Annotated in this window: 53 protein-coding genes and 1 pseudogene (1 of these 54 running past the window's edge); 34 read left to right on the forward strand and 20 right to left on the reverse strand. The window is 70.6% G+C overall.

The genetic code is table 11. The features are described 5' to 3' along the window. Positions 1–284 (reverse strand): annotated as a pseudogene (locus AC30CM_RS12245) (hypothetical protein); the annotation flags it as partial. A 54-nt stretch (positions 285–338) separates the two neighbouring features. On the opposite strand from AC30CM_RS12245, the gene AC30CM_RS12250 reads away from it, so the two are divergent. Then, positions 339–1,136: a YhjD/YihY/BrkB family envelope integrity protein gene (locus AC30CM_RS12250; RefSeq protein ID WP_490117146.1), complete on the forward strand. Its 798-nt coding sequence runs from the start codon at positions 339–341 to the stop codon at positions 1,134–1,136. A 17-nt stretch (positions 1,137–1,153) separates the two neighbouring features. Further along, the gene (locus tag AC30CM_RS12255) at positions 1,154–1,336 is read left to right on the forward strand and encodes a DUF2256 domain-containing protein (RefSeq protein ID WP_490117147.1); all 183 of its coding nucleotides are present in this window, start codon (positions 1,154–1,156) and stop codon (positions 1,334–1,336) included. Here the strand turns inward: AC30CM_RS12255 and gndA are convergent. Genes gndA through AC30CM_RS12270 form a run of 3 tightly spaced genes read right to left on the reverse strand, consistent with a single transcriptional unit; the run spans position 1,333 to position 4,239 of the window. Then, positions 1,333–2,787: an NADP-dependent phosphogluconate dehydrogenase gene (gene gndA / locus AC30CM_RS12260; protein WP_490117148.1), complete on the reverse strand. Its 1,455-nt coding sequence runs from the start codon at positions 2,785–2,787 to the stop codon at positions 1,333–1,335. The genes AC30CM_RS12255 and gndA overlap by 4 nt on opposite strands. 52 nt (positions 2,788–2,839) lie before the next feature. Then, positions 2,840–3,793 (reverse strand): M56 family metallopeptidase, encoded by a 954-nt coding sequence (locus AC30CM_RS12265; RefSeq protein WP_490117149.1) that lies wholly within the window; start codon positions 3,791–3,793, stop codon positions 2,840–2,842. 14 nt (positions 3,794–3,807) lie between these two features. After that, on the reverse strand, positions 3,808–4,239 hold the full coding sequence (locus AC30CM_RS12270) for a BlaI/MecI/CopY family transcriptional regulator (RefSeq protein ID WP_490117150.1): 432 nt from the start codon (positions 4,237–4,239) through the stop codon (positions 3,808–3,810). A 229-nt stretch (positions 4,240–4,468) separates the two neighbouring features. Here AC30CM_RS12270 and AC30CM_RS12275 point away from each other — a divergent pair, with 229 nt between their 5' ends. From AC30CM_RS12275 to AC30CM_RS12310, 8 genes are all read left to right on the forward strand, one after another. Next, complete coding sequence (locus tag AC30CM_RS12275; RefSeq protein WP_490117151.1) at positions 4,469–5,242, forward strand: iron reductase; 774 nt, start codon at positions 4,469–4,471, stop codon at positions 5,240–5,242. Between the two features lie 195 nt (positions 5,243–5,437). Beyond that, the gene (locus AC30CM_RS12280) at positions 5,438–5,857 is read left to right on the forward strand and encodes a PaaI family thioesterase (RefSeq protein ID WP_490117152.1); all 420 of its coding nucleotides are present in this window, start codon (positions 5,438–5,440) and stop codon (positions 5,855–5,857) included. A 72-nt stretch (positions 5,858–5,929) separates the two neighbouring features. Further along, complete coding sequence (locus AC30CM_RS12285) at positions 5,930–6,232, forward strand: urease subunit gamma (protein WP_490117153.1); 303 nt, start codon at positions 5,930–5,932, stop codon at positions 6,230–6,232. 35 nt (positions 6,233–6,267) lie between these two features. After that, complete coding sequence (locus AC30CM_RS12290) at positions 6,268–6,582, forward strand: urease subunit beta (RefSeq protein ID WP_490117223.1); 315 nt, start codon at positions 6,268–6,270, stop codon at positions 6,580–6,582. Further along, entirely contained in the window at positions 6,579–8,300 is a 1,722-nt protein-coding gene (locus AC30CM_RS12295) for an urease subunit alpha (protein WP_490117154.1), read from the forward strand. Before AC30CM_RS12290 ends, AC30CM_RS12295 begins: the two co-directional genes overlap by 4 nt. Further along, positions 8,300–8,935 (forward strand): urease accessory protein UreF, encoded by a 636-nt coding sequence (locus tag AC30CM_RS12300; RefSeq protein ID WP_490117155.1) that lies wholly within the window; start codon positions 8,300–8,302, stop codon positions 8,933–8,935. The genes AC30CM_RS12295 and AC30CM_RS12300 overlap by 1 nt, the downstream gene beginning before the upstream one ends. An 18-nt stretch (positions 8,936–8,953) precedes the next feature. Next, complete coding sequence (ureG, locus tag AC30CM_RS12305; protein WP_490117156.1) at positions 8,954–9,628, forward strand: urease accessory protein UreG; 675 nt, start codon at positions 8,954–8,956, stop codon at positions 9,626–9,628. A gap of 3 nt (positions 9,629–9,631) precedes the next feature. Then, positions 9,632–10,264: an urease accessory protein UreD gene (locus tag AC30CM_RS12310; protein ID WP_490117157.1), complete on the forward strand. Its 633-nt coding sequence runs from the start codon at positions 9,632–9,634 to the stop codon at positions 10,262–10,264. Between the two features lie 121 nt (positions 10,265–10,385). On the opposite strand, the gene AC30CM_RS12315 is transcribed toward AC30CM_RS12310, so the two are convergent. From AC30CM_RS12315 to AC30CM_RS12325, 3 genes are all read right to left on the reverse strand, one after another. Next, entirely contained in the window at positions 10,386–11,780 is a 1,395-nt protein-coding gene (locus tag AC30CM_RS12315; RefSeq protein WP_490117158.1) for an NAD(P)/FAD-dependent oxidoreductase, read from the reverse strand. Between the two features lie 124 nt (positions 11,781–11,904). Further along, positions 11,905–12,831 (reverse strand): LLM class F420-dependent oxidoreductase, encoded by a 927-nt coding sequence (locus AC30CM_RS12320; RefSeq protein WP_490117159.1) that lies wholly within the window; start codon positions 12,829–12,831, stop codon positions 11,905–11,907. 74 nt (positions 12,832–12,905) lie between these two features. Beyond that, positions 12,906–13,607 (reverse strand): SDR family oxidoreductase, encoded by a 702-nt coding sequence (locus AC30CM_RS12325; RefSeq protein ID WP_490117160.1) that lies wholly within the window; start codon positions 13,605–13,607, stop codon positions 12,906–12,908. Between the two features lie 202 nt (positions 13,608–13,809). Here AC30CM_RS12325 and AC30CM_RS12330 point away from each other — a divergent pair, with 202 nt between their 5' ends. The 4 genes from AC30CM_RS12330 (at position 13,810) to AC30CM_RS12345 (ending at position 17,370) form a co-directional block, all read left to right on the forward strand. Continuing rightward, entirely contained in the window at positions 13,810–14,610 is an 801-nt protein-coding gene (locus tag AC30CM_RS12330) for an ABC transporter permease (protein WP_490117161.1), read from the forward strand. 10 nt (positions 14,611–14,620) lie between these two features. Further along, a complete protein-coding gene (locus AC30CM_RS12335; protein ID WP_490117162.1) occupies positions 14,621–15,718 on the forward strand; it encodes a sulfate/molybdate ABC transporter ATP-binding protein in 1,098 nt (365 codons plus the stop codon). A gap of 211 nt (positions 15,719–15,929) precedes the next feature. Beyond that, complete coding sequence (locus AC30CM_RS12340; protein WP_490117163.1) at positions 15,930–16,907, forward strand: APA family fibronectin-binding glycoprotein; 978 nt, start codon at positions 15,930–15,932, stop codon at positions 16,905–16,907. 163 nt (positions 16,908–17,070) lie between these two features. Next, on the forward strand, positions 17,071–17,370 hold the full coding sequence (locus AC30CM_RS12345; RefSeq protein WP_490117164.1) for a GlsB/YeaQ/YmgE family stress response membrane protein: 300 nt from the start codon (positions 17,071–17,073) through the stop codon (positions 17,368–17,370). Between the two features lie 147 nt (positions 17,371–17,517). Here AC30CM_RS12345 and AC30CM_RS12350 read toward each other — a convergent pair whose 3' ends face one another. Then, positions 17,518–18,321 carry a CPBP family intramembrane glutamic endopeptidase gene (locus AC30CM_RS12350; RefSeq protein ID WP_490117165.1) on the reverse strand — a complete coding sequence of 268 codons (804 nt, stop codon included), beginning with the start codon at positions 18,319–18,321 and terminating at the stop codon, positions 17,518–17,520. 199 nt (positions 18,322–18,520) lie between these two features. On the opposite strand from AC30CM_RS12350, the gene AC30CM_RS12355 reads away from it, so the two are divergent. From AC30CM_RS12355 to AC30CM_RS12390, 8 genes are all read left to right on the forward strand, one after another. Further along, positions 18,521–19,996 (forward strand): acetyl-CoA acetyltransferase, encoded by a 1,476-nt coding sequence (locus AC30CM_RS12355; protein ID WP_490117166.1) that lies wholly within the window; start codon positions 18,521–18,523, stop codon positions 19,994–19,996. Between the two features lie 144 nt (positions 19,997–20,140). Continuing rightward, complete coding sequence (locus AC30CM_RS12360; RefSeq protein WP_490117224.1) at positions 20,141–20,464, forward strand: L-rhamnose mutarotase; 324 nt, start codon at positions 20,141–20,143, stop codon at positions 20,462–20,464. Between the two features lie 49 nt (positions 20,465–20,513). Continuing rightward, positions 20,514–21,833: an MFS transporter gene (locus tag AC30CM_RS12365; RefSeq protein WP_490117167.1), complete on the forward strand. Its 1,320-nt coding sequence runs from the start codon at positions 20,514–20,516 to the stop codon at positions 21,831–21,833. Further along, positions 21,830–22,981: an L-rhamnose isomerase gene (gene rhaI / locus AC30CM_RS12370; protein WP_490117168.1), complete on the forward strand. Its 1,152-nt coding sequence runs from the start codon at positions 21,830–21,832 to the stop codon at positions 22,979–22,981. Before AC30CM_RS12365 ends, rhaI begins: the two co-directional genes overlap by 4 nt. A gap of 3 nt (positions 22,982–22,984) precedes the next feature. Further along, positions 22,985–25,021, forward strand: coding sequence for a bifunctional aldolase/short-chain dehydrogenase (locus AC30CM_RS12375; protein ID WP_490117169.1), 2,037 nt, complete (start codon positions 22,985–22,987; stop codon positions 25,019–25,021). A gap of 82 nt (positions 25,022–25,103) precedes the next feature. Further along, positions 25,104–26,498, forward strand: coding sequence for a rhamnulokinase (locus AC30CM_RS12380; protein ID WP_490117225.1), 1,395 nt, complete (start codon positions 25,104–25,106; stop codon positions 26,496–26,498). 2 nt (positions 26,499–26,500) lie between these two features. Then, positions 26,501–27,751, forward strand: a complete 1,251-nt coding sequence (locus AC30CM_RS12385; protein ID WP_490117170.1) for an alpha-hydroxy acid oxidase — start codon at positions 26,501–26,503, stop codon at positions 27,749–27,751. A 5-nt stretch (positions 27,752–27,756) separates the two neighbouring features. Continuing rightward, positions 27,757–28,764 (forward strand): LacI family DNA-binding transcriptional regulator, encoded by a 1,008-nt coding sequence (locus AC30CM_RS12390; protein WP_490117171.1) that lies wholly within the window; start codon positions 27,757–27,759, stop codon positions 28,762–28,764. Between the two features lie 39 nt (positions 28,765–28,803). Here AC30CM_RS12390 and AC30CM_RS12395 read toward each other — a convergent pair whose 3' ends face one another. Both AC30CM_RS12395 and AC30CM_RS12400 read right to left on the reverse strand, forming a co-directional pair. After that, the gene (locus AC30CM_RS12395) at positions 28,804–29,577 is read right to left on the reverse strand and encodes a GolD/DthD family dehydrogenase (protein WP_490117172.1); all 774 of its coding nucleotides are present in this window, start codon (positions 29,575–29,577) and stop codon (positions 28,804–28,806) included. A gap of 80 nt (positions 29,578–29,657) precedes the next feature. After that, on the reverse strand, positions 29,658–30,578 hold the full coding sequence (locus AC30CM_RS12400; protein WP_490117173.1) for a sugar-binding transcriptional regulator: 921 nt from the start codon (positions 30,576–30,578) through the stop codon (positions 29,658–29,660). 151 nt (positions 30,579–30,729) lie between these two features. Here AC30CM_RS12400 and AC30CM_RS12405 point away from each other — a divergent pair, with 151 nt between their 5' ends. The 11 genes from AC30CM_RS12405 (at position 30,730) to AC30CM_RS12455 (ending at position 41,804) form a co-directional block, all read left to right on the forward strand. Further along, on the forward strand, positions 30,730–31,365 hold the full coding sequence (locus AC30CM_RS12405) for an SIS domain-containing protein (RefSeq protein ID WP_490117174.1): 636 nt from the start codon (positions 30,730–30,732) through the stop codon (positions 31,363–31,365). Beyond that, positions 31,362–32,870, forward strand: coding sequence for a xylulokinase (locus AC30CM_RS12410; RefSeq protein WP_490117175.1), 1,509 nt, complete (start codon positions 31,362–31,364; stop codon positions 32,868–32,870). The genes AC30CM_RS12405 and AC30CM_RS12410 overlap by 4 nt, the downstream gene beginning before the upstream one ends. After that, entirely contained in the window at positions 32,867–33,553 is a 687-nt protein-coding gene (locus AC30CM_RS12415) for a beta/alpha barrel domain-containing protein (protein WP_490117176.1), read from the forward strand. The genes AC30CM_RS12410 and AC30CM_RS12415 overlap by 4 nt, the downstream gene beginning before the upstream one ends. Positions 33,554–33,600: 47 nt before the next feature. After that, positions 33,601–34,605, forward strand: coding sequence for an NAD(P)-dependent alcohol dehydrogenase (locus AC30CM_RS12420; protein WP_490117226.1), 1,005 nt, complete (start codon positions 33,601–33,603; stop codon positions 34,603–34,605). A gap of 14 nt (positions 34,606–34,619) precedes the next feature. Continuing rightward, positions 34,620–35,399 (forward strand): SDR family NAD(P)-dependent oxidoreductase, encoded by a 780-nt coding sequence (locus tag AC30CM_RS12425; protein ID WP_490117177.1) that lies wholly within the window; start codon positions 34,620–34,622, stop codon positions 35,397–35,399. After that, complete coding sequence (locus AC30CM_RS12430) at positions 35,393–36,439, forward strand: zinc-dependent alcohol dehydrogenase (RefSeq protein WP_490117178.1); 1,047 nt, start codon at positions 35,393–35,395, stop codon at positions 36,437–36,439. The genes AC30CM_RS12425 and AC30CM_RS12430 overlap by 7 nt, the downstream gene beginning before the upstream one ends. Beyond that, a complete protein-coding gene (locus AC30CM_RS12435) occupies positions 36,436–37,998 on the forward strand; it encodes a sugar ABC transporter ATP-binding protein (protein WP_490117179.1) in 1,563 nt (520 codons plus the stop codon). Before AC30CM_RS12430 ends, AC30CM_RS12435 begins: the two co-directional genes overlap by 4 nt. 62 nt (positions 37,999–38,060) lie before the next feature. After that, entirely contained in the window at positions 38,061–39,032 is a 972-nt protein-coding gene (locus tag AC30CM_RS12440) for an ABC transporter permease (protein WP_490117227.1), read from the forward strand. Between the two features lie 85 nt (positions 39,033–39,117). After that, entirely contained in the window at positions 39,118–40,167 is a 1,050-nt protein-coding gene (locus AC30CM_RS12445; protein ID WP_490117180.1) for a substrate-binding domain-containing protein, read from the forward strand. Positions 40,168–40,245: 78 nt separating this feature from the next. Further along, positions 40,246–41,295 carry a substrate-binding domain-containing protein gene (locus AC30CM_RS12450; protein ID WP_490117181.1) on the forward strand — a complete coding sequence of 350 codons (1,050 nt, stop codon included), beginning with the start codon at positions 40,246–40,248 and terminating at the stop codon, positions 41,293–41,295. 143 nt (positions 41,296–41,438) lie between these two features. Further along, positions 41,439–41,804, forward strand: a complete 366-nt coding sequence (locus AC30CM_RS12455) for a VOC family protein (protein WP_490117182.1) — start codon at positions 41,439–41,441, stop codon at positions 41,802–41,804. Positions 41,805–41,810: 6 nt separating this feature from the next. Here the strand turns inward: AC30CM_RS12455 and AC30CM_RS12460 are convergent, their stop codons facing one another. The 7 genes from AC30CM_RS12460 to AC30CM_RS12490 all read right to left on the reverse strand — a co-directional run bounded on the left by AC30CM_RS12460 (position 41,811) and on the right by AC30CM_RS12490 (position 51,182). Beyond that, positions 41,811–44,966 carry an ATP-binding protein gene (locus tag AC30CM_RS12460; RefSeq protein ID WP_490117228.1) on the reverse strand — a complete coding sequence of 1,052 codons (3,156 nt, stop codon included), beginning with the start codon at positions 44,964–44,966 and terminating at the stop codon, positions 41,811–41,813. After that, positions 44,966–45,616 (reverse strand): hypothetical protein, encoded by a 651-nt coding sequence (locus AC30CM_RS12465; RefSeq protein ID WP_490117183.1) that lies wholly within the window; start codon positions 45,614–45,616, stop codon positions 44,966–44,968. Before AC30CM_RS12465 ends, AC30CM_RS12460 begins: the two co-directional genes overlap by 1 nt. Next, complete coding sequence (locus tag AC30CM_RS12470) at positions 45,613–46,092, reverse strand: DUF559 domain-containing protein (protein WP_490117184.1); 480 nt, start codon at positions 46,090–46,092, stop codon at positions 45,613–45,615. Before AC30CM_RS12470 ends, AC30CM_RS12465 begins: the two co-directional genes overlap by 4 nt. A 50-nt stretch (positions 46,093–46,142) precedes the next feature. Next, on the reverse strand, positions 46,143–47,363 hold the full coding sequence (locus tag AC30CM_RS12475; RefSeq protein ID WP_490117185.1) for an NAD(P)/FAD-dependent oxidoreductase: 1,221 nt from the start codon (positions 47,361–47,363) through the stop codon (positions 46,143–46,145). A gap of 1 nt (position 47,364) precedes the next feature. Beyond that, the gene (locus AC30CM_RS12480; RefSeq protein WP_490117186.1) at positions 47,365–48,018 is read right to left on the reverse strand and encodes an endonuclease; all 654 of its coding nucleotides are present in this window, start codon (positions 48,016–48,018) and stop codon (positions 47,365–47,367) included. 121 nt (positions 48,019–48,139) lie between these two features. Then, positions 48,140–50,482, reverse strand: coding sequence for an endopeptidase La (lon, locus tag AC30CM_RS12485; RefSeq protein WP_490117187.1), 2,343 nt, complete (start codon positions 50,480–50,482; stop codon positions 48,140–48,142). Between the two features lie 28 nt (positions 50,483–50,510). Continuing rightward, positions 50,511–51,182, reverse strand: coding sequence for a VC0807 family protein (locus tag AC30CM_RS12490; protein WP_490117188.1), 672 nt, complete (start codon positions 51,180–51,182; stop codon positions 50,511–50,513). Between the two features lie 95 nt (positions 51,183–51,277). On the opposite strand from AC30CM_RS12490, the gene AC30CM_RS12495 reads away from it, so the two are divergent. Further along, complete coding sequence (locus AC30CM_RS12495) at positions 51,278–52,039, forward strand: SDR family oxidoreductase (RefSeq protein ID WP_490117189.1); 762 nt, start codon at positions 51,278–51,280, stop codon at positions 52,037–52,039. Between the two features lie 82 nt (positions 52,040–52,121). On the opposite strand, the gene AC30CM_RS12500 is transcribed toward AC30CM_RS12495, so the two are convergent. From AC30CM_RS12500 to AC30CM_RS12510, 3 genes are all read right to left on the reverse strand, one after another. Beyond that, on the reverse strand, positions 52,122–53,117 hold the full coding sequence (locus AC30CM_RS12500; RefSeq protein ID WP_490117190.1) for an esterase family protein: 996 nt from the start codon (positions 53,115–53,117) through the stop codon (positions 52,122–52,124). Positions 53,118–53,571: 454 nt separating this feature from the next. Continuing rightward, positions 53,572–54,969 carry a mechanosensitive ion channel domain-containing protein gene (locus AC30CM_RS12505; protein WP_490117191.1) on the reverse strand — a complete coding sequence of 466 codons (1,398 nt, stop codon included), beginning with the start codon at positions 54,967–54,969 and terminating at the stop codon, positions 53,572–53,574. Then, a protein-coding gene (locus AC30CM_RS12510) for an adenylate/guanylate cyclase domain-containing protein (RefSeq protein ID WP_490117192.1) crosses the window boundary here: on the reverse strand, positions 54,966–57,083 show its 3' portion. The gene runs 57 nt beyond the window's last position; 2,118 of the gene's 2,175 nt are visible here — the last part of the coding sequence; the start codon falls outside the window, past its right edge; its stop codon occupies positions 54,966–54,968. Before AC30CM_RS12510 ends, AC30CM_RS12505 begins: the two co-directional genes overlap by 4 nt.

Below are 57,083 nucleotides of genomic sequence, written 5' to 3' on the forward strand. Positions count from 1 at the left end.
AGCGGTCGGGCGCGGCCGGTGCGCAGCGCCACGGCGCCGTCGAGGCCGTCGAGGATGCCCGCCACGAGGACCAGGGCGACGACGGCGGCGGGCCAGCCCGGCCCCGTGACCGCGGCCCACGCCGCGGCCAGGGCCAGCACGCCTGCGACCGACAGCGCGTCCGGTGGGATCTTGGCGACGGGTCCGGTGGCGAGCGCCCGGATCAGACGTAGCCAGCCGCGCACGATCGCGGACGGTTCGATGCCGCCGTGCAGTTCGGACCAGCCCGCGTCGTCCGCCGTCATGCCGCCAGCCTGCCAGGAGGTCGCGCGCCGGGGAGGCCGGACGTGGTGAGCCGGGTGCGCAGGCTCGCGTCCGGGGTGCGCACGACGTTCCCCGGCAGCGATCTCGCGCTGTGGGCGGCCGGTGCGACGTATTACGGCGTGATCGGGCTGGTGCCGTTGGCGCTGGTGTCGCTGTGGGCGGTCGGGGCGCTGGTCGGCCACGACACGGTGCGGGCAGCGATGGATGCGGCCATCGCGGGGTTGCCGGGCGGTCATGGCACGCCGGAGGCGTTGCGCACGTTGACGTCGGTGGCGCTGGCCATGTCGTGGTGGCAGGCGCTGGTGGTGTTGTTCCCGGCGAGCCTCTATGGCGAGGGGTTGCGCCGCGCGTTCGTCCAGATGACGTCGACGCGCGACACCCTGACCGGGTGGCGGGGGCGGGCGGGGCTGCTGGGGGTCGCTGCCGTGGCCCCGTTCCTGGTGATCGCGGTGCTGCTGTCGGCGCCCTACGTGGGCCCGCTGTACGCGGGGTCCGGCTGGTCGCTGGTGTGGGGTGTCGTGGTGGCGTTCCACGTGGTGTGGGTGGCGGTCTCGACGGCGCTGCTCGGCGTGTTCGGCCTGATCGGGCCCGGCCGGTTCGGGTGGCGGGCGCTGGTGGCGGGCGCGTTCGGGACCGGGGCCGTGCTGGCGGGCTTCCTGCAGGGTTTCGTGCTGTTCCTGGCCATCCCGGTGGAGTGGTCGGCGCCGTTCGGCGGGTTGCCCATCGTCGGCGCGGTGTCTGCGCTGGCGCTGTGGCTGTTCGTGCTGCACATCCTGGTGTTGTGCGGCTTCCGGGTGACGGTGGTGCTCGACGGGTTGCTGCGCGCGCCCTGAACGGGTATGCGGTCCGCGTGTCGACGGAACGCGAGACCAAGACGTGCGTGGCGTGCGGGCGGCCGTTCGCCAACCGCAAGAAGTGGCGCAGCCGTGGGGTGTGGGACCAGGTGATCTACTGCTCGAAGCGGTGCCAGGGCGCCGGGCGCAATCCGGAGGCGGGGCCCGGTGGAGGGGCCCCGCCTGCCGGTCGGGGTTAGGCCTCGACCTCGCTGCGGTCGCCGCTCCACAGGGTGTGGAACCGCTTGGCGTGGTCGGTGTCGATGCGGCCGTAGGTGTGCGCGCCGAAGAAGTCGCGCAGGCCCTGGGTCAGTGCCGCGGGCAGCCGCTCGGTGCGCAGGCCGTCGTAGTAGGACAGGGCCGAGCTGAATCCGGGGATCGGGATGCCGAGTCGGGTGGCCGTGGCCACGACGCGCCGCCAGCTGTCGATGCCGTTCTCGATCGCGTCGCGGAAGTACGGGTCGACGATGAGGGTGGGCAGGTCGGCGTCGTTGTCGAAGGCTTCCTTGATGCGGTTGAGGAACTTGGCCCGGATGATGCAGCCGCCGCGCCAGATCGTCGCCATGTCTCCAGGGGTGATGTTCCAGCCGTATTCGGCGCTACCCGCCTGGATCTGGTTGAAGCCCTGGGCGTAGGCGATGATCTTCGACGCGTAGAGGGCCCGGCGGATGTCCTCGGTGAACTGGGCGGCATCGGTCGGCTTGTCGCCGAGGTCGCCGGACGCCAGCCCGGTGGTGGCGGTGCGCTGGGCGACGGAGCCCGACAGGGCGCGGGCGAAGACGGCCTCGGCGATGCCGGTGACGGGGACGCCGAGGTCCAGGGCGGACTTGACGGTCCAGCGGCCGGTGCCCTTCTGCTCGGCCTCGTCGAGGATGACGTCGACGAGCGGCTTGCCGGTCTTGGCGTCGACCTGCTTGAGCACCTCTGCGGTGATCTCGATGAGGTAGCTGTCCAGGTCGCCGGAGTTCCATTCGGCGAACACGTCGGCGATGTCGGCGGCGCCGAGCCCGAGCCCGTCGCGCAGCAGCTGGTAGGCCTCGCCGATGAGTTGCATGTCGGAGTACTCGATGCCGTTGTGCACCATCTTGACGAAGTGGCCCGCGCCGTCGGGACCGATGTGGGTGCAGCAGGGGACGCCGTCGACGTGGGCGGAGATCTCCTCGAGCAGCGGGCCCAGCGATTCGTAGGACTCGGCGGGTCCGCCGGGCATGATCGACGGGCCGTTGAGCGCGCCTTCCTCGCCGCCGGAGATGCCGGCGCCCACGAAGTGCAGGCCGCGTTCGCGGACGGCCTTCTCGCGGCGGATGGTGTCGGTGTAGAGGGCGTTGCCGCCGTCGATGATGATGTCGCCCGGTTCGAAGACCTCGCAGAGTTCGTCGATGACGGCGTCGGTGGGATCGCCGGCCTTGACCATGATCAGGGCGCGACGCGGCTTCTCCAGCGCGGCCGCGAACTCGGCCATCGTCTCGGTGCGCACGAAGGAGCCGTCGGAGCCGTGCTGCTCGAGCAGTGCGTCGGTCTTGGCCACCGACCGGTTGTGCAGCGCCACGGTGTAGCCGTGCTTGGCGAAGTTGCGGGCGATGTTGGACCCCATCACCGCCAACCCCGTGACTCCGATCTGTGCGGTGGCGGTGGTGTTGGACGAACTCACGGGCAGCCTTTCGTTGTTTTGTTGTGCGGGGTGGTGCGGGGACCCGCCCTGGTCAGGGCAGGGCGGAGAAGAGTCGTTGCAGTTCGGTCAGCCAGGGGACCGCGACGGCCACGGTGGGGATCACCAGCACGGCAGCGGCCGTGACGTAGGCCCCGGCGGCCATGGCGATGCTGTTGGGCTTGCCCGCGAGACGACGCACCCGGATGACGGTGGTCGGGCCGCCCGCCGCCAGGGCGCCGCGGGGGGCGCGCGCGGAGGCGCAGGCGACCAGGGCGCGGGCCAGGTGGGTGGGTCCTTGGGCGCGGACGGCGGCGTCGTCGGCGAGCAGTTCGATGAGCAGCCGGACGGCGCCGAGGGCGCTGGCGCTGCGGACGAACCGGGGGAAGGCGGCGTGGACGGCGGTGAACATCTCGAGCACCAGGTCGTGGCGGGCGCGCAGGTGGGCCTGTTCGTGGCTGAGGATGGCGGCCACCTCGTCGTCGGACAGGGCCTGGAGTGCACCCTGGCTGACGACGACGCGGCTGCGGACCCCGGGCAGGCAGTAGGCCAGCGGCTGGGTGACGTCGAGGATGCGCAGACCGCTGGCGCGCGTACAGCATTCGGGGGCGCTGCCATGCCGGGTGCCGAGCAGGTCGACGAGCATCCGGTGGTGGGCGCGGCGGCGGCGCGTGGCGATGGCCACGCCGATGACGGCGAGCACGAGGCGGGCGCCGATCAGCAGGGTGGCCGCGAAGACCACGACGTAGAGCAGCCACAGCGGCCAGCCGAGGTTGGCGATCTCGGACGTGACGGTGGCGGTGGGGCGGCCGTCCGGTCCGGGGGCGAAGAGCCTACTGGCGATCGCGATGCCCGCGCTGAAGGCCGACAGCACGGCGGCCAGCACCACGGCCTGCCACAGCACGATGGCCGCGCGCGGTGCGCGCAGCGGCCACTTCGCACGGGCCAGTACCGCGGGCACCGGTCCGATCAAGACCAGCGCCACGATGGAGAAGGCCAGCGCGGACACGCTTCAAGTGTCTCTCAGCCGGTGCCCGAATTGCCAGCCGGTCCGGCATCGTGTTTGGCCTCCAGCTCCGCGAGGGCGCGCCGGAGGGCGGCGGCCTCGTCGGCGTTGACGCGTTCCACGAAGTGGACCAGGGCAGCCTCGCGGCTGCCCGAGTCGGCGGCTTGGTCGAGCGCGTCCACCATGAGGCCTGCGACGAGTTCGTCACGGCCGTGCGTGGGTGCGTAGCGGTGTGCCCGGTCGTCGCGATGCTGGACGACGAGGTTCTTCTTGGCCAGTCGTTGCAGCACCGTCATGATCGTCGTGTAGGCCAGATCCCGGCGGGCGGCCAGCGCCTCGTGCACCTGACGCACCGTTTGGGGTTCGCGCATGGACCACAGGTGGTCCATCACCTCACGTTCCAGTTCCCCGAGTCGCGTCACCTTGGCCCTCGTTCCGACAACAGCCATCGTCCGTTCACTCTCCTGAGCAGAGTCCTCAGCCTACTACGGGATTACTACCGCGCGTCGTATCAGGCGTCGTTGCCGTCGGACGTCGGTGTTCGCCATGGCTGAGACGCCGCCGCGCCCCGACCCATTCCCGATCCTTCCCCGGGGTGTGAGTCGCGTCACGAAGGCTTTCCCCAGCCGCAATCAGGCTACCTACTATAGTAAGGCTTACCTAACGGAGGGAGACTCCATGACGATCGTCGTCGACGACCCCCTGATCGCAGGCATGACGATCGGGAGGGCGCTTCCCCTACACGAGTCCAGCAGGCGACTGCGCGAACTCCGTCCCGAATGTCCCCGCGTCCACGGCGTTGCGGTGATGGCCGACGTGTCGCGCCGTCGCTGGTGGCCACTGGCCGAGATGCTCACCGCCGACCGGCTTCGCGGCATGTTCGAGGCCGCGGCCGCGGAGACCGGCAACCGCGCAGCCGTGGCGCAACAGCTGGCCGCCACGCTCGCCCACGTCGTCGTGGGCCGCGTCGTCCCGCTGCTGGCGCTGGAGGGCCGGGCGTGGGACACCGGGTTGGAGAACCTGTGGGTGCACGTCGACTCCGAAGGGGTCATCGACTGGGTGGGCGTGGTGGATCCGACGCTGCGCGCACTGCCCGACGATCCGTTCTTCACCGGCCGGCCCGGGCTGCACCGACGCCGGTCGGCGCACGACCGCATCGTCGCGCTGCCCAACGAGGCGGCGCTCGCGACGTGGGTGGCCCACCGGAGTCATCGCGCGCTGCATCCCCTGTTCGAGAGGCTGTGCGCCGTCAGCGGGGGCGCGTCGTCGCGGTCGGCGATGTGGCACCTCGTCGGCGGCGCGGTGGTCAGTGCGTCCACGCAGGTGCCGCTGCTGGCTGGGTCGAGCGAGTCGACGGCCATGCGTCGGGGTCAGGCGGTGCTCGACGCGCTGGTGGGTTTCGGCGCCCCGGTGCGCGGCGCGACGCGATCGACGAAGGTCTTGCTAAATTAGGGCAGCCTTGCCTATGCTTGCACTACAACCGAACATCGAGAACCACCGGACCGCGCCGGAGTCCTGAGGGCTGCAGAGACCCCCGGTCCACTCGAAGGAAGGGCCCCGCATCCGTGCGGGGCCCTTCCGCCTTCGGGCGAGGGGTGACCGCGGGCGGCCTTCCCGGCGTGCCGACCGCGTGTTACACCTATGGACGTGACGACATCCCTGCCGCATCTCTTCGGAACCGGTTTCGACGAGGTCCTGGGCCTCACCTACCTCGAGGCCACCCCCGATCGCACCACCGCCACGCTGACGATCAACGAGAAGCTGCTGCAGCCGCACGGCATCGTGCACGGCGGGGTGTACTGCGCCATCGTCGAGAGCGTGGCCAGCGTGTCTGCCGGCGTGTGGCTGGAGTCGACAGGTGGCGGCAGCAACGTCGTCGGGGTGAACAACAGCACCGACTTCCTGCGCGCCATCAAGGCGGGAGTCGTCACGGCGGTGTCCACGCCGATCCACCGCGGCCGCCGCCAGCAGCTGTGGCTCATCGAGATCACCGATGGCAACGGCAAACTCGTCGCTCGCGGCCAGGTGCGCCTGCAGAACCTGCCCGCGGACGCACCGCCTGCCTGAGCCCCGCGGCGCCGTCGGCCCACCCCCGATTCGCGCTGCCGAGCCCGCGACGACGTGGCAGGATCGCGCTCTATGCGGTTGAGTCCCCACGAGCAGGAGCGCCTGTTGCTCTCCTACGCCGCGGAGTTGGCGCGTCGACGGCGCGGGCGCGGGCTGCTCCTCAATCATCCGGAAGCCGTGGCCATCCTCACCGACCACGTGCTGGAGGGGGCCCGCGACGGGCGCACCGTGGCCGAGCTGATGGCCAGTGGCCGTGAGGTTCTCACGCGCGCCGACGTCATGGCGGGCGTCCCGGAGATGCTCTCCGACGTGCAGGTGGAGGCCACGTTCCCGGATGGTACGAAGCTCGTCACCGTCCACCACCCGATCCCGTGAGCGGCGAGCCGTCCGCCGGGTCCGGTGGCGTGTCCATGGTGCCGGGGGAGACGCTGTACGCCGAGGGCGACGTGACGCTCAACGCCGGTGCGCCGCGGCTGGTCCTGGACGTCCTCAACACCGGTGACCGGCCCGTGCAGGTGGGCAGCCACGTGCACCTGCCGCAGGCCAATCGGGCGTTGGAGTTCGACCGGGTCGCCGCGCACGGTCACCGACTCGACATTCCCGCCGGCACCGCCGTGCGTTTCGAACCGGGCGTGGGTCAGCGGGTTTCGCTGGTGCCGCTGGCCGGTACGCGCGAGGTGCACGGGCTGTCACTCGATCCGCCGGGAAGGCTGGACCCGTCATGACCGACCTCACGCGGCAGCGGTACGGCGCGCTGTACGGCCCGACGACCGGTGACCGCATCCGGCTCGCCGACACCGATCTGCTGATCGAGATCACCGACGACCTCGGCGGCGGCCCGGGGCGTGCCGGCGACGAGGCGGTGTTCGGCGGCGGCAAGGTGTTGCGGGAATCCATGGGCCAGGCCAGGGCCACCCGTGCCGACGGCGCGCCGGACACCGTGATCACCGGCGTGGTAATCCTCGACTACTGGGGAATCGTCAAGGCCGACGTCGGCATTCGGGACGGGCGCATCGTCGCGATCGGCAAGGCGGGCAACCCCGACGTCATGTCGGGCGTGCACCCGGACCTGGTGGTGGGCCCCTCGACGGAGGTCATCGCCGGCAACGGGCGCATCCTCACCGCGGGCGCCATCGACTGTCACGTGCACCTGATCTGCCCGCAGATCATGCCCGAGGCGCTCGGGAGCGGCATCACCACCATCGTCGCGGGCGGTACCGGTCCCGCCGACGGCAGCAAGGCCACCACCGTGACGCCGGGAGCGTGGCATCTGGCCCGGATGCTGGAGGCGCTGGACGACTGGCCGCTGAACGTGGCCCTGCTCGGCAAGGGCAACACGGTGTCCAGCGAGGCGATGTGGGAGCAGTTGCGCGGCGGCGCAGCGGGTTTCAAGCTGCACGAGGACTGGGGCACCACCCCCGCGGCCATCGACGCGTGCCTCACCGTCGCCGACGCGGCGGGCGTACAGGTCAACGTGCACACCGACACGCTCAACGAGATGGGCTACGTCGAGGACACGCTGGCCGCCATCGCGGGACGGTCCATCCACGCGTATCACACCGAGGGGGCGGGCGGCGGGCACGCACCCGACATCATCACCGTCGTCTCGCATCCGAACGTGCTGCCCAGCTCCACCAATCCCACGCGACCCCACACCGTCAACACGCTCGCCGAGCACCTCGACATGCTGATGGTGTGCCATCACCTCAACCCCAGCGTGCCGGAGGATCTGGCGTTCGCCGAGAGCCGGATCCGTCCGTCGACGATCGCCGCCGAGGACCTGCTGCACGACATCGGCGCGATCTCGATGATCGGCAGCGATGCCCAGGCCATGGGCCGCATCGGCGAGGTCGTGATGCGCACCTGGCAAACCGCGCACGTGATGAAGCGCCGCCGCGGCGCGGCCCCCGGTGACGGCCGCGCGGACAATCACCGCGCGCGCCGCTACGTCGCCAAGTACACGATCTGCCCGGCCGTCGCGCACGGCATGGCCGACGAGATCGGGTCGGTCGAGGTGGGCAAGCTGGCTGACCTGGTGCTGTGGGAGCCGGCGTTCTTCGGCGTGCGTCCGCACACGGTGCTCAAGGGCGGCATGATCGCGTGGGCGGCGATGGGTGACGCCAATGCCTCGATCCCCACCCCGCAGCCGGTCTTGCCCCGGCCGATGTTCGGTGCCGCGCCGACGGCCGCCGCGGCCACCTCGGTGCACTTCGTCTCACCGCAGGCCGTCGAGGACGGCCTCGCCGACCGGCTGGCGGTCCGCCGAAAGCTGGTGCCGGTCAACGACGTCCGCTCCGTCGGCAAGGCCGACATGCCGCTCAACGACGCGATGCCACGGGTCGAGGTGGACCCGGACACCTTCACGGTGCGCATCGACGGCGAGGTGTGGGCCGAGCAGCCCGCCACCGAGCTGCCGATGGCGCAGCGCTACTTCCTGTTCTGATGAGTTCCCTTGCGACCCTGCTGGTCCTGTCCGATTCGCGGTTGCCCACCGGCGGGCACGTGCACTCCGGGGGCGTGGAGGAGGCGGTGACCGCGGGGTTGGTGACCGACGTCGCGACGCTGCGGGCGTTCCTGGTCCGCCGCATCCGCACCAGTGGCCTGGTGGGTGCCTCGGTGGCGGCGGCCGTGCACGCCGGCCGGCTCGGCGTGCCGCGCGCCGATCTCGAGATGGACGCACGCACACCGGCACCGGCGGCCAGGTCGGCGTCGCGGGCGCAGGGTCGTGGGCTGCTCCGGCTGGCCAGGCGGGTCTGGCCGCAGCGCGACTGGACGGTGTTGGGTCCCACCCCGCACGTGGTGGTGGCGGCCGGATTGGTCGGCGAGGCCGGGGGATTGACGCCCGAGGACACGGCGCTGTCGACGGTGTACACCACGATGACGGCCTCGGCCACGGCCGCGCAGCGCCTGCTGGCCCTGGACCCCGGCGACGTCGCCGCGCTCACGTTCGACCTGGCGCCGCTGTGCGAGTCGACGGCCGTCGACGCCGTCGCCGCCCTGGCCGACGCGTCGGACCCCCTGCTCGACGTGCTGGCGCAGCGCCATGCCGAACGCGATCGTCCCCTGTTCGTCTCCTGACCCGAAGAAAGGCCGGACATGCCACCACATTTCATCGACGGTGAGCCGCACGACCACGCCGAGCGGCCACGCCGCGTGCGCGCCGCGGGGGAGCCCTTGCGCATCGGCATCGGCGGCCCGGTCGGTTCCGGCAAGACGGCGCTGGTGGCCGCGCTGTGCCGCGAGTTGCGCGACGAGTTGTCGCTGGCGGTGCTGACCAACGACATCTACACGACCGAGGACGCGGACTTCCTGCGCAGGCATGCGGTGTTGCCCGACGAGCGCATCGCCGCCGTTCAGACCGGCGGGTGCCCGCACACGGCGATCCGGGACGACATCACCGCCAACCTCGACGCCATCGACGACCTCGTCGCCGCGAACCCGCGGTTGGACCTGATCCTGGTGGAGTCCGGCGGGGACAACCTGACGGCCACGTTCTCGTCGGGTCTGATCGACGTGCAGATCTTCGTGATCGACGTGGCGGGTGGGGACAAGGTCCCCCGCAAGGGTGGTCCCGGTGTGACGTTCTCGGATCTGTTGGTGATCAACAAGACCGATCTGGCGCCGATGGTGGGTGCCGATCTCGACGTGATGCGTCGCGACGCCGCCAAGGTGCGTGGGCAGCGGCCCTTCGTGCTGATCTCGCTCACCGAGGACCCTGCCGCGGGCCCGGTGCTGGAGTGGGTGCGTCAGCAGTTGCGGGTGCCGGTCTAAGGCGTGCGCTCCGAGGTCCTCATCGTCGCCGAGCCGGGGCGGCATCCCCGCCTGGAGTGCACCGGGGGAATCGCGGTGCGGCGCACCGCAACCGACGTCGTGCACCTGGTGTCGGCGGCTGCCACGCCGCTGGGCGGTGACGTCATCCGCGTGCGCGTGGTCGTCGAGGAGGGGGCGCGACTGCGGGTGCGCAGTGCGGCCGCGACCATGGCCATGCGGGGGGCGGCGACGGCGGAGTCGCTGGCGGCGTGGCGGTTGGAGGTGGCGGGCGAACTGGATTTGGATCCGGAGCCCACCATCGTGGCGGGTGGGGCACGCCACGTGACGTCGACGGCACTCGTCGCGACGACGGCTGCGCGCGTGCGGATTCGGGAGCGCGCGCAGATCGGTCGTGCCTACGAGCGTGAGGGATTCTGGTCGTCCGCGCTGCGTGCCGACGTCGGCGAGGTGCCGCTGCTCCGGCATCGCATCGAGGTGGGTACCGCGGCGGTGGCCGACGACGTACTTGGTGCGCCGCGCGCCTGCATCAGCGAATTGCGGTATCCCGAGCGGTCGTTCGAGGCCGCGGGCACGGTGCTGGAACTCGCAGCGGGTGGCAGCATCGCCACGTGGCAAGGTGAGCGGTTGCACGGCTGACCTCGCCCCGCCGCCGCCGGCACGCGAGGCCGAGAAGGCGCCGGCTCCGGGACGACGAACGCCCCCGGGCTCCGGACGGCGGGCGTGCCCCGACCGTCGGCCCGAGGGCGACGTCGTGAAACTAGCTGGCGGCCTTTTCCTCCCGCTGCGCGGCGGCGATCTCCTCGAGTTCCTCGATGCGCGTCCGGGCGTAGGCCTGCTGTTCGGTGATGGTGAGCTGGCCGCGCTGGCGGCTCAGGAACGTGACCGCCCATGACAGCAGCGTGGCGATCTTGGTCTTGAAGCCCACCAGGTAGATCAGGTGCAGCCCGAGCCAGGCGAGCCAGGCGATGAAGCCACCGAACTCGAGCTTGCCCGAACCGATGGGGATCTGCGCGACGGCGTTGTACTTCGACACCGTGGCCATGGAGCCCTTGTCCCAGTACTTGAACGGCTCGCGCGGCTTGGGGGTGGTGCCGTGCTTGCGGGCGTTGGCCTCGTTCTTCACGATGTCGGCGACGTACTTGCCGCCTTGGATGGCGCCCTGTGCCATGCCGGGGACGCCCGGCACGAAGGCCATGTCACCGACCACGAACACGTTCGGGTGCCCGGGGATGGACAGGTCGGGGTTCACCTTGACGCGGCCTGCGCGGTCGATCTCGGTGTCGGACTGGTTGGCCAGGTCGCGACCCAGCGGACTGGCCTGCACGCCCGCCGACCACACCTTGCACGCCGCGTCGATACGGCGGGAGGTGCCGTCGGCGTTCTTGACGGTGATGCCGTTGCGGTCGACGTCGGTCACCATGGCGTTCAGCTGGATCTCGACGCCCATCTTCTCGAGGCGTTCCTTGGCCTTGAGGCCGAGCTTCTCGCCCATGGGCGGCAGGACGGCCGGGGCGGCGTCGAGGAGGATGACGTGCGCCTCGGTGGGGTCGATGTGCCGGAAGCTGCCGCGCAGGGTCTGGTCGGCCAGCTCCTGGATCTGGCCCGCCATCTCGACACCGGTGGGACCCGCGCCGACGACGACGAACGTCAGCAGCTTGCGGCGACGCTCGGGATCGCTGGAGCGTTCGGCCTGCTCGAACGCACCGAGGATGCGACCGCGCAACTCCAGCGCGTCGTCGATGGTCTTCATGCCGGGCGCCCACTCCGCGAAGTGGTCGTTGCCGAAGTACGACTGACCTGCGCCCGCAGCGAGGATCAAGGTGTCGTACGGCGTCCGGTAGGTGTGACCGAGCAGGATCGAGTCGACCGTCTTGTTCTGCAGGTCGACGTGCGTCACGTCGCCGAGCAGCACCTGGGCGTTGTGCTGCTTGCGCAGGATCAGACGGGTGGGCGGGGCGATCTCACCCTCGGAGATGATGCCGGTCGCGACCTGGTACAGCAGCGGCTGGAACAGATGATGCGTCGTGCGGGCGATCAACTTGATGTCGACGTCGACGTGCTTGAGCGCCTTCGCGGCGTTCAACCCGCCGAAACCGGACCCGATGATGACGACCTTGTGCCGATCCGACGCCGTAGCTCCGGGGTGGCTCATTTCTGCTCCTTGACGGATGACCCGCTTCTGACGACCAATACAACGTCTAGGTTAGTCGGCGGCCTTCCGAGGAGCGCGGTGAGATGCCCCACCGCCCCGTTCGTTCACCCGACCTGCACGTTCGTCAGGTCAGCAGGGGGCGCAGCAAATCGGCGACCGCGGTGACGCCGCCCGGCTGGTAGCCGTTGATGCTGGTGACCGGGCTCAGGATGACGCCGTCGATGCCGGCGTCGAGCACCTTCGTCTTGATCTGGTCGACGATCTGCTCCGGGCTGCCGAAGACGGCCTGCCGGCGGAAGTCCTCGGGGATGAACTCGGCGGTGACGTTCTCGTCGATGATGGCCACGACGAGCATGCTGGTCTCGAGGGTGGCCGGGTCGCGGTCGACCTTCTCGCACGACTCCTTGACCACCTGGACCTTGCGGGGCAGTTCGTCGAAGCCGGCGATGACGTTGAGGTGGTCGAAGTGCTTGGCGGCCAGGGGGATGGTCTTCTTCTCGCCGCTGCCGCCGATCATCAGGGGGACGTGGTCGCGGAAGCGGGGTTCCGCCATGGCTTCCTTGACCGTGTAGTACGTGCCGTCGAGGGTGGGACGTTCGCCGGCGAGCATCGGCAGGATGATGTCGAGGGCCTCGTACAGCTTGTTGAAGCGGTCGGTGAAGGTGCCGAACTCGTAGCCCAGCGATTCGTGTTCGAACTCGAACCAGCCGGTGCCGATGCCGAGGATGGCGCGGCCCTGGGAGATCACGTCGAGGGTGGTGATGGCCTTCGCGAGCAGGGTGGGGTTGCGGTAGGTGTTGCCGGTGACGAGGGTGCCGAGCTGCACCTTCTCGGTGGCGGTGGCCAGGGCGCCCAGGGCGGTGTAGGCCTCCAGCATCGGCTGGTCGGGGGTGCCCAGGCCGGGGAGTTGGTAGAAGTGGTCCATCAGGAACACCGAGTCGAAGCCGGCGGTCTCGGCCTCGCGGGCCTGGTCGATCACGGTCGGGAACAGTCGCTCGACCCCGGTGCCGTAGGAGAAGTTCGGGATCTGCAAACCCAGGCGAATCGTCATGCGATCGACCCTAAGCGGGGATTGCGGGTCGACGTCGGTCGTTTCGCTCGGCGCGAAGCCGGAATAAATACCGGTCAGGCGAAGTTCGCGAGCGCGCCATGGCTCACGTGCAGCGTCTCGCCGGTGATGTGACGGGCCGCCGGCGTCGTGAGAAACAGTGCGAGCCTGGTGATTTCGGCGGCCACCGACGGGCTGGTGCCGACGGCGCCGTCGTAGCCCGACTGCGCGGCCCGGCCGGCGGCGACGGTGTTCATGGTGATGCCGCGGATGCCGAAGTGGGTGGCCTGCCCGGCGGTCCACGCCGACATCGCGGCCTTGATGGCGGCCTCGGGGCTGCCCTCGGCGGGGCTGTCGGCGACGACGTTGACGATGGATCCGCCCGAGCGCAGCTGGTCGCCGAGCACCTGGACGGTCAGGACCGCCGAGAGCATCGTCGAGTCGAGCGCGGAGCGCCACGCCGAGGCCTGGTCGAGCAGGGTGCGGGTGCGCGGGTCGCCACCGAACCAGCGCGGTGAGGGCACGTTGACGATGGTGTCGAGGTGCAACGGGAACTCGGTGCGCGCTGCCTCGAGGGCGGCGGGGTTCACGTTGTCCAGGACCAGGTAGTCGACCTCGAGTTCCTTGGCGGCCACCTCGACGTCGTCGCGTCGGGCACCGGTGATCACCACGTGGTGACCGGCGTCGCGAAAGCCCGCGGCGATGGTGCGGCCGAGTTCCGTGTCGCCACCGGTGAGTAGCACCTCGGATACGCGCACCTCAGATGTTCCAGTGGACACCACGACCTCCTCGGATTCTGCGCTGGGCCCAGCGAGCAACGGCCATGTTACTGGACAGTAGCTAGGAGGTGAAACCGCCACGCTGGGACGCTGCCGCGGGGATGTGGCCCCGACCCGCGTGGCGGGACGGCCGTGGGGACCGGGATGGCCGTGGGCATCCGGGATAGCTTTGGGGCATGGGGCACGGCGCGTGGGTCACGGCGTGAGCCCCGGGACCGGGCTCCCGCGGTGGGTCTACGTCCCGGCGGCGCTTGGGGCGGCGTTCGTGACGTTGCCCCTCGTGGCGGTGGCGGTGAGGGTCGACTGGCCGCGGTTCTGGACGCTCGTCACCAGCCCGTCGTCGCTGACGGCGTTGGGATTGAGCCTGCGCACGTCGGCCGCGAGCACGCTGCTGTGCCTGCTGCTCGGCGTGCCGTTGGCGTTGGTGCTGGCACGCAGCGGTGCCCGGGTGGTGCGGTGGCTGCGGCCACTGATCCTGCTGCCGCTGGTGCTGCCGCCGGTCGTCGGGGGCCTGGCGTTGCTGTACGCCTTCGGGAAGCTGGGGTTGGTGGGCCGCTATCTCGAGGCCGCGGGTGTCTCGATCGCGTTCAGCACCACGGCCGTCGTGCTGGCGCAGACGTTCGTGTCCCTGCCGTTCCTGGTCGTCGCGCTCGAGGGGGCGGCACGCACGGCTGGGGCCGACTACGAGGTCGTGGCGGCGACGCTCGGGGCCCGGCCGTCGACGGTGTGGTGGCGGGTGTCGCTGCCCCTGCTGGCCCCCGGTTTGGTGTCGGGTGCGGTCCTGGCGTTCGCCCGCTCACTCGGCGAGTTCGGTGCCACGCTGACGTTCGCGGGATCACGGGAGGGTGTCACCCGCACGTTGCCGCTGGAGATCTACCTGCAGCGGGAGAGCGACGCCGACGCCGCCGTGGCCTTGTCGATGCTGTTGGTGGCCGTCGCCGCGGTGGTCGTGCTGGGGCTCGGCGGGCGCCGACTCCGGTCGGGCGGCGGCAGCTCGTGGTGAGGCGGGCCAGGTGAGCGCGGTGCCGGGAGGGTTGCGGGTGCGCGCCGTCGTGCGGCGGCGGTCGGTCGACGTGGCGTTCGACGTCGCGCCCGGGGAGGTGGTGGCGGTCCTCGGTCCCAACGGGGCGGGCAAGTCGACGGTGCTCGGTGTCGTCGCGGGGACCGTCGTCCCCGACGTGGGCGAGGTGCGGGTGGGTACGCGCGTGCTCACCGACACCGCCGCGGGCGTCGAGGTGGCCACGCACGACCGTCGGGTGGGCTTGCTGATGCAGGATCCGCTGCTGTTCCCGCACATGTCGGTCGCCGCCAACGTGTCGTTCGGGCCGCGCAGCGCGAAGCGGTTGAGCCGCAGGGATTCCCGTGCGCTCGCGCACCGGTGGCTGACTGCCGTCGATGCCGCTGCGCTCATCGACCGCGACGCCAAGGCGCTGTCGGGCGGCCAGGCGCAGCGGGTGGCGCTAGCGCGGGCACTGGCTGCGCAACCCGAGGTGCTGATGCTCGACGAGCCGATGGCCGGCCTGGACGTGACGGTCGCGGCGGCCATGCGCAAGGTGCTGCGGGACGTGCTCACCGAGGGCGGTCGCTGCGCGTTGATGGTCACCCACGACGTCCTCGACGTCGTCACGCTCGCGGACCGGGTGGTGGTGATCGAGGACGGGCGGATCGTCGAGGAGGGGCCCGTAGGTGCCACCTTGGCGAGGCCGCGCAGCTTCTTCACGGCGCGGTTCGCCGGTGTCAACCTGGTGGCGGGGACGGCCGACGGCGACGCCGTCGTGGCCACCGACTGGGGAACCCGCTGGCACGGCACGCCAGGAGATCCGCCCGTGGAGCCGGGGCGGCGTGCGGTCGCGGTGTTCGCACCTGCCGCGGTGTCGGTGTACCGGGAGGCGCCGCACGGCAGCCCGCGCAACACCGTCGAGGTGGTGGTCGCCGAACTCGACGGCAGCGGCCCGACCATCCGGGTCCGTGCCGACGAGCAACCCGACGGTGGCCCGGGTCTGGCCGCCGACGTCACCGCCGAGGCGGCGGCCGAGTTGCGGCTGGCGCCGGGGGAGCGGGTGTACTTCACGGTGAAGAGTCAGGCGGTCACGGTGCATCCGCGGCCGTAACGCCCCGGGGTCGGCGCGCGATCGACACCTCGTGACGACGCGATCTCCGCGACCTGCCCGGCCGACCGGGAGCGAGGTCGCCTCCCGCACGCCAGCTACTGGCGGCATGCGTTCCTGGCTGCGCCGAACTTTCGCACAGCTACCTCTCAGCGAGACACTCTGGGAGCACCTCACACTTGCGTCACGGCCGCAACACTGTAGTTTCTTCCCCATGCAGCACCCACGCAGCCGCCGTCGCCAGGGCTTGTCGCGCTCCCTTGCCGTTGCCGCCGTCTCCGGCGTCACCGCGGCGTCGCTGGTCCTGGCCGGGACGGCTCACGCCGAACCGGCAGTGCCGTCTCCGACGCCCGCCCCTGCTCCCGCACCGGCCCCTGCTCCCGCACCGGCCCCCGAGCCCGGCGTGCCACCGGCACCCGCCCCCGGCGTGCCACCGGCCCCCGCGGATCCGAACGCGCCGCCCCCGCCGCCCGCAGACCCGAATGCCCCCGCCGTGCCGGCACCCCCGCCGCCGGAGCCCGGCCGCGTCGACAACGCCGCCGGGGGATTCAGCTACGTGGTGCCCAACGGCTGGAAGGTCTCCGATCAGACCCAGCTGTCCTACGGGCAGGCGCTGCTGACGAAGATCCCCGCGGCGGGCACCGAGCAGGCCCCGACGGACACCAGCGTGCTGCTGGGCCGGCTGGACCTGAAGCTGTTCGCGGGCGCCGAGGCGGACAACGCCAAGGCAGCCACGCGCCTCGCCTCCGACATGGGCGAGTTCTTCATGCCCTTCGCCGGTACGCGCATCAACCAGGAGGCCGGCCCGCTCGACGCGGCAGGCATGCCGGGCGCCTTCGCCTCCTACGACGTGAAGTTCACCGACACCACGAAGCCCAACGGCCAGATCTGGGCCGGGGTCGTGGGTTCGACGCCGCCTCCCAACGCCCCGCGCGGGCAGCGGACGCCCGAGCGGTGGTTCGTGGTGTGGCTGGGCACGGCCAACAACCCGATCGACAAGGCGGCCGCCGCGGCGCTGACGCAGTCCATCCGGCCGTACGCGGCTCCGCCGCCACCGCCGCCGCCGGATCCCAATGCGCCGCCGGACCCGAACGCGCCGCCACCGGATCCCAACGCGCCGCCGGCCCGGCCGGCGGTGGGCGTGCCGGTGCCGGTGACGAACGCGCCGCCGGAGATGATGCCCGCGGGCTGATGCCCGTCTGCTGCACCATGGGTTCCGTGACGGTGCCTGCCAGGTTCCTGCCAGCGAAATACCCTGTTTTCGAGGCCCTTTGGCGCTCTTAACGTGATCGAACATGGGTATAGAGGGGGGTGGACCAGCACCTTGCTGGTCCACGACAGGCAGGAGTCGAACCATGGACGTCATCGCCGCAAGTGAAATCCTCGCCCGCTCGACGACGTTGACCAGCGTCGGTTGGATCGGTTACGTCATCATCGGCGCGCTCGCCGGCTGGATCGCCGGCAAGATCGTCAAGGGTGGCGGGTCCGGCATCCTGATGAACATCGTCATCGGCATCGTCGGTGCCCTCATCGGCGGTTTCCTGCTGAGCTTCTTCGTCGACACCGCGGCGGGCGGGTGGTGGTTCACCTTGTTCACCGCCATCCTCGGTTCGGTCATCCTGCTGGCCATCGTCGGGGCGGTACGCAAGACCTAGTCGCCGGTGCGGTCGGCGCCATGACGGCACGTCATGGCGCCGACCGGCCCGTCAGAGGGCGGCGTGCCACACCCCTTACATCGAGGCGTGCCACACCAACTACATCGAGGCGTGCCACACCCCTTACATCGAGGCGTGCCACACCCACTACATCGAGGCGTGCCACACCATGGCCGCCGCGAGGGCTCCCATCCCGTTCAGCGACCAGTGCAACGCGATGGGCGCGATCAAGCTCCCACTGCGGCCCCGCAGCCAGGTGAACACGAACCCGGCGGCGCCGGTCGCCAGCACGGCGAGCAGGACACCGGCGATCACGCCGCCCACGCCGCCACCGAACAGGCGGGTGAAGCCGACGTTGCTGCTCGTCAGTCCCAGGGACGTGGCGACGTGCCACAACCCGAACAGCAGCGAACCCGCCGCCGCCACGCCGCGGAACCCCCACGCCCGATTCAGGGCGCCGTGCAGCACACCCCGGAACACCAGTTCCTCGGGAATGACGGTCTGCAGCGGGATGATGATCAGCGACGCGAGCAGCGCGCCGGACAGCGTCGCGTAGTGGTCGTTCATGAACATGGGCCGGGTCCAGGGCAGCGCGACGCCGACGGCGATGACCGTGGCGACCAGCGCCACCGCGGCGGCCGCGTAGCCGATCCCGGACTTCCAATGCTCGCGGCCCAGGCCGAGTTCGGCCCACCCGAGCCCACGTGAGCGCACCAGCAGCACCAGTCCGGCGGCGGCGGCAGGCACGGTGACGACGTTGGCCCACGGCGTCGTGAAGTGGGCGACGAGGTTGGTCAGCGCGAGCACGACGATCACGACGCCGATGTCGACGTAGGTGCGGAAGTGGTGCAGCGCGGTCAGCTGTCCCAGCAGCGGGTGCGCAGCCGGGTCGGCGGTCGCCGTCGGGGACGGGGACGGCGCGTCGGTCGGTGCGGCGGTGATCTCGGACATGACCAGACGAGTGTACGGGCGGCGGCTCGAGCCGCAGGTCAGCGCCGCCGTCCGGTCGTCGGTGGCGACCCGGGCGACGGCCGTCACACCCGCCGAACCATACTGTGTGCACCGAGCTTGACACCTGTCAGGTTTGCCGAGCCGTGGTGGCCCCGAATTGCGTAGCCCCGACGTCCGCGTCGGGCAGAGAGGTACGTCGTTGAGCATCGATCGCCGCACCCCCGTCCTGGTCGGCTACGGCCAGGTGAACCAGCGCGAGTCCGACCCCGCGGTGGAGCCCGTCGACCTGATGGAGCGCGCCGCGCGTGCGGCAGCGGACCCCCGCGTGCTGGAGGCGGTCGACTCGGTGCGCATCGTGAACCTGCTGTCGTGGCGCTACCGCAATCCGGGGTTGCTGCTGGCCGAACGGCTCGGGGCCACCCGCGCCGAGGGCAGGTACACGCCGATCGGCGGCAACGTGCCCCAGGCGCTGGTGAATCAGGCGTGCCTGGACATCCAGGCCGGGCGCGCCGACACCGTGCTGATCGCCGGGGGTGAGGCGTGGCGGACGCGCACCCGCGTGCGGTCGGCGGGTGGGTCGCTGGACTGGACCAAGCAGGACGAGTCCGTGCCGCTGCCCGCCGGTGCGGAGGACCAGTTCCTCCTGGCGGGCGAGGTGGAGATCCGCATCAAGCTGGATCGGCCGGCGTATGTCTATCCGATGTTCGAGCAGGCCATCCGCATCGACTCCGGCGAGGCACCGGAGGCGCACCGGCGCCGCATCGGCGAGCTGTGGGCGCGCTTCAGCGAGGTCGCGGCGGGCAACCCGCACGCGTGGAGCACCGAAGCGGTTGCGGCGGAGGACATCTGGCAGCCGAGCCCGAGCAATCGCATGGTCAGCTGGCCGTACCCGAAGCTGATGAACTCCAACAACATGGTGGACCAGGGGGCGGCGCTGGTCCTCACCTCGGTGGAGAAGGCCGAGTACCTGCAGATCCCCAAGGACCGGTGGATCTTCCCCCATGCGGGCACCGACGCCCACGACACGTACCTGATCGCCGAGCGCGCGGAGTTCCACCGTTCGCCGGCCATCCGGATCGCCGGCCGCCGGGCCCTGGAACTCGCCGGTATCGGCATCGACGACGTGGCGCTGGTCGACGTGTACTCCTGCTTCCCGTCGGCGGTGCAGGTGGCCGCACGCGAACTGGGCTTGGCGCTCGACGATCCCGCGCGTCCGTTGACGGTGACCGGTGGTCTGACGTTCGCCGGGGGGCCGTGGAACGACTACGTGTCGCATTCCATCGCGACCATGGCGGAGCGGCTGGCCGCGGCCCCCGACGCCGTCGGTCTGATCACCGCCAACGGCGGCTACCTGACCAAGCACAGTTTCGGCGTGTACTCGGCGACCCCGCCGCGCGGCGAGTTCCGTTGGCAGGACGTGCAGACCGAGGTCGACGCCGAGCCGACGGTGACGGCGGAGGGGGACTGGACCGGCACCGGCACGGTAGAGACCTGGACCACGCCGTTCACCCGCGAGGGCGAGCCGGAGAAGACGTTCGTGGCCGTGCGTACCCCGGCCGACACCCGGGCGCTCGCCGTGCTCACCGATCCGGCCGACGCGGCCGCGAGCGTGGCGGGCGATCTGGCGGGTGCGAAGGTCAGCGTCGCCGAGGGCGGCGTCGCGCACCTCATCTGACCGCGATTCGTGGAGTGTGCGTCGCGCTCAGCGCGACGCAAACTCCACGAATCGCCCATTGACGCGAGGCGGCTCCGCCGCATAGTGTGGCCCACACCACGTATTGAAACGTTTCAATAGGAGGCCGGTGTGCCGGACGTCGCCATGCAGCGGGTGTGCTTCGTGCTGCACCTCGTGCCCGAACGCATCGACGAGTACGTGGCCGCCCACCAACACGTGTGGCCGGAGATGCTCGACGCACTGCGGGCGGCGGGCTGGCACGACTACTCGCTGTTCGTCCGACCCGAGGACGGCCTCGTGGTTGGCTACCTGCAGACCGCCGACTTCGACGCGGCGAAGGCCGCGATGGCGGCCACCGACGTCAACGCGCGGTGGCAGGAGCGCATGGCCGGTTTCTTCGTCAACCCCGCCGGGACCCGTCCCGACGAGGCCATGACCCCCCTCGTCGAGTACTTCCACCTCGACTGACCGTCCAGATCCCCTCGCCCGACTCCCGCCCAAACCCCTAGGACACGTCATGAGAATCGGAGCCCGATCCACCACCGGGTGGCGCGCCACCATCGCGGTGGCCATGTCGAACTACATCGAGGCCGGCTCGATCATCGCCATCGCGACCAGCCTGGGGTTCTGGCAGGCCGATTTCGGCATCTCCAACTTCGCGGTGGGCCTGCTGGCGGCGTTGAGCGCCAACGCCTTCGGCGCGGCCATCGGCGCCATCCTCGGCGGCCCGCTGTGTGATCGGTTCGGCCGCAAGGCGATCTACACCTACGACCTGCTGGTCTACATGGCCGGCGTGCTGCTCGCGGCCTTCGCGGTGAACTACGCGATGCTGCTGATCGCGTTCGTCGTCACCGGCATCGCCGTGGGTGCGGGCGTGCCCGCCTCCTGGACCTACATCGCCGAGCAGGCGCCCACCGAGGGCCGGGCCAAGCACGTGGGCACCGCGCAGCTCGCCTGGTCGACGGGTCCCCTGATCGGGTTCGCGCTGGCCGCGGCCCTGGCGCCGCTGGGGTTGCTGGGCTCGCGGCTGATCTTCGGTCACCTGTTCGTGGTGGCAGGCGTCGTGTGGTGGGTGCGGCAGGGTCTGGAGGAGTCGCGGATCTGGTCCGACGAGGCCACGTCGCAGACGGTGAGCGCCACACTGGGCGCGCGGGGTCTGCGGGGCCTGTTCTCACGTCGGGTCAACGTCACCGCGCTGCTGTTCCTCGGTGGCATCTACCTGTTCTGGAACACGGTGGCCGGCCAGGCGGGCATCTTCATGCCGCGGGTCTACGACACCGCGGGACTGCACAGCCCCGTCGCGCAGAACCTGCTGCAGGTGCTGGTGTGGGGCGCCACGGTGGCGGCGACGTACTTCGGCTTCATGCGGTACGCGGATCGGATGTCGCAGCGGCTCCTCTACGTCATCGGGGCGGCGCTGGGCATCGTCGCCTGGATCGTGTTGGTGGCGTTCACCGACGGTGGCGTGCCGACGATGCTGGTGTTCGCAGTGCTGTGGGGCGTCTCGTCGGGCATCGGTGCGCAGGCCTTCTACAGCCTGTGGACCAGCGAGCTGTTCGCCACCCCCTACCGGGCCAGCGCACAGGGCGTGATGTTCTTCGTCGTCCGCACCGCCACCGGGCTGCTCAGTTACTTCTTCCCGACAATGCTGGCGGCCACCGGGCTGACGGTCGTGGGCGTGCTGCTGGTGGGTCTGCTCACCGTGGCGCTGGTCATCGGGGCGGTGTGGGCGCCACAGACGCGCGGAAAGTCGTTGCGACGGATCGAGATCGAGCGGTACGGCGGCACCCCACCCGGTACCTCCCAGCGTCAGACCCCCGAGGAGATGACCGCATGACGCACCCGCTGTTGGACAATCTGGCGATCGAGCTGCCGTCGTGGGCGTTCGGCAACTCCGGGACGCGGTTCAAGGTGTTCGGCACGCCGGGCACGCCGCGCACCATCGAGGAGAAGATCGCCGACGCTGCCACCGTGCACCGCTTCACCGGGTTGGCGCCCACGGTGGCGCTGCACATCCCGTGGGATCGGGTGGACGACTACGCCCGGCTGAGCGCCTTCGCGCAGGACCACGGCGTCGCGCTGGGCACGGTCAACTCCAATACCTTCCAGGACGACGACTACAAGTTCGGCAGCCTCACCCACACCGACGAGGCAGTGCGGCAGAAGGCCATCGACCACCACCTGGCGTGCCTCGAGATCATGGACCAGACCGGCTCGCGGGACCTGAAGATCTGGCTCGCCGACGGCACCAACTATCCCGGCCAGGGTGACATCCGTGGGCGCCAGGACCGTTTGGCCGAGTCGCTGGCGGCCATCTATGGGCACGTCGGCGAGAACCAGCGAATGGTGTTGGAGTACAAGTTCTTCGAGCCGGCCATGTACATGACCGACGTCCCGGACTGGGGCACCTCCTATGCGCAGGTCAGTGCCCTCGGTGAGCGGGCCAAGGTGTGCCTGGACACCGGGCACCACGCGCCCGGGACCAACATCGAGTTCATCGTCGCGCAACTGCTGCGGCTGGGGAAGCTGGGTTCATTCGACTTCAACTCCCGCTTCTACGCCGACGACGACCTCATCGTCGGCGCGGCCGACCCCTTCCAACTGTTCCGCATCATGTTCGAGGTGATCCGCGGTGGCGGCCTGGAACCCGGGTCCGACCTGGCGCTGATGCTCGACCAGTGCCACAACGTGGAGGCCAAGATCCCCGGCCAGATCCGCTCGGTGCTCAACGTCGCGGAGATGACGGCGCGCGCCCTGCTGGTCGACACCGATGCGTTGACCGCGGCCCAGGAGGCCGGCGACGTGCTGGGGGCCAACGGCCTGATCATGGATGCCTTCTACACCGACGTGCGTCCGGCGCTGGCGCAGTGGCGAGCCGACCGGGGGCTGCCAGAAGATCCGATGCGTGCGTTCGCCGAATCCGGATATCAGAACACCATCGACGCCGAACGCGTCGGCGGAACCCAATCGTCCTGGGGAGCATGACACATGACCAATGAGACCGTTGCCGCACTGATCGCCAGGTCGAACCGCCTTGGCTCGGACCCGAAGAACACCAACTACGCCGGGGGCAACACCTCCGCGAAGGGCACGGCCACCGATCCGGTGACCGGGGAGCCGGTGGAGCTGTTGTGGGTCAAGGGATCCGGTGGCGATCTCGGGACCTTGACCGAGCAGGGGCTGGCGGTCCTGCGGCTGGACCGGATGCAGGCGCTGGTGGACGTCTACCCGGGCGTCGAGCGCGAGGACGAGATGGTGGCGGCCTTCGACTACTGCCTGCACGGCAGGGGCGGGGCGGCTCCGTCGATCGACACCGCGATGCACGGCCTGGTGGATGCCGCGCACGTGGACCATCTGCACCCCGACTCGGGTATCGCGCTGGCGACCGCGGCCGACGGCGAGGCATTGACCAAGCAGATCTTCGGCGACCGGGTGGCGTGGGTGCCGTGGCGGCGGCCCGGTTTCCAGCTGGGTCTGGACATCGCCGAGATCAAGCGGCGCAATCCGCAGACCATCGGCACCATCCTGGGCGGTCACGGCATCACCGCGTGGGGCGACACCTCGGCCGAGGCGGAGGCCCGATCGCTGGAGATCATCGAGACCGCGCAGCGCTTCATCGACGGCACCGGCCGGCCGCAGCCGTTCGGGGCGCCGCTGGCCGGGTACGCCGCGCTGCCCGACGAGCAGCGCCGCACCAAGGCCGCCGAGCTCGCCCCCTTCATCCGCGGGCTGGTATCCACCGACAAGGCGCAGGTCGGGCACTTCAACGACGACCCGCGGGTGCTGGAATTCCTTGCTGCCAGCGAACATCCGCGCCTGGCCGCGCTGGGAACCAGCTGTCCGGACCACTTCCTGCGCACCAAGGTCAAGCCCATGGTGCTCGACGTGCCCGCCGCCGCGCCGGTCGAGACCTGCCGCGAACGCCTTGCCGAGCTGCACGCGGCCTACCGGGCCGACTACCAGGCCTACTACGACCGGCACGCCGACGCGGACAGCCCCGCCATGCGCGGTGCCGACCCCGCGATCGTGCTGATCCCCGGCGTCGGGATGTTCAGCTACGGCAAGGACAAGCAGACGGCGCGGGTGGCCGGCGAGTTCTACCTCAACGCCATCAACGTGATGCGCGGCGCCGAGGCCATCTCCACCTACGCGCCCATCGACGAGGCCGAGAAGTTCCGCATCGAGTACTGGGCGCTGGAAGAGGCCAAGCTGGCGCGGATGCCGAAGCCCAAGCCGCTCGCCACGCGCATTGCGCTGGTGACGGGTGCGGCGAGCGGCATCGGCAAGGCCATCGCCTGCCGGTTGGCCGCCGAGGGCGCATGCGTGGTCATCGCCGACCTCGATGCCGCGAAGGCCGCTGCCGCAGCCGAGGAGATCGGCACCTCCGACGTGGCGATCGGGATCGCCGCCGACGTCACCGACGAGGACGCGGTGCAGGCGGCCGTCGACGCGTGCGTGCTCGCCTTCGGGGGCATCGACATCGTGGTGAACAATGCCGGGTTGTCGCTGTCGAAGTCGTTGTTGGAGACCACCGTCGCCGACTGGGATCTGCAGCACGACGTGATGGCGCGCGGCTCGTTCCTGGTCTCGAAGGCGGCGGCCAGGGCCTTGATCGACCAGAAGTTGGGTGGCGACGTCGTCTACGTGTCGAGCAAGAACTCGGTGTTCGCCGGTCCCAACAACATCGCCTACTCGGCCACCAAGGCCGACCAGGCCCACCAGGTGCGGCTGTTGGCGGCCGAACTCGGTGAGCACGGCATCAAGGTCAACGGCATCAACCCCGACGGCGTGGTGCGCGGCTCGGGCATCTTCGCCGGCGGGTGGGGCGCCAAACGTGCTGCGGTGTACGGGGTTCCGGAGGAAGAGCTGGGCGCCTACTATGCGCAGCGGACGCTGCTCAAGCGCGAGGTGTTGCCGGAGAACATCGCCAACGTGGCGTTCGTGCTGTGCACGTCGGACTTCTCGCACACGACCGGGCTGCACGTGCCGGTGGATGCCGGCGTGCCCGCGGCGTTCCTGCGGTGAGCCCGGTGCCCGGGATGAGTGGGACGCCGGCGTGAGCGCCACGTTCGCGGCGGTGGACCTGGGCGCCACCAGCGGCCGGGTGATGCTGGCCGAGGTGGGTCCCGGTGCGTTGCGCATGCGCGAGGTGCACCGCTTCGCCAATGATCCGGTCTACCTGTGGAACGGTCGGCGCACGGCCATGCACTGGGACGTTCCCGGCCTGTTCGCCCACGTGTGCGCGGGGCTGGCCGAAGCGGGCCGCGTGGCGCCCGACCTGGTGAGCGTGGGCGTCGACTCGTGGGCGGTGGACTACGGGCTGCTGCGCGACGGGACGCTGCTGGGATTGCCGTACCACTACCGCGACGCGCGGTGTGCCGCCGGGGCCGAGCTGGTGCACGCGCGGATGTCCCGGGACCGGATCTTCGCCAGGAACGGGCTGCAGTTCCTCGCGTTCAACACCATGTTCCAGTTGGCTGCCGACGCCGCCGACGGCCTGCTGGCCCACGCCGACACCGCGCTGCTCATTCCGGATCTCGTCGGGTACTGGCTGACCGGGCGGGCCGCCACCGAGCGCACCAATGCGTCGACGACGGGGCTGCTCGGCGTCGACGGCCGCTGGGACGGTGACCTGGCGGCGATGGTCGGCGTCGCCGGGGGCCTGTTTCCCGCGCTCGCGGAGCCGGGTGCCGAGTTGGGCACGGTGCTGCCGGAGGTGACCGAGCGTGCCGGCGTGCCCCGTCGTCTGCCGGTGACGACGGTGGCATCGCACGACACCGCGTCGGCGGTGGTGGCCGTGCCGATGACGGCCGGCTCGGCGGCGTACGTGTCGTGTGGGACGTGGGCGCTGGTGGGGGTGGAGTTGGACCGTCCACTGCTCGACGAACGCGCGCGGGCGGCGAACTTCACCAACGAGGTGGGCGCCGACGGTCGAATCAGGTTCTTGCGCAACGTGATGGGGTTGTGGGTGCTCAGTGAGACGGTGCGGGCGTGGGAGCGCGACGGCGCGCCCGTCGACCTGCCGGAGCTGCTGGCCGGCGCCGACGCGTGTCCGGCACCGGTGGAGGTGTTCGACGCCGACGATCCACGTTTCGTGGAGCCGGGGGACATGCCGGGGCGCATCCGCGCCTGGTATGCCGAGCGGGGCCTGCCCGCGCCTCGGGACCGGCCCGCGGTGGTGCGGGCCATCGTGGAGAGCCTGGCCGCGGGGTTTGCGCGGGGCATCGAGGAGGCGGCCACGCTGTCGGGCGTCGGGGTCGACACCGTGCACCTGGTGGGTGGCGGAGCGCGCAACCGGCTGCTGTGTCAGCTGGTGGCCGACCGTTCGGGCAGGCCCGTGGTCGCCGGTCCGGTGGAGGCGACGGCGATCGGTAACGTACTGGTGCAGGCGCGTGCCCGCGGCGTGCTCGCCGGCGATCTGGACGAGGTGCGGGCCACGATGTCGTCGGCGTTGCCGACGACGAGATTCGAGCCGCGTCGCGTCGCGGCGAGGAGGAGCTGACCATGAAGCGTAGGATCCCGAGCCGGCACGACCTGGCGCCGCTGTTGCAGTTCAAGAAGCCCGAGTTCGACGCGACCAAGCGCCGGTTGGACAAGGCGTTGACCATCGAGGACTTGCGCCGCATCGCCAAGCGGCGCACCCCGCGGGCGGCGTTCGACTACACCGACGGGTCGGCCGAGGCGGAGTTGTCGATCGCGCGGGCGCGGCAGGCGTTCGCGGACGTGGAGTTCCACCCGTCGATCCTGCGCGACGTGTCCAAGGTCAGCACCGGCTGGGACGTGTTGGGGGCGCCGGTGGCGTTGCCGTTCGGCATCGCCCCGACGGGCTTCACCCGCATGATGCACACCGAGGGGGAGATCGCGGGGGCTCGTGCGGCGGCCAGGGCGGGCATCCCGTTCTCGCTGTCCACCATGGGCACCACCTCGATCGAGGACGTCAAGGCAGCGAATCCGTTGGGGCGCAATTGGTTTCAGTTGTACATGTGGAAGGACCGCGATCGGTCGATGGCGCTCGTCGAGCGTGCGGTGGCGGCGGGTTACGACACGCTGCTGGTGACCGTCGACGTGCCCGTGGCCGGTGCGCGGTTGCGCGACAAGCGCAACGGCATGTCGATCCCGCCGGCGTTGACGCTGCGCACGATCGCCAACGCCATCCCGCGGCCGCACTGGTGGATCGACTTCCTCACCACCGAGCCGTTGGCATTCGCGTCGCTGGACCGCTGGTCGGGCACCGTCGCCGAACTGCTGGACACCATGTTCGACCCGACGGTGACGTTCGACGACCTGGCGTGGATCAAGTCGCAGTGGCCGGGCAAGTTCGTGGTCAAGGGCATTCAGACGGTCGCCGACGCCAAGGCGGTGACCGACGTCGGGGTCGACGGCATCCTGCTGAGCAATCACGGTGGTAGGCAGCTGGATCGGGCGCCGGTGCCGTTCCATCTGTTGCCGCAGGTGGTGGCCGAGGTCGGTCGGGACACCGAGGTGTTGGTCGACACGGGCATCATGTCGGGTGCCGACGTGGTGGCGGCGATCGCGCTGGGGGCCCGCTTCACGCTGATCGGTCGGGCCTACCTGTACGGGCTGATGGCCGGCGGCGAGGCGGGCGTGGACCGGGCCGTCGCGATCCTGACCGAGCAGGTGGAGCGCACCATGCGCCTGCTCGGGGTGACGTGTCTGGAGGAGTTGGAACCCGCGCACGTAACGCAGTTGGTGCGGATGGTGCCGCGACCGGTGGCGGGGCATCCGGCAGACTAGGCCGAATGGCGGTCGGCATCCGGGACGTTGCCGCCGAGGCCTCGGTCTCGGTCGGCACGGTGTCCAACGTGCTCAATGCGCCCGAGCGGGTGGCTCCGGCGACGGTGGCCCGGGTGCAGGCTGCCATCGAACGGCTCGGGTTCGTCCGCAACGACGCCGCCCGGCAGCTGCGGGCGGGGCGGTCGCGGTGCCTGGGCCTGCTGGTGCTCGACGTGGGCAACCCGTTCTTCACCGACGTCGCGCGCTCGGTGGAGCGCCAGGCCGCTCAGCATGATCTGGTGGTGCTGCTCGGCACGTCGGACGAGGACCCGCAGCGGGAACGGGCGTACCTCGACGTCTTCGACGAGCAGCGGGTCTTCGGACTGCTGGTGTCTCCGGTGCGCGACGACCTGGCGCGCATCCTGGCGTTGCGCAGCCGCGGGATCCCGGTGGTGCTGGTGGACCGCGACGGCGCGGGGACGCCGTTGTCCTCGGTGGCGGTCGACGACGTGGCGGGCGGTCGGCTGGCGGTGGAGCACCTGTGCGGACTGGGCAGGCGTCGCATCGCCTACGTCGGGGGTCCGCAGGGGTTGCGGCAGGTCGCCGACCGGCTCGCGGGCGCGCGCGCCGCCGTCGAGGGCTGGTCGGACGCGCGGCTGGAGGTGCTCGCGACGGCCGAGCCGACGGTGCTGGCGGGCCGCGCGGTGGGCAGTGGGTTGTGCGCCCGCCCGCCTGCCGCTCGTCCGGATGCGGTGTTCTGTGCCAACGATCTGTTGGCCATCGGGGTGTTGCAGGGGTTGTCGGCGGGCGGCTGCCGGGTGCCCGCCGACGTCGCGGTGATCGGTTACGACGACATCGACTTCGCGCGGTCGGCCTCGGTGCCGCTGTCGTCGGTGGCGCAGCCCAGCGCCGACATCGGGACCACTGCCGTCGACCTGCTGATGGCGACGGCGGAGAATCCGGGCGCCGAGCCGCGGCGCGTGGTGTTCGCGCCCGAACTCGTCGCCCGTGCCTCGACGCTGGGGCCCCCGTGACCTGGCCCCCGCGACCTGGGGAGCGTGACCTGAGGAGGCCTACCTGATGGTGTAGCCGCCGTCGACCACGAGGTCGGCGCCGTTGACCATGGCGGCCGCGTCGGAGGCGAGATACACCGCGGCGGCGGCGATCTCGGCGGGGTAGGCGAAGCGGCCCGTGGGGATGAGCTGCTTGAGGGCGTCGCCCTTGGGGTTGTCCCACGCCTTGATGCCCAGGTCGGTGAGCACGACGGTGGGGGAGATGGTGTTGGCCCGCACGCCGCGGCCGGCCCATTCGGCGGCCAGCACCTTGGTCAGGCCGACGACGCCGAACTTCGACGCGCAGTAGGCGACGTGCTGTTCGATGGCGACGCTGGCGGCCTGGGAGGCGATGTTGACGATGGCGCCGCGGCCCGCGGCGAGCATGTGCCTGCCGACGCTCTGGCACATCAGGAACGTGCCCTTGAGGTTGACGGCGATCGAGGCGTCCCAGTCGGCGAGGCTGATGTCCTCGGCGGGGGCGAGTCTGGCGATGCCCGCACTGTTGACCAGCACGTCGATGCGGCCGAACTCGGCGACCACGGCGTCGACGGCGCGGGTCACCTCGTCGGGATCGCTGACGTTGCAGCCGAATCCGCGGCTCGCGGGCAGCGTGGCCGCCATGGCCTCGGCGCCCTCGGCGTTGACGTCGACGACGGCGATGCGCGCGCCCTTGGTCGCGTAGGCCGCCGCGATGGCCGCGCCGATGCCGGTGGCGCCGCCGGTGACGAGCGCGACCTTGTCGGCGAGCCCGAAGGCGAGGTCGACGTTCGGTTCCTGCTGGGTGTCCGGCACTGTCGTCGGTCCTTTCGTGGGTGGGGGTCGTGGGTGCGGGTCGTGGGTGGGTCTCGTGGGCCGGTCTCGTGGGCGGGGGGTCAGGCGAGGACCGCGGCGGCGATCTCGCTGTCGGTGACCAGGGAGTTGACCAGGCCGGAGCACAGCACGGCGCGGGTGGCGGCGGCCTTCTCCGGGCCGGTGGCCAGCGCGATGCGCGTGGGGATGGCGCGCAGCACGGCCTCGTCGATGCCCATGCGGCGTTCGTCGAGCCCGGCGACGCGGTTGCCGTCGGCGTCGAGCAGCAGGGCGCACGTCTCGGCGACGACGCCGGCGGCGTCGAGGTCGGCCGCCTCCTCCGGGGTCACGGACCCGTGCACCTGGGAGGCGCCGGGCAGCCACGCGCCGACGGACACGATGGCGCAGGTGACCACCTCGTGGTGGCCGACGGTCTCGCGGATCTGGGGGTTGTCGCGCAGGCTGGCGGCGGTGCGGGCCTCGGGCACGACGAGCGGGGCGTAGAGGGGCCAGGCGTCGCCGCCGCTGACCTCGCTGATGCGCCGCACCAGGTCGACCCCGCTGTGGGTGATGGCGCCCGCCATGCCGGTGAGTTGCACGACGTCGCAGCGGGGCAGGGTGACCAGGTGCGGGGCGATGTGGGTGAGCGTGCGGCCGCAGTCGACGCCGATGACGTCGCCGTCGCGCAGGATCGACTGCAGCAGTTCGGCCATGGCCTTGGCGACGGCGTCGACGCGGTCGGCGGTGGCGTTGGTGTCGGCGGCGACGGCGTAGGCGTGTTGCAGGCGGAAGCGCTTCTGCAGTGCGGTGGACAGGTCGACGTCGATGGCGCCGGGGTTGTGGATCCGGATCTCGACCATGCCGGATTCGATGGCCTCGTCGAGCATTCTGGCGACCTTGAACCGGGACAGGCCGAACTCCTCGGCGATCTGTATCCGGGTACGTCCTTCGAGGTAGTAGCGCCGGGCGATCACCGCTCGGAGGAAGAGCTCATCGGGCCCCACGCCGGCCTCCCTTCGTGGTTCGGCACCGCCGTGCACATATGTGCAGCGACGTTGACATATGAGCATAGGGGTTGCATGATCCACCTCACAACGAACACGTGAGTGTTCGCACGGATCGAGCGCAGCGCACGAAACTGGAGACGACGCAGGCATGGGCATGGACGACTCGGCGCTCACCGCGTTGGCCGAAACGGTGCTGACACGCGAGGCGGCGGCACTGAGCGCCCTGGTCGGCAGCGTCGAATCCGGCGTCGTCGAGGTGGCGCGGCGCGTGGTGGCCGTCCCAGGGAAGGTCGTCACGACCGGGTCGGGCACGTCGGGCATCATGGCCGAGCGGCTCGCCCACCTGCTGTCGGTGTGCGGCTCGCCCGCGGTGTACCTGCCGTCGATGGATGCGCTGCACGGCGGCATGGGCGCCATCACGCCGTCGGACCTCGTGCTGGCCATCTCGAAGACGGGCCGGTCCACCGAATTGACCAGCCTGGTCGAGAAGTTGGGTACGCGCGGGGTGCCCGTCGTCGCCGTCACCGAGAGCCCCGGCTCCCCGTTCGCCGCGGCCGCCGCCACGGTGGCGGCACTGCCGGCCACCCCGGCGGGTGCCGATCCCGGCGACATGATCGCGATGGCGAGCACGCTGTCGGTCGGCGTCTGGGGCGACGCGGTGGCGGTGGTCGCCATGGCGCTGCGCGGGCACACCCTCGACGAGGTGGTCGACAGTCATCCCGCGGGCGGCGTCGGCTTCCGGGGTGCCAGGCCGGGCGATCAGGCCCCGGTGGTGTCGGCATGACGGGGCACGCATCGGCGGGCGCCCCGGACGTCGTGCTCGGCGTCGACTCCTCCACCCAGTCCTGCAAGGTCGAGGTCCGCGAACGGGAGACCGGGCGGCTGCTGGCCACCGGCGCGGCACCGCACCCCCCGGCGTATCCGCCCCGCAGCGAACAGCATCCGCGCGACTGGGTGACGGCACTGTGCGCCGCGACCCGCGCCGCGCTGCAGGCGTGCCCGGGCACGCCGACGGTGCGCGCGATCTCGGTCGCCGCGCAGTGTCACGGGTTGGTGCTGCTGGCCGACGACGGCACCCCGGTGCGTCCGGCCAAGCTGTGGAACGACACGACCGGCGCACCCAACCTGGCCCGGTTGGTGGCCCGCATCGGGGCCCAGCCGTTCATCGAGCACGTGGGATCGCTGCCCACGGCGGCGTTCACCATCGCGAAGGTGGCGTGGCTGGCCGAACACGAGCCGGCCTCGCTGGAGCGGGCCACCGCGATGCTGCTGCCCCACGACTACCTCACCCACTGGCTCACGGGGGCACTGGTCACCGACCGGTCCGAGGCCTCGGGCACCGGATACTTCGACGCCGCCGCGCACCGCTGGCTGCCCGACTATCTGGAACTGGCGGCGGGACCGCGGGATTGGGCTGCGCTGCTGCCGACGGTGCTGGGCCCGTGCGACGTGGCGGGCACGGTGCGCGCCGAGGCCGCCGAGGCGCTCGGCATCACCGGTGACGTGATCGTGGGCCCCGGAGGCGGCGATCAGCACGCCGCGTTCCTCGGGCTGGGACTGTCCGACGGCGACCAGTACGTGGGCATCGGCACCTCGGGCGTCGTGGCCACCTCGACGCGCACGCCGGTGTTCGACCCGACCGGCATGGTCGACGGTGTCGCCGACCTCACCGGCGGATACCTGCCGCTGGTCAGCACGCTCAACGCCGCGCGCGTGGGCGACGTGGCCACGGCGCTGTTGGGCACCGACCACGCCGGCCTCGTCGAGCTGGCGCTGTCGGCGGGGGAGGGCCGCGGACCGGTGCTGGTGCCCTACCTCGACGGCGAGCGAAAGCCCAACCGTCCCAACGCGCGTGGCACGCTGGCCGACGTCACGTCGCACACCACGCGCGCCGAGCTGGCCAGGGCCTTCGTCGAGGGCCCGCTGCTGTCGCTGCTGAGCGCGCGGGACTCCCTGCGGGCGTGCGGCGTGGCACTCGACGGCAGCCCCGTCGCCGTCGGCGGGGGCAGCCGCTCGCCTGCGACGCTGCAACTGCTGGCCGACCTGCTGGACGAACCGGTCACGGTGCTCGACGCCGACGAGGCCACCGCCCGCGGGGCGTGCGTGCAGGCCGCCGCGGTGGCCGCGGGCGCCACCGTCGACGGTCTGGTGGAGTTGGCCACGCGCTGGCAACCCGCCGTGCGCCAACGCGTCTCGCCGCGCCCGTCGCGACGCGACCTGACGGCACTGCGGCAGCGCTGGGCCGAGTTGGCCGCGTGCACCGTGCTCGACGAGCGGAGCGCGTCGTGACCGTGTCCTCGAACGTGACCTCGAACGTGACCTCGAACGTGACCTTGGCCTCCTGGCATCGCCGCCACCCCGGCCGCATCGCCGGGTCGATCTACGCTGCCGCACCCGCGTCGCGTCCCGCCGTCGCCCGCGCGCTGGCCGAGGCCGGCGTCACCGTCCACGCCGACGTCATGGCGGCCGACGAGGGGCTGCCCGTCGGCGTCACGCTCGACGAACTGCGCGCGGTGGCCCACGGCGTGACCGGCGCCGGCGTCGACGTCCACCTCATCGGCTCGGTCGCCTTCGTCGACGCGGTCCTCACCGACGTGCTGGCCACCGCCCCGGCCCGGGTGATGCTGCCCTGGGAGGCGTTCACCGAGCAGCGGGCGTCGGCCATCCGCGGCGCCGGTGCGCAAGCCTGGGTGGCGCTGTGGGACGAGTGGGACGGCGTCACGGCCGAGCCGCGCTGGGCGTGCCTGCCCGACGGCGTGCTGGTGATGCTCATCGAACCCGGCACCAAGGACCGCTGCCGCATCAACCGGCTCAGCCTCGTCACCGCCCTCGTCGCCCGGTACCCGCGGCTGCCGGTGATGGTCGACGGCGGCGTCACCGAAGAGATCAGCTCCCTGTGCGTCACCGCGGGCGTCCACCAGATGGTCGTCGGGCGCGCACTTCTCGAAGTCGAACGAAAGGAAGCGATGTGACGGGAACACTGTCGGCGCAGGACTCGTCGGCGGCGCCGGCCGAGACCATGCGCGCCAGCGTCATGACCGGCGTGGAGACGTTGCGGATCGAGGACCGGCCGGTGCCGGTGCCCGGCCCGCACGAGGTGCTGGTCGAGGTCGCCGCCGTGGGCGTCTGCGGCTCCGACGTGCACTACTACCGGCACGGTCGCATCGGTGACTTCGTCGTCGAGGACCCGATGATCCTCGGCCACGAGCTGTCGGGCCGCATCGCCGCCGTCGGGGAGGGCGTGGATGCCGCCCGCATCGGCCAGCGCGTCGCGGTCGAGCCCCAGCACCCGTGCCGGCGGTGCGCGCAGTGCAAGGCGGGCCGCTACAACCTGTGCCCGGAGATGAAGTTCTACGCGACGCCGCCCGTCGACGGCGCGTTCTGCCGATACGTCACCATCGACGACGACATGGCGCACCCGGTGCCCGACTCCATGTCCGACGAGGCCGCGGCGCTGCTCGAACCGCTGTCGGTGGCCATCACCACCATGCGCAAGGCGGGGGTGGCGCCGGGGACGTCGGTGCTCATCGCCGGCGCGGGACCCATCGGCGTGATCTGCGCGCAGACCGCGCGGGCGTTCGGTGCGTCGCGGATCGTGGTCACCGACCTGGTGCCGTCGCGGCGGGAGCGGGCGCTGCAGTTCGGTGCCACCGAGGTGCTCGATCCCACCACCACCGACGTCGCGACCATCGCGCCCGTCGACGCGTTCGTCGACGCCACCGGTGTGCCGGCGGCCGTCGTGAGCGGCATCAAGGCCGTCGGCCCGGCGGGGCACGTGGTGCTGGTGGGCATGGGTGCCGACGAGTACCCGCTGCCGGTGGCCCACATCGCCAACCTGGAGATCACGCTGACCGGGGTGTTCCGCTACACCGACACCTGGCCGGCCGCCATCCACCTGGTGTCCAGCGGTGCCATCGATCTCGACGCCATGGTCACCGGCCGCTACGACCTCGAACACGTCGCCGAGGCGTTGGAGAGCGACACCGATCCCGCCAGCCTCAAGTCCATCGTCCACCCGGAGTGAGTGAGTCCATCAGCATGAGCAGCACGACATCCCCGTTCGACCTCACCGGCCGCACCGCGCTGGTGACCGGGGGCAATCAGGGACTGGGCCGGGCGTTCGCGTTCGGTCTGGCCGAAGCCGGTGCGCGGGTGGCGATCTCGGGTCGCAACGCCGAGCGCAACGCGGCCGTGGTCGCCGAGAGCGAAGAGCGCTTGGGCCAGGGCAACGGCTTTCACGCCATCACCGCCGACATCACCCGGCAGGCCGACGTCGAGCGCATGACCGCCGACGCCATCGCCGCGTTGGGGCACCTCGACATCCTGGTCAACAACGCGGGCACCTGCTACCACGCCGAGTCCTGGGACGTCACCGAGCAGCAGTGGGACGACGTCTTCGACCTCAACGTCAAGGCACTGTGGGCGTGCTCGCTGGCCGCCGGTGCGCACATGCGCGAGCGCGGGTCGGGCTCGATCGTCAACATCGGCTCGATGTCGGGCATGATCGTCAACCGCCCGCAGATGCAGCCGGCCTACAACGCGTCGAAGGCCGCGGTGCACCACCTCACGAAGTCGCTTGCCGCGGAATGGGGTCCGCTCGGCATCCGCGTCAACGCGTTGGCCCCGGGATACTGCAAGACCGAGATGGCACCGGTGGATCGCCCGGACCTCAAGCGGCACTGGATCGACGACACCCCGATGCTGCGCTACGCGATGCCCGAGGAGATCGCGCCCAGCGTGGTGTTCTTGGCCAGCGACGCGGCCTCGTTCATCACCGGCTCGGTGCTGGTGGCCGACGGCGGGTACACGACGTGGTGAGCACCCCCGACACCATCCGCCGCGTCGTGGTCAACGCGCTCGACGACGTCGAGGTCGAGACCGTGGCGTTCGGCGCGCCCGCCGCGGGTGAGGTGGCCGTGCGCACCACGGTGGTCGGCATCTGCGGGTCGGACCTGCACGCCGCGTGCGGCAGGCATCCGTTCATCGACCTGCCCTACCGGCCCGGCCACGAGGCCGTCGGCGTCGTCGCCGCCGTCGGCCCGGACGTCGACGAGGCGCTCGTCGGCACCCGCGTCGCGCTGGAACCCAACCTCGCGTGCGGGCACTGCACGCAGTGTCGCGCGGGCCGCTACAACATCTGCAAGGAATTGCTGGTGTTCGGCTGCCAGACGCCCGGGGCGCTGGGCGATGCGTTCACCGTCGCCGCCGACCGGCTGGTGCCCATCCCCGACGACCTCGACGATGCGCACGCCATCCTGATCGAGCCGCTGGCGACGCCCGTGCACACCGTGCGCCGGGCGCAGGAGTTCGTCGGCGATCTGCGCGACCGCCCGGTCGTGGTGATCGGTGCCGGACCCATCGGGCTGTTCGCGCTGCTGGCCGCCCGGCACGCCGGGGCCCGCGTCGTGGTCGCCGACCTGCTGGAGTCCAAGCGCACCAGGGCGCAGCGGCTCGGCGCGGTGGGCACGTTCGACCCGACGGCCCCCGACGCCGTCGCACGCGCGCTGGACCTGATGGGCGGGCCCGCGGCGGTCGTCATCGACTGCGTGTCGCGGGAGAGTTCGGTGGCCCAGGCCGTCGACGTGGTCGACAAGGGCGGCGCGGTGATGATCGTCGGCGTGCCCGACGGTGCGACGTCGGTGCCGCTGGGCCTCATCCAGGACCGGGAGCTGGCACTGGTGGGCAACCTGATGTACGTCCGCGAGGACTTCGCGGCCGCCATCGACCTGCTGCGTTCGGGTGAGGTCCCCGTCGACGAGATCATCAGCGCCAGTTACGACCTCGAGCACGCCGCGGACGCGTTCACCGCGTCGGCCGATCCGGAGAACGTCAAGGTTCTCGTGACGGTGGGGAGATGACCGTGTCCAATTCGCCGGCCACGTCGCCGTCCGAGCCACTGTTGCGCTGCGTCGACGTCCACAAGGGCTTCGGCGGCGTCCCCGTGCTCAAGGGCATCACGCTGGATCTGGAACCCGGCACGGTGACGGCGCTGGCCGGTGAGAACGGCGCGGGCAAGTCCACGCTGATGAAGATCATCAGCGGCCAGTATTCGGCCGACCGCGGCACCGTCACGGTCAAGGGTGCCGAACTGTCCTCGGGCAACGCCAAGGACGCCGTCAAGCACGGCGTCGCGATCGTGCCGCAGGAGCTGGCGTCGATCGAGGACATGACGGTCTACGAGAACCTGTTCGTGGGCCGCGAGATCACCACCGGCCCGTTCCTGAACCGGCGCGCGATGATCGACGAGGCGCGTGACGCCCTCGCTGTGTTCGGCGTCTCCATCGACCCGAGCGCGCGCATGGGCAGCCTGCCCGTGGGGTTGCGCCAGATCGTCGAGATCGTCAAGGCCGCCCGGACCGGCGCGCAGGTCGTCATGCTCGACGAGCCGACGTCGGCGATCTCCGAGCGCGAGGTCGAAGGGCTGTACCAGATCGTGCGCCAGCTCAAGGAGCACGGTGTCGCGATGGTCTACACCACGCACAAGATGGCCGAGATCCGCGCGATCGCCGATCGCGTCGTCGTACTGCGCGACGGTGGGCTGATCCTCGACGAGGGCATCGCCGACGTCACCGACGACGACATCGTCACCGCCATGATCGGTCGCGAACTCGACGCGTTGTTCCCCGATCGGCCCGAGCCGACGACCGAGACCGTGCTCGAGGTCCGGGATCTGCAGGTCGAGGGGGCGCAGGGCCCGGTGTCGCTCACGGTCCGGGCCGGCGAGATCGTCGGGCTGGCGGGGCTGGTGGGTGCGGGCCGAACCGAGTTGCTGGAGGCCATCTTCGGGGCTCGCCGCAGCACGTCGGGGGACGTGCGGGTGCGGGGCAAGCAGGTCAAGCGCAACGCGCCGGCGGCCGCGATCACCGCGGGCATGGCCATGGTGCCCGAGGACCGCAAGCTCAACGGCGTCGTGCTGTCGATGAGCGTGCTCGACAACGGCTCGCTGCCCCGGTTGTCGTCGTTCTCCATCGCCGGGTGGCTGCGGGGCAAGTCGCGCACCGACGCGGTGTCGAACGTGATGAAGTCCGTCCGGTTGCGCAGCAACGGGCTGTCGCAGGAGGTCGGCACCCTCTCGGGCGGCAATCAGCAGAAGGTGGTGCTGGCCCGCTGGCTCACCGGCGACGTCAACGTGCTGCTCCTCGACGAGCCGACCCGCGGTGTCGACGTCGGCGCCCGCAGCGAGATCTACCGCATCATCACCGAATTCGCGCAGCAGGGCATGGCCGTGCTGATGGCGTCCTCGGACATGCCCGAAGTCGTCGGGCTGTCGCACCGCGCGTTCGTCATGCGGGGCGGTCAGTTCGTCGGCGAACTGGATCGAGACGACCTCGACCATCCCGAGGTCCAGGAGTCGGTGTTCCGACTGGCGACCGCCCTGGACACCCGACCCGAGACCGACCAGGAGGCGGCATCGTGAGCACCAAGGACACGAAGGAACCACGAGCCGAGGCCGGTGGTGCCACCACGGTGGCCTCGCCGATGACCGGGGAACCGGTGAAGCTGTTCTCGCGAGACTGGTTCGGCGCCATGGCGCTGCGCTACGCCATGGTCATCATCCTGCTGCTGGTGATCTGCTACTTCAGCTATCGCAGCGCCCGGTTCTCCACGCCGGACAACCTGATCACCATCCTGGTGGCGGCGGCGCCGTTCGCGCTGATCGCCCTGGGCCAGACGCTGGTGATCCTCACCGGCGGCATCGACCTGTCGGTGGGCAGCGTCATCGCGGTGTCGGCGATGGCGGGCGCGGCGACCGCCAAGGCCAACCCCGGGCAGGTCTGGATGACCGTGCTGGTGGCCATGCTGGTCGGTCTGGCCGTCGGCTGCCTCAACGGTGTGATGGTGTCCCGTTTGAACGTTCCGCCGTTCATCGCGACGTTGGGCACGCTGACAGCGGGTTCCGGTGCGGCCTACGTGATCGGCGGCGGAGCCCCCATCAACGGGCTGCCCGCCGAGTTCGGCTCGATCGCCAACACCAAGATCCTCGGGCTGCAGATCCCGGTGCTGCTGATGATCTTCGGCATCATCGCGCTCGCCGTCATCATGAAGCGCACCACCTACGGCATGCGCGTGTACGCCGTCGGCGGCAACCGCAACGCCGCCGAGATCGCCGGCATCAACACCAAGAACGTGTTGTTCAGCGTCTACGCCTTCTCCGGTCTGCTGGCCGGCTTGTCGGGCGTCATGCTGGCCTCGCGCGTCATCTCCGGCCCGCCCAACCTCGGGCAGGGCTACGAGCTGGACGCCATCGCCGCCGTGGTCATCGGCGGCGCCAGCCTGATGGGTGGCCGCGGCACCATCTGGGGAACCGCGTTGGGTCTGTTGATGATCCAGACGCTCAACAACGGTCTGGACATCCTGGTCGTGCCCGCCTACTGGCAGGACGTGATCAAGGGCGTGCTGATCGTCGCCGCGGTCGCGGTCGACGTCTGGTCGTCGCGACGCCGAACGTGACCGCCCGGATCGCGCCGGGCGTCCACGTCGACAGCAGTACCCCCAACGGTTTCACCATTTCCACACTCAAGGAGAGAGAAGGCACATGAGGCTGGGAACGAAGATGTTCGCGGTTGCGTCGGCCGCGGCGTTGACGCTCGGGATGACGGCGTGTGGCGCCGGCGACGAGAGCGCCAAGAGCGGCACCACCCGGGTGGGCGTGTCGGTGTACGACATGAGCTCGTTCATCACCGCGGGCAAGGAGGGCATGGAGGCCTACGCCAAGGCCAACGACATCGAGCTGGTGTGGAACTCCGCCAACCTCGACGTGTCCACGCAGGCCAACCAGGTCGACTCCTTCATCAACCAGGGGCTGAACGCGATCATCGTCGTTCCGGTGCAGGCGGATTCGCTGGGCCCGCAGGTCACCGCGGCCAAGGACAAGGGCATCCCGCTGGTCCCGGTGAACGCCGCCCTCAACAGCCCCGACGTGGCCGCCAGCGTGCAGCCCGACGACGTGGCCGCCGGCGAGCAGGAGATGCAGATGATGGCCGACCGCCTCGGCGGTCGCGGCAACATCGTCGTGCTGCAGGGCCCGCTGGGGCAGTCCGGCGAACTGGACCGCACCAAGGGCATCAAGAACGTGCTCGCCAAGTACCCGGACATGAAGGTGCTGGCCATGGACACCGCCAACTGGAAGCGTGACGAGGCGGTCAACAAGATGAAGAACTGGATCTCCGGCTTCGGCCCGCAGATCGACGGCGTGGTCGCCGAGAACGACGACATGGGTCTCGGTGCGCTGCAGGCCCTCAAGGAATCCGGCCGCACCGGCGTGCCGATCGTCGGCATCGACGGCATCGAGGACGGGCTGAACGCCGTCAAGAGCGGTGAGTTCATCGGCACGTCGCTGCAGAACGGCACCGTCGAGCTGTCGGCCGGCCTGGCCGTCGCGGCGGCGCTGGCCAAGGGCGAGCAGGTGAACACGAAGCCCGTGTACATCATGCCCGCCATCACCAAGGACAACGTCGACGTGGCCATCCAGCACGTGGTGACCGATCGCCAGCAGTTCCTCGACGGGTTGAGCGAGCTGACCAAGAAGAACCTCGAGACCGGCGACATCGCCTACGAGGGCATCCCGGGCCAGAAGCAGCCCTGACACTCGCGATTCGTGGAGTTTCCGTCGCGCTGAGCGCGACGGAAACTCCACGAATCACACGACAATGAAGGAAGACGCATGAGAATCCTCACGAAGATCGCCGCGGTCGCCGCGACCGGGGCGCTGACGCTGGGCATGACCGCCTGTGGTGCGGGCGACGACAGCGCCAAGAGCGGTACCACCCGCATCGGCGTCACGGTGTACGACATGAGTTCGTTCATCACCGCCGGCAAGGAGGGCATGGAGACCTACGCCAAGGCCAACGACATCGAGCTGGTGTGGAACTCGGCCAACAACGACGTCTCCACGCAGGCCAGCCAGGTCGACTCGCTGATCAACCAGGGCGTGTCGGCGATCATCGTCGTTCCGGTGCAGGCGGATTCGCTGGGCCCGCAGGTCGCCGCCGCCAAGTCGAAGAACATCCCGCTGCTGGCGGTCAACGCCGAGTTGCAGAGCCCCGACCTCGCGGGCAACGTGCAGCCCGACGACGTGGCCGCGGGTGCCCAGGAGATGCAGATGATGGCCGACCGTCTCGGCGGTCGCGGCAACATCGTGATCCTGCAGGGCCCGCTGGGCGGCTCGGGTGAGATCAACCGCGGCAAGGGCATCGACCAGGTGCTGGCGAAGTACCCGGACATCAAGGTGCTGGCCAAGGACACCGCGAACTGGAAGCGCGACGAGGCCGTCAACAAGATGAAGAACTGGATGTCGTCGTTCGGCCCCCAGATCGACGGCGTCGTGTCGCAGAACGACGACATGGGCCTCGGTGCGCTGCAGGCCCTCAAGGAGGGCGGCCGCAACGGCGTCCCGATCGTCGGCATCGACGGCATCGAGGACGGGCTGAACGCGGTCAAGAGCGGTGAGTTCATCGGCACGTCGCTGCAGAACGGCACCGTCGAGCTGTCGGCGGGCCTGGCGGTGGCCAACGCGCTGGTCAAGGGCGAGCAGGTCAAGACCGACCCGGTCTACGTGATGCCGGCCATCACGAAGGACAACGTGGACGTGGCGCTGCAGCACGTGGTGACCGACCGTCAGCAGTTCCTCGACGGTCTGGTCGAGTTGACCAAGAAGAACCTCGAGACCGGCGACATCGCCTACGAGGGGATCCCGGGCCAGAAGCAGCCCTGATCCCACCACCCCCAGACGCGGGACCGGTCACCAGGAGCACTGGTGATCGGTCCCGCTTCCATGTCGGCTCGTGGTCGGCCCACCTCGAGCGATGAGTTCGGCGGCCCCGTCCGGTCCACATCACGACGACGAAAGGATCCGGCATGACCTTCGAGCACGTCCTGGCGGTGGTCCCGGTGGCCGACGTCGCGGTGTCGGGGCCCTGGTACGACAAGCTGTTCGGGCGGCCGTGCGACAACGCGCCGATGCCGTCGCTGGTGGAATGGCAGGTGGTCCCGGGCGGATGGGTGCAGGTCTGGCAGGCCGAGGGGGACGCGGTAGGAGCGCCCGGGCACGGCCTGCTCAACCTGGCCGTCGACGATCTGCCCGCGGCGGTGGCCGCTGCCGCCGCCGCGGGGTTGGTCCCCGGTCCGGTGCTGGAGGCCGCCGCCGGGGTGCGGTTGTGCACCCTGAGCGATCCCGACGGCAACACCATCCGGTTGATCGGCCACTTCCGGGTCGTGTACTGACGCCGCTCACCCCTCGCGGGCCAGCGCCAGCACCTCCTCGGTGGTGGGCGGGCTGGCGGGGTGGTGCGACAGGCACCAGGGTGTCTGGATGCGGTGAAAGGCGTTGCCCTCCAAGGCGACGTAGAAGTTGCCCGCCCGCAGCTTGCTGATGTCGGGCACCTCGCCGCCCTTGGCGCGGGCCATCTCGCGCGCCGTGGCGATCTGGGCGGGGGCGTTCAGCAGACCGTAGAACTGCGTGGCCGCGTTGCCCGGGATGTGCAGGTGCAGGCCACGCGGCGCCTGTGTGGCGAACACCAGACCCAGGCCGTACTTGCGGGCCTGTGACACCAGTGCCAGCGTGCTGCGCGTGCACGCGGTGTAGCGGTCCGACGGCGCGAAGTTCTGCGCCTCGTCCATCACCAGCAGTCCGCCGAGGGGACGGCTGCCCGCGGGATGGCGCTTGATCCAGGAGAACAGCGCCATCTGGAGCTGGTTGACGAACCCCTCGCGCTGCTGCTCGGTGGCCAGACCCACCATGTTGATCACGGAGATGCGGGCGCGCATCCCGGGTGTCGGCCGTAGCAGCGCGCCGGGGTCGGCGGGGGCGCCGCGGCCACCGAAGAGCGGATCGTTGACCATGGCGGCGTGCAGGTTGCTCGCCAACTCGGCGGCCAGCTTGGGTCCCTTGGGCAGCTCGCTGACACCGTCGGGGAGGTCGGCCAGCATGGCGACGAAACCGGGAAGCGACGCGCGGGGTTCGCGCCGGGCGTAGTGGCGCAGCGCCACCTTCAGCACGGCCCGCGACTGCATGGCCTTCGCGGTGTTGCCGGTGATCAGTGCCCGCGGTTCCAGCGCGGCCACCGCCGCGTCGACGGCTTCGTCGAACTCCTCCTCGTCGTCGAGGACCCCGGCGAAGTCCGGCAGCGGTTGAAAGGACAGCGGCCGCCCCGAGTTCCGCCGCGGCGTCCACACCAGCACCTCGGTGCCGGCGAAGTACGCGTCGGCGCGGGCGTCGTCGGCCGGGTTCCACCCGGTGGGCTTCTCGGGCCACGGGGAGCCCATGCGGGACAGGTCGTTGTTGGGGTCCAGCACGATCGAGGACACCCCGCGCAGGGCGCATTCCTCGACGAGCCTGCGGATGAGCACGGTCTTGCCGGACCCCGAACCGGCGAAGATCGCCGTGTGTTTGCGCAGGGCGGCGAGTCCCACGGTCAGTGGGTGGCCACCGCCGTCGACGCCGACCGGCAGTTCGTCGGGCGCGGTGGCGACGTCGGCGTAGGCCGGTACGAGGGGTTCGGCGACGGTCGGCGCCGGCTCGGGGACGGGGGAGGGCTCGGGTGGCGCCTCGCCGACGACGTCGTCGAGGGCCTCGCGCAGCAGCGTGGTGCCGTGGGCGGGGCGACGGCGCCGCAACCAGTCCGGCAGGTCGGGGTGATCCTCGTCGATCAGGTCGCGCAGGGCGGTCAGCGTGCGCAGGTCGTCCTCGGTCATGGGCAGGGTGCGGACTCCGGCGGCCTGCACCTCGTCGACGAGTGCCGAGGTCTTGGCGCCCCCGGGCCAGGCGGTGTTGCGCAGCAGCACCAGTCGCCTGCGATCCGGATCCGACGCGATACCGGTTGCCTCCCAGGCCTTCTTGATCCTCGTCTGGACCGCACCCGCGTGCCCGTGGGCAATGGCCCGGAACGACCAGTGGCGTTCGTCCTCGGTGGCGGTGTCCAGGCTCTGGCGCAGTCGGGCGTGCAGTGACACGACGCGTCCGGGTGGCGGGTCGGTGCGGAAGGACTGTTCGGGGTCGTCGCGCTCGATGATCCACGCCTGCAGTCCGGCCGCCAGCAGGGCGGGCACGGTGGTGTCCTCGCCGTCGGGGTTCAGCGCGGCCGCCACGACGGCGCGGCGGCGGTAGTCCGCGAAGCGGCGGTCGAGTTCGTCGAACGCGGTGCTGGTGTCGGGGGTGGCGGATTCGGTCGGCGCCTCGCCCGAACCCGTTGGGGCACTGGGCGGTTCGTCGCCGAGGTGGGCGAGTTCGACGATCTCGTCGGCGCGCAGGCAGGCTCGGACGTGCTCGTCGGCGCGTTGCAGCAGGCGCCGGGGCGTGTAGTTGGGGGCGTCGTCGAAGGCCGCGGGGAGGATGGGCCAGCTGGGGTAGGGCGGCGTGAAGTCGATGGCGAGGTAGCGGGCGCCGAAGCGGCGTTCCAGGATGGCGCGCCCGATGTCGGCGGTGGGGAGTCGCTCCAGCACGGCGGTCTCGCGGAACCGGTCGGCGACGGTGGCGGTGGCCCGGTGACGGATCAGCTCCCATACGCCGGGAAGGCACGCCACCACCGCGACGGTGCGGCGCATGGCCTCCTTGATGCTCATCAAACCGTGCGCGACGTGCTCCAGGTTGCGACTGTCGTCGTGGCTGACCTCGTCGGCGCCGGTCGCCGAATGGGCTTGGGCGAGCAGCGTGTCGATCTGGTCGACGGCGAGCACCGCGGGGCCGGCCAGTGCCACGATGCGGGAGATCTCGCCGACGGTCTGCTGTGCGGTGCGGTCGTTGGTGCGCAACCCCCACGTGGTGCGCTCCTCGGCCGAGATCTCGCCGCCAGAGCCCAGGAACGCCTCGCCGATGTCCTGCAGCGCAGGGTCATTGGAGGCGACGAGGATCAGCGCGCGCAACGTGTGCCTGCAGTTGCGGACCGCGACGCCGCGGGCCTTGGTGAGGGCCTCGACGAATTCGTCGAGGATCGCCGGTGTCAGGTCCTCGTCGCCGATGAGCGCGCGCCGCGCCGCGCGGGAGACGTGCGCGATCTGCTCCAGCTGCCACACCAGGTCCTTGAGCTGGGTCTCGTGCTTCTGGCCCGGCCTGCCCAGGCTGTCGAGGATGCCGCCGCGCGTCGACTGCCAGAAGTTCGTGGCGTCCAGCAGCTGCACCATGAAGAAGAAGCCGCCCGCCGTCCGCACGCGGTCGCGGACGTGGCCCAGCAGGTGGGTCTTGCCCGACCCTGCCTGTCCCCGGACGGCGACGCCGATGGGGCTGGACTCGGCCTGACGCTCGGCGTCGGCGAACGCCGCGAGCACGTCGTCGAGGGCGTCGTCGTGCAGCCCGCCGATGTGGGACTCCTGCGGGTGCCACACGTCGTCGAGGGTCTCCACCCAGTTCAGTCGCAGCTCGGTGAGCGCCTTGCGCCGTCGCTCGTCGATCACGAGGACATCGCGATCAGGTGGTTGCGCTGTCCGCCGATCAGGATGGCCGCGGCGTCGTCGGCGTCGGTGAGCACCTTCTGGTTCTCCTCGGGTAGCAGGCTGATGTGGCGGGCGTGCAACAGGTTTCGCAAGGCGGCGTCCAGATCGTCGGTGGACACCTCGGGCAGCGCGGCGCGCAGCCGCGTCAACCGCACCATAGCGCCGGGGCCGTCGGCCAGGTCGCGGTACGCGCTGCGCACGCGGTCCTCGACGGTCGGCACCGGCACGGATGTGGGTGCCGCGTCGGCGGGGGCGATGACGTCGGCGGGGGCCATGACGTCGGCGAGGCTGAGGTCGGCGGTGGTCAGGTAGCGGTCCAGGGCCCGCATGAGCGTGTAGAGGGTCTTCTTCTGGCCGGTGACGTCGTCCGGGGCCGCGCTGCCGACGATGGCGCGGCACATCCGCCAGCCGGCGTCGGTGAGGTCGACGACCATGGGGTTGCCGGTCACCTCGATCAGGCCCTTGCGCCGCAGCTTCTCCCGCTGCGGCCGGGTCAGTTGGGGCCCGTGGTCCTTGAGGCGGGCGTTCGGCACCGGTCGGCACTCGGCCATCAGGACCAGCAGCACGGCCTGCTCGGACCCGGTCAGCTCGTCGGGGTGCACGCTCACGGCGTGTCGCCTTTCTGCCGGGAGGCCAGGAGGACCTCGATGACGTGCAGGACACGTGCCACGTCGTCACGGATGTCGTCGTTGGTGAACCTCGATACTGCATACCCGGCGACCACGAGCGCGTTGTCGCGGCGTCGATCGTCGGCGTCCGTCAGCGCACCGCGGTTCGGGCCGTCGATCTCGACGACACGGCGTTCGAAGGTCGGGTCCACCCGCATCGACGGCGCCAGGGGATGGGCCCGGACCACCTGGTTCTTGGCGCGCCCGCGTGCCCGGGGCGGCATCGCCGGCCGAGCCCCGAGCGTCGGGCCCGCCCCTGGTGAGCCGTCGGGGGCGACGGCCGGAAGGGCGTCGGTGAGAGCCACCGGGTCGGCGCCGATGCGGGTGACGCCCGCGAGCGGCGGCCCGGCCCACGAGGCGTGGCGTGCGCACGGGTCGTCGTGCACCCGCGACGGCATTCCCCTCGACCCACTCACTGACCCCATTGTGGCCTACGGGGCGCCGCCGTGCGGTCAGCGGCGCGGCCTCACAGGTCGGTCAAGGCCACCGCGGTGTCGGTGAGGCGCGCGACGTCGACCGGTCGACGGGCGCGGATCAGGGCCTTGATGTCGTCGAGGCCCTCCCACACGTTGACGTTCATCCCGGCCAGCACCCGATCGTCGTCGCCGAGCCAGAACACCGTGAACTCGCCGCCGTCCCGGTCGCCGCGGAACACCGTGCGGGCGTCGCCCGGCGCGTGCCCCACGTACTCCATGCCCAGGTCGTACTGGTCGGTGAAGAAGTACGGCAGGTTGTCGTAGGACCCGGGCTCGCCGAGCATGCCCGCCACCGCGACGGCGGGCTGGTTCAGGGCGTTCGCCCAGTGTTCGGTGCGCACGCGCGTGCCGAGCACCGGGTGCTGCTGGGCGGCGATGTCGCCGACGGCGAAGACGTCGGGGTCGCTGGTGCGCAACGCCTCGTCGACGGCGACGCCGCCGTCGGCCATGGTCAGACCGGCCTCTTCTGCGAGCGCGACGTTGGGTTGCGCGCCGACGGCCACCAGCACGGCGTCGGCGGCCACGGTGCTGCCGTCGGCGAGTTCGAGACCCGTCGCCGCACCGTCGCGCGTGGTGATCGCCGCGACCTCGGTGGACAGGCGCAGGTCGACGTCGTGCTTGCGATGCAGATCCGCGAACACCTGCGCGGCCTCGCGACCGAGCGCGCCCAGGAGGGGCAACTCGGCGGATTCGACGACGGTGACGGCGACGCCGCGTTGCCGCGCCGCGGCGGCCACCTCCAGACCGATCCACCCGGCGCCGACGACGGCGAGCCGCGAGCCGTCGGTGAGCGCGGCCAGCAGGGTGGTCGCGTCGTCGACCGTGCGCAGGTAGTGCACGCCGGAGGCGTCGGCGCCGGGCAGCGGCAGGTGCCGAGACCGTGACCCGGTGGCGAGCAGCAACTTGTCGTAGTGCTCGGTGGTGTCGTCGGACAGCCGGACGGTGTGCGCCCGAGGGTCGATCGCCTCGACGGTGACGCCCACGCGGATGTCGACGTCGTGGTGCCGGTACCAGTCGGCCGGTTGCACGGTGAAGTCGTTGATGCGCTTCTCCCCGATCAGGAAGTCCTTGGACAGCGGGGGCCGTTCGTACGGTAGTTGGCGCTCGTTGCCGAGCAGGATGATCTTGCCGTCGAAACCCTTGTCGCGCAGTTCTTCTGCGGCCTTGGCGCCGGCGAGGCCGGCGCCGACGATGACGAACGTCGAGGACATGTCAGGACTCCTGGTGGGGTGCGGTGGTCAGTTCGGTGCGCAGTTGATCGTCGAGGGACACGCGGACCAGTGCCGCGGCCAGTTCGGCGGGTTTGCCGGCGGCGAGGTCGCCGAGTTCGTCGGGGGAGGTGGGCAGCCCGAGGTCGCGGGCCGCGTCCCGGGCGCGGCGGTCGAAATGCGGACGCACCCAGGGCCATACCGCCTGGACCTCGCGCAGGAAGAGGTCGGCACCCACCTCGCCGATGCCGGTGAGGCCCTGGAGGTCGGCGGCCGCGCGCGACACGTCGTGGCCACTCCGCTCGCCGAGCCGGCGCAGGTCTCCGCCGAACTCGTCGCGCACCCGGGTGGCCAGGTCGACCAGACGGGTCGCCGAACTCTCGTCGTAGCGCGCATACCCTGCACGTCCGAAGGCGGCGATGGCGGACGCGCGGTCGCCCTCGAGCACGGCCCGCGGGGTGCGCAGCCCCGCCCGGTTCAGTTCACGCGCCGCGGCGGCGGCCACGTCGGCAGAGATGGGCTTGCTCGCCAACATCGCCAGCACCAACAGCTGGAACAACGGCATCGGCTTGTCCTTCAGCCGAATTCCGCTCTGCTGGGCATACGTGCGGCCCGCCATCCGCATCAGGCGGGACACCAGCTTCGACGCATCGGACATCGCCGACCGGATACCCTCGGCGGCCGCAGACAAACCGCGCGTTCCCCCGCCACCGCGACCAGACGCAAATGTCCCCGAATCCGCAGGATCCGGGGAACATTTGCGTCTGGTCGCGCTGGGGTCAGGCGGCTGCCGTCACCGTCTCGGCCGCCGGCTCCAGCGCCAGCGCCACGATCTCGGCGACGTCGGTCATCGGCCGGACGTCCAGCGCCGTCAGCACCTCGGCCGGGACCTCGTCGAGGTCCGGTTCGTTGCGCTGCGGGATGAACACGGTCGTCAGACCGGCCCGCTGGGCGGCGAGCAGCTTCTGCTTCACCCCGCCGATGGGCAGCACCCGGCCGTTCAGCGTGACCTCGCCGGTCATGCCGACGTCACCGCGAACCTGCCGGCCGGTGGCCATCGACACCAGCGCCGTGACCATCGTGACGCCCGCCGAGGGCCCGTCCTTGGGCACCGCGCCCGCGGGCACGTGCACGTGGATCTGCCGGTCCAACGCCTTCGGGTCGACACCCAACTCCCGTGCGTGGGCGCGCACGTAGGACAGCGCGATCTGCGCCGACTCCTTCATGACGTCACCCAGCTGACCGGTGAGCTTCAGCCCCGGTTCGGCGTCCACCGAACCGGCCTCGATGTACAGCACGTCGCCGCCGAGGCCCGTGACGGCCAGACCGGTCGCCACGCCGGGCACCGCGGTGCGCTCGTTGGACTCCGGCGTGAACCGGGGACGGCCCAGGTACTCCACCAGCTCCGGCTCGTCGATCGTGACCGGCGACGGGTCGCCGTCCAGCTTGGTGGTCACCTTGCGCAGCGCCTTGGCCAGCAGCCGCTCGAACTGCCGCACGCCCGGTTCACGGGTGTAGTCGGCCGCGATCTTGCGCAATGCGGCGTCGGTCACCGTGACCTCACCATCGGCCAGGGCGGCCCGCTCGGCCTGCCGGGGCAGCAGGTAGTCCCGGGCGATGGCCACCTTGTCGTCCTCGGTGTAGCCGTCGATCTGGATCAGCTCCATGCGGTCCAGCAGCGCCGACGGGATGTTCTCGATGACGTTGGCCGTCGCCAGGAACACCACGTCGCTCAGGTCCAGGTCCAGCTCCAGGTAGTGGTCGCGGAAGGTGTGGTTCTGCGCGGGGTCCAGCACCTCCAGCAGCGCCGACGACGGGTCGCCGCGGTAGTCCGACCCGACCTTGTCGATCTCGTCGAGCAGCACGACGGGGTTCATCGACCCCGCCTCGCCGATGGCCCGCACGATGCGGCCCGGCAGGGCGCCGACGTAGGTGCGCCGGTGGCCGCGGATCTCGGCCTCGTCGCGCACGCCGCCCAGGGCGACGCGAACGAACTTGCGGCCCAACGCCCGTGCGATGGACTCACCGAGCGACGTCTTGCCGACGCCAGGAGGCCCCGCCAGCACCATCACGGCGCCGGAACCGCGGCCGCCGACGACCGCCATCTTGCGTTGGGTGCGACGGGCCCGCACGGCCAGGTATTCGACGATGCGGTCCTTGACGTCGTCCAAGCCGTGGTGGTCGGCATCCAGCATCGCCCTGGCGGCAGCCAGATCCGTCGAGTCCTCGGTGGTGACGTTCCACGGCAGCTCCAGCACGGTGTCGAGCCAGGTCCGGATCCAACCGCCCTCGGGGCTCTGGTCGCTGGCGCGTTCCAGCTTGCCGACCTCGCGCAACGCGGCCTCGCGCACCTTGTCCGGCAGGTCGGCGGCTTCCACGCGGGCGCGGTAGTCGGCGTCATCCTCCTGGCCGTCGGGACCCAACTCGCCCAGTTCCCTGCGGATCGCGGCGAGCTGCTGGCGCAGCAGGAACTCCTTGTGCTGCTTGTCCATCCCGGCGCGCACGTCCTCGGCGATCTTGTCGTTCACCTCGGTCTCGGCCAGGTGTTCGCCGGTCCACTCGACCAGCCGGCGCAGGCGCGCGGCGACGTCCTCGGTCTCGAGCAGCTCGCGCTTCTGCACGTCGGTCAGGTACGACGCGTAGCCGGCGGTGTCGGCGAGCGCGGCCGGGTCGGTGATCTTGTTGACCACGTCGACGATCTGCCACGCCTCGCGGCGCTGCAGCATGGCCAGCAGCAGCTTCTTGTACTCGGCGGCGACCGCCTTCGTGGCGTCGTCGACGTCGCCGTCGGGCACCTCGGTGACCTCGACCCACAGGGCCGCTCCCGGTCCCGTGGTCCCGGAACCGATGTGGGCGCGGCGTTCGCCGCGCACGATCGCGGCGGCGCCGCCGCCCGGGGTCCGGCCCACCTGGACGATCGAGGCGATGACGCCGTGGGTGGGGTAGCGGTCGTCGAGACGCGGGGCGATGAGCAGCTTTGCGCTCTCACCGTCGGTGGCGGCGATCTCGGCCGCCTCGACGGCCGCGCGGGCGGCGTCGTCCAGTTCGATCGGCACCACCATGGTCGGCAGCACGACCGGTTCGCTCACGAACAACACCGGCACGGCGATGGGTTGTGGCATCTGTCCTCCAAAGTTGAACCTGATGCGCTCAACCTCGTGCGGTGCCGCTTTGTTCCCATCGCGTTCTCGCCGACTTGGCGATCATGACCGTCGCGACCATCAGCGCACCGAGGAACGTCCACGACACCACGGAGGTGACGCCGTTGGCGACGTCGACGGACGTGCGGGCGATCACGGCGAGTCGCACCGCGACCTCGGCCAGCAGTCCCACCCCCCACATCGCCGAGAGCCGGACGTGCACGCGGCGCCGGTAGGCCGCTTCCTCCGGGGTGTCCGCGGGGTCCTCGTCGGCGGACGGCGTGGCCGGGGTGCCGGGCCGGGCCCGCTCGGCCACCACCTGCGTCAGTGGTGTACCGACCACGCAGCTGCCCAGGAACATCAGCCCGCCCAGGCCGTTGACCAGCGTATTGCCCGCCAGGATCAGTTTCGGGTCGGTGGTGATGAGCGCGACCGCCAGGCTCAGTCCGAACGTCAGCAGCAGATAGCCGGCGAACGGGTCGAGACGCCGCATCCGGATGGCGTCGTGGGCCACCTTGACCCCGGACACCAGCGTCGCGGTCAACAGGGCGGCGTACTCCGACGCGCCGAGCGCACGCAGCCCGTAGTAGGCGATGAGCGGGGGCGCGACGTCGAGCAGGACGGGCAGGAGCGATCGGGCGGCAGACGGACCGGCCGCGGGCTCGGAGTCGGCATGGCTCACGGGTGCCGACTCTAGGGTGCGCCGCTGGCAGGTGTCTGACCAAGGCCGTCACCGCGTCGGGGAATGCGAGCGGGTGACCGGTGGTCGTAGTCGTCATGACCCGACACGACATCTCGACGGATCCACTCCACGGCCGCGTGGTCGCCATCACGGGTGCCAGCAGCGGCATCGGAGAGGCCACGGCACGATTGCTCGCCGGGCGCGGCGCACGCGTGGTGCTGGGCGCACGCCGCGCCGATCGGCTCGAGGCCGTGGTCGCCGACCTGCGGGCCGTCGGTGCCGAGGCGGTCGCCGTGGCCACCGACGTCACGCGTCCCGCCGACGTGGAGGGGCTGGTCGCCCGTGCCGTCGCCGAGTTCGGTGGGCTGGACGTCCTGGTGAGCAACGCGGGTGTCGGCAGCATCGGGCCGCTCGGCGACGGCGACGTGGCGGGCTGGGCCGCGATGGTCGAGGTGAACCTGATGGGGGTGCTGCACGGCATCGCGGCCGCCACGCCGGTCTTCCGGCGGCAGGGCCACGGGCACTTCGTGACCATGGTGTCGACGGCAGGGCTGAAGATCGTGCCCACCATGGGCGTCTACGCCGCGACCAAGAACGCGGTGCGCACCGTGATGGAGGCGCTGCGCCAGGAGTCGACCGACGGCGTCGTCAAGACGACGTCGATCTCGCCGGGATTCGTCGACACCGAATTCGACGGCACCATCACCGATCCCGAGTTGCGTGCCCAGATCCGCGCCAGCATGGCCGATTTCGGCCTCGATCCGGCTGCGGTGGCGCGCGCCGTCGCATTCGTCGTGGAGCAGCCCCACGACGTGGAGATCGGCGACCTGACCATTCGGCCGACACGCCAAGGGTGACGGGAAACGACGGGAGCCTGCCGTCTCCTCGTGGAAACGACAGGCTCCCGGTGCCTTTCGGCGGTGCCCTGCGGGCCGGCGACTACGCGACGGCTTGCGCTCCGAGCACGCGCTGGATGTCGGGCTTCATCATCTGGAGCTGCTGGCCCCAGTAGCCCCAGCTGTGCGTCCCGTTGGGCGGGAAGTTGAACACGCCGTTGGTGCCACCGGCCGCGACGTAGTTGTCACGGAAGGTGAGGTTGGTCCGCAGCGTGAATCCCTCGAGGAACTGCGCGGCCATCAGGTTGCCGCCGCCACCGGAGGTGTCCAGATCCGAAGGCGTGCCCGTGCCGCAGTAGACCCAGATGCGGGTGTTGTTGGCGACCAGCTGGTTGATGTTGACCATCGGGTCGTTGCGCTTCCATGCCGGGTCGTTGGACGGGCCCCACATGCTCTCGGCGTTGTAGCCGCCGGCGTCGTTCATGGCCAGGCCGATCAACATGGGCCACCAACCCTCGGACGGGTTGAGGAAGCCGGACAGCGATGCCGCGTACACGAACTTCTGCGGGTAGTAGATGGCGTAGTTCATCGCGGCCGCACCCGACATCGAGAGACCGACGACGGCGTTACCCGTCTGCGAGACACCGCGATTGGCCTCGAGCCAGGCGGGCAGCTCCTGGGTCAGGAACGTCTCCCACTTGTAGGTGTAGTTCTGGCCGTTGCCCTGGGAGGGGCGGTACCAGTCGCTGTAGAAGCTGGACTGGCCACCGACCGGCATCACCGTCGACAAGCCGGACTGGTAGTACCACTCGAAGGCCGGGGTGTTGATGTCCCAGCCGCTGTAGTCGTCCTGGGCGCGCAGGCCGTCGAGCAGGTACACGGCGTGGGGGCCGCCGCCCTGGAACTGCACGCGGATGTTGCGGTTCATCGACTGCGAGTACACGTCGAGGTATTCGACGGGCAGTCCCGGCCGGGAGAACGCCCCGGCGGTCGCCGAGCCTCCCGCGAAGCCGATCAGCGCGGGCAGGATCAGTGCCGCGAAGCCGGCCACCACCAGCCGACGAAACCACGTGCCACGGATCTTCCTGACGTACTTCATAACGGCAACCGACCTGCCTTTCTGTCTTTTCCAAGCAATCGCCGTTGCTTTTCGAGCGAAAGTGAATCACGTCGATGTGGTTCGAAACGCCCGTCGACGCGGCCATTCGACATCGCGGTTGGCTAACGATTCCGACTCGCGCTCGAGACCGTGCACCCCGCCGTAGCCTGTGACCAGTATGAATGATGTGTTTGACGGGGTCAGTGTGACTACGCCGTGCACCGTGCCGAACGTGCCGTCGTGACGCCGTCGTGACCGCCCCGTCTGCGACACGTGACCGTCTGACGTGCACGAAGGGTGACGTCGGACCGGGCTAGCAGAACTTTCGCAGTCCCGCGACGGCCTCTAGGGCGCTCGGCGGCGAGGAACTGGGGGCGGCGCCGGCGGTCTGGAGCCGACGCAAGCCAGCAAACAGTTGCGGGTCGACGCACCGGGCCGTCGGGCCGCTACCGGGTCAGTCCGCGGTGGCCAGCGCGCGGCGCACGTCGTCGCGGCGCTCCTCGATGGCACGGCCGATCTCTTGGAGCAGCAACGGCTTTCCCATCACCAGGTGCTCCACGTCGGCGCGTTCGATCTGCAGCACCGTCACCTCGTCGACGGCGAACGCGCTGGTGTCCACGGGTTCTCGGGTGAGCGTGGTCGAGCCGATGAAGTCACCCTCGTGCAGGGTGCGCACCGTGATGCGGGCACCGTCGTCGCGCCGGGCCACCAGCCGCACCCGGCCGTTGACGATGAACGACATGCGCTTGGGCACTTGACCGTTCAACTGCAATGCCTCGTCGGCGCCGTAACGCGTGATCCGGATGCGCGGCAGCAGTGCATCGTGCTCGGCCTCGGACAGCCGCAGCGCCGGAGCGACCATCCGCAACGAGGTGGCCACGTGCTCGACGGAGGAGAAGTCGTCCTCGGCGGCGTCGAGGTTGAGCCGCTCCCGGCGCGCGGCGTACCACACCCACCGCAGGAACGTGGCGCGTGCGGCCCCTCCGTCGGCGGGCGAACGCAACGGAATCGTCGTGCTGTACTTGCCCGCCCCGGCCGTCGAACTCGTGGGCATCGCGCCGGGAGGCAGCTGGGGGAGGTTGGCCGCCGTGCGGGTCAGCAGGCCGCACACGTCGTCGGGCGGATTCGACAGGTCGAACTCGGTCTCCACCGCAATCGAATGGTCACCGGGTGGGCGGCTGAGGTTGGTGAACGACGCCGCAGCCAGCACCGAGTTGGGAATGATCTGCAGGCCGCGCCCGGTGTCGATGTGCGTTGCGCGCCAATTCACTTCGACCACGCGGCCCCGTGCCGACGGGGTGTCCACCCAGTCGCCCAGCTGGAACGGCTGCTCGAACAGCAGCAGCAGGCCCGAGATGATCTGACCCACGGAGTTCTGCAGGGCCAGGCCCAGCACGATCGACGAGATGCCCAGGGCGGTGAACAGGCCGCCCACGTTGGCGCCCCACACCCAGGACAGGATGATCGCCAGCCCGATCGCGATCACCAGCACCCGCGCCACGTCGAGGAAGATCGACGGGATGCGCTTGCGCCAGGAGCCTTCCGGAGCGCCCTGGAACAACGTGGCGTTGAGCCCGCTCAGCACCAGCACCAGCACCAGGAAACCCAACGCGGTCGCCACGATGCGCACGCCGGTGGCCTGGGCGGGCACCTGGTTGGCCTTGACGAGCAGCAAGAGCAGCGCGCCCAGCGGCAGGATGTAGTTGCGGGTCACGCCGACGGGTTTGGCCAGTGCGCTGCCGCGCCGCGTCAGGGCCCCGCGCACCTCGGTGAGGATCACCAGGAGCACCGGCAGGGCGATCGCCACCCCGACGGCCCAGTAGAACCACGACGCGTCGATGGTGCGGGTCACGACGAGCGCTCCGCGAGCTGCCAGATGGGCTCTGCGACACCGTCGACGTCCAGCTCACCGGCAGGGACGAAGGTGCGGGTGTCGCGCATCGCGTCGTGCACGCGCGACGTCACGTAGATGCCGGGCTGGGGCGAACCGCGCTGCACCTGGTTGGCCAGATCGACCGCCGCACCCCACATGTCGTAGGCCAGGCTGGAGCGTCCGACCAGGCCGCTGCTCACCGTGCCGGTGTCGATGCCGGCGCGGAGCTTGAGCGTGCTGCCGGTCTCGCCGTTGAACCGGTCGACGATGCGCTGCATCTCGACGGCGAAGTCGACCGTGCGGCGCACGTTGTCCAACCGTGGCACGGTCAGGCCGCTGCTGGCCAGATAGCCGTTGTGCAGGGTGCGGACCCGTTCGACCCCGAGATTGTCGGCCGCGGAGTCGAATTGCCGCACCAAGCGGTTGACGACCGACAGCGACTCGTCGGAGGTGAGATCGGCCGAGAACTCGTCGAGGCCCGCGATGTCGGCGAAGATCACCGTCACGTCCTGGTGGTCCTGGGCGATGGTCTCCTCGCCCTCGCGGTATCGGGCGACCACGGTCTCCGGCATCAGCGACCGCAGGATCCGCTCGTTCTCCTCGCGCTGCTCGTTGAGCAGGTCCTCCTTGATGGCGAGGTTACGGCTCATGTCGTTGAAGGCGATGGTCAGATCGCCGAACTCGTCGCGCGAGGTCACCGGCAGCGTGCTGCCGTAGTCGCCGGAGCTGATCCGTTGGGCGCCGGTCTCCAACCGCCGGATCGGGCGGACGAACAGCCGCGCGAGCAGCATCGCCGCGATGCAGACGCAGAAGATGATGGCCACCGTCGAGAGCACCAGCGTGCGCGTGAACGCGGCGACGGGGGCGAATGCCTCGGACGTGTCGATCTTGGCGATCACCGCCCAGCGCAGGCCGGGGATCTCGGCGGGGGCGTACGCCTGCAGCGTCTCGTGCCCGAGGTAGTCGTCGGCGATGAGCGTGCCGCGCTGACCGCGCTGGGCGAGCTTGGTCGCATCGGTCGCCACGGGCTGCACCAGCGTCGTGCCGTGCTGGCGGATGGCCTGCTCGGCGGCGTCGGGCGGCGTACCCGCGTCGATCACGTCGCGCTTGTAGAGCTGCGGATCCTCCAGGAAGAGCCGCGAATCCGAGCGCATCAGGTCGTCGGGACCGACGATGAACGTCTCGCCCGTGGCGCCCATGCCGGACTCCTGCCACTTGCGGTCCGTGGTCATCAACCGGTTGATCTTCGAGATCGGGAACTGCAGTGCCAGCACCCCGTCGACGCGGCCCTGCGCGCCGACGGGGGAGAGGAACCAGGCGGTGGGTTCGTCGGCGGGTTGGTACTCGCCGAAGTCGGTGATCCCCACGTAGTCGACGGTGGTGGAGTCCAGGGCCTTGGCATAGGCGTCGGTGAGCAGGCTGCCCCGGTAGGGGCCGGTGAACACGTTCGTGCCCAGATCGACGCTCTTGTAGGCGCTGTAGACGACGTTGCCGCGGGTGTCCAGCAGCAGCGCGTCGTCGAACTCGAAGCGGTTGACGATCTCGCGGAAGAAGTCGTTGAACCGCGCGTTGGCGGCCGACCACGCGCTGCCGTCGCGGGCGTCGTCGTTCTTGAGGGCGGCGTTCCAGTCGTCGAACGGCGCGGTGTAGTTGGCCTGCAGGTAGCGCGCGGCGTTGCCGGTCGGCAGGAGCGCGCTGACGTCGGGCTGGGTGCCCCACTGCCGTTCCTCGGACTTGGCGAAGACGTTGGTGTAGTAGTCGACGAGCCCCTGTTGCTGCTGGGGTGTGATGGTCGCCGTGGCGAGCTGGTCGAAACCTGCCGTGAACGCCTCGAGAGCCTGGGTGGCGGTCGAGCCGCGCGAGTACACCACCAGGGAGTTCTTCAGATCGCCGAGCTGGCCTTGCAGCTGTCGGGTCTGGGACTGCCGGATCTCGGTGAGTCGGTCGAACACCGAGGCGCGCAACGAGTTCCGGCCCGACTCGAAGCCGATGTAGCCGACGACCGCTGCCGAGACGATGCTCGTCACCAGCAGCATGATGAGCAGCTTGCTCTGGATGCTGATGCGGGACATGACGCCGCGACTCTTGCGCAG

This window comes from Mycobacterium sp. DHQP2018-32-09, from assembly GCF_058148405.1.

Bases quoted from the DNA above. Each gene is read 5' to 3' on its own strand.
- AC30CM_RS12500 (WP_490117190.1), bottom strand. From the start codon at position 53,117: ATGAAGTACGTCAGGAAGATCCGTGGCACGTGGTTTCGTCGGCTGGTG.
- AC30CM_RS12380 (WP_490117225.1), top strand. From the start codon at position 25,104: ATGCTGGCCGAGGTGGGTCCCGGTGCGTTGCGCATGCGCGAGGTGCAC.
- AC30CM_RS12450 (WP_490117181.1), top strand. From the start codon at position 40,246: ATGAGAATCCTCACGAAGATCGCCGCGGTCGCCGCGACCGGGGCGCTG.
- AC30CM_RS12435 (WP_490117179.1), top strand. From the start codon at position 36,436: ATGACCGTGTCCAATTCGCCGGCCACGTCGCCGTCCGAGCCACTGTTG.
- AC30CM_RS12285 (WP_490117153.1), top strand. From the start codon at position 5,930: ATGCGGTTGAGTCCCCACGAGCAGGAGCGCCTGTTGCTCTCCTACGCC.
- AC30CM_RS12440 (WP_490117227.1), top strand. From the start codon at position 38,061: ATGACCGGGGAACCGGTGAAGCTGTTCTCGCGAGACTGGTTCGGCGCC.
- AC30CM_RS12275 (WP_490117151.1), top strand. From the start codon at position 4,469: ATGACGATCGTCGTCGACGACCCCCTGATCGCAGGCATGACGATCGGG.
- AC30CM_RS12350 (WP_490117165.1), bottom strand. From the start codon at position 18,321: ATGTCCGAGATCACCGCCGCACCGACCGACGCGCCGTCCCCGTCCCCG.
- AC30CM_RS12420 (WP_490117226.1), top strand. From the start codon at position 33,601: ATGCGCGCCAGCGTCATGACCGGCGTGGAGACGTTGCGGATCGAGGAC.
- AC30CM_RS12345 (WP_490117164.1), top strand. From the start codon at position 17,071: ATGGACGTCATCGCCGCAAGTGAAATCCTCGCCCGCTCGACGACGTTG.
- AC30CM_RS12405 (WP_490117174.1), top strand. From the start codon at position 30,730: ATGGGCATGGACGACTCGGCGCTCACCGCGTTGGCCGAAACGGTGCTG.
- AC30CM_RS12270 (WP_490117150.1), bottom strand. From the start codon at position 4,239: ATGGCTGTTGTCGGAACGAGGGCCAAGGTGACGCGACTCGGGGAACTG.
- AC30CM_RS12290 (WP_490117223.1), top strand. From the start codon at position 6,268: ATGGTGCCGGGGGAGACGCTGTACGCCGAGGGCGACGTGACGCTCAAC.
- AC30CM_RS12360 (WP_490117224.1), top strand. From the start codon at position 20,141: ATGCAGCGGGTGTGCTTCGTGCTGCACCTCGTGCCCGAACGCATCGAC.
- AC30CM_RS12390 (WP_490117171.1), top strand. From the start codon at position 27,757: ATGGCGGTCGGCATCCGGGACGTTGCCGCCGAGGCCTCGGTCTCGGTC.
- rhaI (WP_490117168.1), top strand. From the start codon at position 21,830: ATGACGCACCCGCTGTTGGACAATCTGGCGATCGAGCTGCCGTCGTGG.
- AC30CM_RS12365 (WP_490117167.1), top strand. From the start codon at position 20,514: ATGAGAATCGGAGCCCGATCCACCACCGGGTGGCGCGCCACCATCGCG.
- AC30CM_RS12410 (WP_490117175.1), top strand. From the start codon at position 31,362: ATGACGGGGCACGCATCGGCGGGCGCCCCGGACGTCGTGCTCGGCGTC.
- AC30CM_RS12425 (WP_490117177.1), top strand. From the start codon at position 34,620: ATGAGCAGCACGACATCCCCGTTCGACCTCACCGGCCGCACCGCGCTG.
- AC30CM_RS12340 (WP_490117163.1), top strand. From the start codon at position 15,930: ATGCAGCACCCACGCAGCCGCCGTCGCCAGGGCTTGTCGCGCTCCCTT.
- lon (WP_490117187.1), bottom strand. From the start codon at position 50,482: ATGCCACAACCCATCGCCGTGCCGGTGTTGTTCGTGAGCGAACCGGTC.
- AC30CM_RS12480 (WP_490117186.1), bottom strand. From the start codon at position 48,018: ATGTCCGATGCGTCGAAGCTGGTGTCCCGCCTGATGCGGATGGCGGGC.
- AC30CM_RS12375 (WP_490117169.1), top strand. From the start codon at position 22,985: ATGACCAATGAGACCGTTGCCGCACTGATCGCCAGGTCGAACCGCCTT.
- AC30CM_RS12455 (WP_490117182.1), top strand. From the start codon at position 41,439: ATGACCTTCGAGCACGTCCTGGCGGTGGTCCCGGTGGCCGACGTCGCG.
- ureG (WP_490117156.1), top strand. From the start codon at position 8,954: ATGCCACCACATTTCATCGACGGTGAGCCGCACGACCACGCCGAGCGG.
- AC30CM_RS12320 (WP_490117159.1), bottom strand. From the start codon at position 12,831: ATGACGATTCGCCTGGGTTTGCAGATCCCGAACTTCTCCTACGGCACC.
- AC30CM_RS12385 (WP_490117170.1), top strand. From the start codon at position 26,501: ATGAAGCGTAGGATCCCGAGCCGGCACGACCTGGCGCCGCTGTTGCAG.
- AC30CM_RS12295 (WP_490117154.1), top strand. From the start codon at position 6,579: ATGACCGACCTCACGCGGCAGCGGTACGGCGCGCTGTACGGCCCGACG.
- AC30CM_RS12445 (WP_490117180.1), top strand. From the start codon at position 39,118: ATGAGGCTGGGAACGAAGATGTTCGCGGTTGCGTCGGCCGCGGCGTTG.
- AC30CM_RS12300 (WP_490117155.1), top strand. From the start codon at position 8,300: ATGAGTTCCCTTGCGACCCTGCTGGTCCTGTCCGATTCGCGGTTGCCC.
- AC30CM_RS12475 (WP_490117185.1), bottom strand. From the start codon at position 47,363: ATGTCCTCGACGTTCGTCATCGTCGGCGCCGGCCTCGCCGGCGCCAAG.
- AC30CM_RS12315 (WP_490117158.1), bottom strand. From the start codon at position 11,780: ATGAGCCACCCCGGAGCTACGGCGTCGGATCGGCACAAGGTCGTCATC.
- AC30CM_RS12495 (WP_490117189.1), top strand. From the start codon at position 51,278: ATGACCCGACACGACATCTCGACGGATCCACTCCACGGCCGCGTGGTC.